This window comes from Nocardia sp. NPDC057227 (assembly GCF_042669725.1).
Lineage (GTDB): Bacteria > Actinomycetota > Actinomycetes > Mycobacteriales > Mycobacteriaceae > Nocardia > Nocardia asteroides_A.
Genome location: NZ_JBHUXA010000009.1, coordinates 56,608 through 112,063, shown reverse-complemented (window position 1 = coordinate 112,063; position 55,456 = coordinate 56,608). Strand labels below are relative to the sequence as shown.

At 72.3% G+C, this 55,456-nt stretch carries 55 protein-coding genes and 1 tRNA gene (2 of these 56 running past the window's edge); 11 read left to right on the top strand and 45 right to left on the bottom strand.

Annotated features, from left to right (window positions below):
* The 3 genes from ACFUJ1_RS15200 to ACFUJ1_RS15190 form a co-directional block, all read right to left on the bottom strand.
* Window positions 1-195, bottom strand: the start of a protein-coding gene (locus tag ACFUJ1_RS15200) for an amino acid ABC transporter permease (RefSeq protein ID WP_378645883.1). 732 nt of this gene lie to the left of the window's left edge; 195 of the gene's 927 nt are visible here — the first part of the coding sequence; the start codon lies at window positions 193-195; its stop codon lies off the left edge, out of view.
* Window position 196: 1 nt separating this feature from the next.
* A complete protein-coding gene (locus tag ACFUJ1_RS15195) occupies window positions 197-1,066 on the bottom strand; it encodes an ABC transporter substrate-binding protein (protein ID WP_378646101.1) in 870 nt (289 codons plus the stop codon).
* A gap of 173 nt (window positions 1,067-1,239) precedes the next feature.
* Window positions 1,240-2,322 carry an isocitrate/isopropylmalate dehydrogenase family protein gene (locus ACFUJ1_RS15190; protein WP_378645882.1) on the bottom strand — a complete coding sequence of 361 codons (1,083 nt, stop codon included), beginning with the start codon at window positions 2,320-2,322 and terminating at the stop codon, window positions 1,240-1,242.
* 63 nt (window positions 2,323-2,385) lie between these two features.
* Here ACFUJ1_RS15190 and ACFUJ1_RS15185 point away from each other — a divergent pair, with 63 nt between their 5' ends.
* Both ACFUJ1_RS15185 and trxA read left to right on the top strand, forming a co-directional pair.
* The gene (locus ACFUJ1_RS15185; protein WP_378645881.1) at window positions 2,386-2,904 is read left to right on the top strand and encodes a 2'-5' RNA ligase family protein; all 519 of its coding nucleotides are present in this window, start codon (window positions 2,386-2,388) and stop codon (window positions 2,902-2,904) included.
* Between the two features lie 46 nt (window positions 2,905-2,950).
* Window positions 2,951-3,319 carry a thioredoxin gene (trxA, locus tag ACFUJ1_RS15180; RefSeq protein WP_233016870.1) on the top strand — a complete coding sequence of 123 codons (369 nt, stop codon included), beginning with the start codon at window positions 2,951-2,953 and terminating at the stop codon, window positions 3,317-3,319.
* Between the two features lie 66 nt (window positions 3,320-3,385).
* Here trxA and ACFUJ1_RS15175 read toward each other — a convergent pair whose 3' ends face one another.
* Window positions 3,386-3,820, bottom strand: coding sequence for a 2-keto-3-deoxygluconate kinase (locus tag ACFUJ1_RS15175; protein WP_378645880.1), 435 nt, complete (start codon window positions 3,818-3,820; stop codon window positions 3,386-3,388).
* A 572-nt stretch (window positions 3,821-4,392) separates the two neighbouring features.
* On the opposite strand from ACFUJ1_RS15175, the gene ACFUJ1_RS15170 reads away from it, so the two are divergent.
* On the top strand, window positions 4,393-4,899 hold the full coding sequence (locus ACFUJ1_RS15170) for a hypothetical protein (protein WP_378645879.1): 507 nt from the start codon (window positions 4,393-4,395) through the stop codon (window positions 4,897-4,899).
* A 58-nt stretch (window positions 4,900-4,957) separates the two neighbouring features.
* Here the strand turns inward: ACFUJ1_RS15170 and ACFUJ1_RS15165 are convergent, their stop codons facing one another.
* The 9 genes from ACFUJ1_RS15165 to ACFUJ1_RS15125 all read right to left on the bottom strand — a co-directional run bounded on the left by ACFUJ1_RS15165 (window position 4,958) and on the right by ACFUJ1_RS15125 (window position 15,981).
* A complete protein-coding gene (locus ACFUJ1_RS15165; protein WP_378645878.1) occupies window positions 4,958-5,446 on the bottom strand; it encodes a beta-class carbonic anhydrase in 489 nt (162 codons plus the stop codon).
* A gap of 130 nt (window positions 5,447-5,576) precedes the next feature.
* Window positions 5,577-8,312 carry a DNA polymerase I gene (polA, locus tag ACFUJ1_RS15160; RefSeq protein ID WP_378645877.1) on the bottom strand — a complete coding sequence of 912 codons (2,736 nt, stop codon included), beginning with the start codon at window positions 8,310-8,312 and terminating at the stop codon, window positions 5,577-5,579.
* Window positions 8,313-8,361: 49 nt separating this feature from the next.
* Entirely contained in the window at window positions 8,362-9,357 is a 996-nt protein-coding gene (locus ACFUJ1_RS15155; protein WP_378645875.1) for a neutral zinc metallopeptidase, read from the bottom strand.
* Between the two features lie 192 nt (window positions 9,358-9,549).
* Window positions 9,550-10,281, bottom strand: a complete 732-nt coding sequence (locus ACFUJ1_RS15150) for an ABC transporter ATP-binding protein (RefSeq protein WP_378645874.1) — start codon at window positions 10,279-10,281, stop codon at window positions 9,550-9,552.
* On the bottom strand, window positions 10,281-11,249 hold the full coding sequence (locus ACFUJ1_RS15145) for an ABC transporter ATP-binding protein (protein ID WP_378645872.1): 969 nt from the start codon (window positions 11,247-11,249) through the stop codon (window positions 10,281-10,283). Before ACFUJ1_RS15145 ends, ACFUJ1_RS15150 begins: the two co-directional genes overlap by 1 nt.
* Window positions 11,246-12,622, bottom strand: coding sequence for a branched-chain amino acid ABC transporter permease (locus ACFUJ1_RS15140; RefSeq protein WP_378646099.1), 1,377 nt, complete (start codon window positions 12,620-12,622; stop codon window positions 11,246-11,248). The genes ACFUJ1_RS15145 and ACFUJ1_RS15140 overlap by 4 nt, the downstream gene beginning before the upstream one ends.
* Before the next feature lie 92 nt (window positions 12,623-12,714).
* Window positions 12,715-13,752 (bottom strand): branched-chain amino acid ABC transporter permease, encoded by a 1,038-nt coding sequence (locus ACFUJ1_RS15135; RefSeq protein WP_378645870.1) that lies wholly within the window; start codon window positions 13,750-13,752, stop codon window positions 12,715-12,717.
* A 103-nt stretch (window positions 13,753-13,855) separates the two neighbouring features.
* Window positions 13,856-15,058, bottom strand: coding sequence for a branched-chain amino acid ABC transporter substrate-binding protein (locus ACFUJ1_RS15130; protein WP_378646097.1), 1,203 nt, complete (start codon window positions 15,056-15,058; stop codon window positions 13,856-13,858).
* A 305-nt stretch (window positions 15,059-15,363) separates the two neighbouring features.
* Window positions 15,364-15,981, bottom strand: a complete 618-nt coding sequence (locus ACFUJ1_RS15125) for an ANTAR domain-containing response regulator (protein ID WP_378645868.1) — start codon at window positions 15,979-15,981, stop codon at window positions 15,364-15,366.
* Window positions 15,982-16,125: 144 nt separating this feature from the next.
* On the opposite strand from ACFUJ1_RS15125, the gene ACFUJ1_RS15120 reads away from it, so the two are divergent.
* Window positions 16,126-16,212 (top strand) — tRNA-Leu (locus ACFUJ1_RS15120).
* Between the two features lie 81 nt (window positions 16,213-16,293).
* Here the strand turns inward: ACFUJ1_RS15120 and ACFUJ1_RS15115 are convergent.
* Together ACFUJ1_RS15115 and ACFUJ1_RS15110 are read right to left on the bottom strand one after the other, a co-directional pair.
* Complete coding sequence (locus ACFUJ1_RS15115) at window positions 16,294-17,895, bottom strand: acyl-CoA dehydrogenase family protein (protein WP_378645866.1); 1,602 nt, start codon at window positions 17,893-17,895, stop codon at window positions 16,294-16,296.
* Window positions 17,896-18,640: 745 nt separating this feature from the next.
* The gene (locus ACFUJ1_RS15110) at window positions 18,641-19,915 is read right to left on the bottom strand and encodes a cytochrome P450 (RefSeq protein WP_378645865.1); all 1,275 of its coding nucleotides are present in this window, start codon (window positions 19,913-19,915) and stop codon (window positions 18,641-18,643) included.
* 481 nt (window positions 19,916-20,396) lie between these two features.
* Here ACFUJ1_RS15110 and ACFUJ1_RS15105 point away from each other — a divergent pair, with 481 nt between their 5' ends.
* Both ACFUJ1_RS15105 and ACFUJ1_RS15100 read left to right on the top strand, forming a co-directional pair.
* Entirely contained in the window at window positions 20,397-21,014 is a 618-nt protein-coding gene (locus ACFUJ1_RS15105) for a low molecular weight phosphatase family protein (protein ID WP_378645863.1), read from the top strand.
* Between the two features lie 173 nt (window positions 21,015-21,187).
* Window positions 21,188-21,601, top strand: a complete 414-nt coding sequence (locus ACFUJ1_RS15100) for a hypothetical protein (protein ID WP_378645862.1) — start codon at window positions 21,188-21,190, stop codon at window positions 21,599-21,601.
* Between the two features lie 19 nt (window positions 21,602-21,620).
* Here the strand turns inward: ACFUJ1_RS15100 and ACFUJ1_RS15095 are convergent, their stop codons facing one another.
* The 11 genes from ACFUJ1_RS15095 to ACFUJ1_RS15045 all read right to left on the bottom strand — a co-directional run bounded on the left by ACFUJ1_RS15095 (window position 21,621) and on the right by ACFUJ1_RS15045 (window position 32,941).
* A complete protein-coding gene (locus tag ACFUJ1_RS15095; protein WP_378645860.1) occupies window positions 21,621-22,520 on the bottom strand; it encodes an acyl-CoA thioesterase in 900 nt (299 codons plus the stop codon).
* A gap of 52 nt (window positions 22,521-22,572) precedes the next feature.
* Window positions 22,573-23,991, bottom strand: coding sequence for a pyruvate kinase (pyk, locus tag ACFUJ1_RS15090; RefSeq protein ID WP_378645859.1), 1,419 nt, complete (start codon window positions 23,989-23,991; stop codon window positions 22,573-22,575).
* 70 nt (window positions 23,992-24,061) lie between these two features.
* Window positions 24,062-24,730, bottom strand: coding sequence for an amino acid ABC transporter permease (locus tag ACFUJ1_RS15085; RefSeq protein WP_378616126.1), 669 nt, complete (start codon window positions 24,728-24,730; stop codon window positions 24,062-24,064).
* A gap of 6 nt (window positions 24,731-24,736) precedes the next feature.
* Window positions 24,737-25,504, bottom strand: coding sequence for an amino acid ABC transporter substrate-binding protein (locus tag ACFUJ1_RS15080; protein WP_378645857.1), 768 nt, complete (start codon window positions 25,502-25,504; stop codon window positions 24,737-24,739).
* A 102-nt stretch (window positions 25,505-25,606) separates the two neighbouring features.
* On the bottom strand, window positions 25,607-26,134 hold the full coding sequence (locus tag ACFUJ1_RS15075; RefSeq protein ID WP_378645856.1) for a TM2 domain-containing protein: 528 nt from the start codon (window positions 26,132-26,134) through the stop codon (window positions 25,607-25,609).
* Window positions 26,135-26,207: 73 nt separating this feature from the next.
* Window positions 26,208-27,500: a prolipoprotein diacylglyceryl transferase gene (gene lgt, locus ACFUJ1_RS15070; protein WP_378646095.1), complete on the bottom strand. Its 1,293-nt coding sequence runs from the start codon at window positions 27,498-27,500 to the stop codon at window positions 26,208-26,210.
* A gap of 91 nt (window positions 27,501-27,591) precedes the next feature.
* Entirely contained in the window at window positions 27,592-28,419 is an 828-nt protein-coding gene (trpA, locus tag ACFUJ1_RS15065) for a tryptophan synthase subunit alpha (RefSeq protein ID WP_378646093.1), read from the bottom strand.
* Window positions 28,383-29,636: a tryptophan synthase subunit beta gene (trpB, locus tag ACFUJ1_RS15060; RefSeq protein ID WP_378645854.1), complete on the bottom strand. Its 1,254-nt coding sequence runs from the start codon at window positions 29,634-29,636 to the stop codon at window positions 28,383-28,385. Before trpB ends, trpA begins: the two co-directional genes overlap by 37 nt.
* Window positions 29,633-30,451, bottom strand: coding sequence for an indole-3-glycerol phosphate synthase TrpC (trpC, locus tag ACFUJ1_RS15055; protein ID WP_378645853.1), 819 nt, complete (start codon window positions 30,449-30,451; stop codon window positions 29,633-29,635). Before trpC ends, trpB begins: the two co-directional genes overlap by 4 nt.
* 205 nt (window positions 30,452-30,656) lie before the next feature.
* The gene (locus tag ACFUJ1_RS15050) at window positions 30,657-31,388 is read right to left on the bottom strand and encodes a TIGR02234 family membrane protein (RefSeq protein ID WP_378645851.1); all 732 of its coding nucleotides are present in this window, start codon (window positions 31,386-31,388) and stop codon (window positions 30,657-30,659) included.
* Window positions 31,385-32,941, bottom strand: coding sequence for an anthranilate synthase component I (locus ACFUJ1_RS15045; protein ID WP_378645850.1), 1,557 nt, complete (start codon window positions 32,939-32,941; stop codon window positions 31,385-31,387). The genes ACFUJ1_RS15050 and ACFUJ1_RS15045 overlap by 4 nt, the downstream gene beginning before the upstream one ends.
* A gap of 89 nt (window positions 32,942-33,030) precedes the next feature.
* Here ACFUJ1_RS15045 and ACFUJ1_RS15040 point away from each other — a divergent pair, with 89 nt between their 5' ends.
* From ACFUJ1_RS15040 to ACFUJ1_RS15030, 3 genes are all read left to right on the top strand, one after another.
* On the top strand, window positions 33,031-33,492 hold the full coding sequence (locus tag ACFUJ1_RS15040) for a peroxiredoxin (RefSeq protein WP_378645848.1): 462 nt from the start codon (window positions 33,031-33,033) through the stop codon (window positions 33,490-33,492).
* Window positions 33,493-33,558: 66 nt separating this feature from the next.
* Window positions 33,559-34,131 carry a permease gene (locus ACFUJ1_RS15035; RefSeq protein WP_378645847.1) on the top strand — a complete coding sequence of 191 codons (573 nt, stop codon included), beginning with the start codon at window positions 33,559-33,561 and terminating at the stop codon, window positions 34,129-34,131.
* A 204-nt stretch (window positions 34,132-34,335) separates the two neighbouring features.
* Window positions 34,336-34,761, top strand: coding sequence for a MarR family winged helix-turn-helix transcriptional regulator (locus ACFUJ1_RS15030; RefSeq protein ID WP_378646091.1), 426 nt, complete (start codon window positions 34,336-34,338; stop codon window positions 34,759-34,761).
* 1 nt (window position 34,762) lies between these two features.
* Here the strand turns inward: ACFUJ1_RS15030 and hisI are convergent, their stop codons facing one another.
* The 12 genes from hisI to ACFUJ1_RS14970 form a co-directional block, all read right to left on the bottom strand.
* Window positions 34,763-35,107 (bottom strand): phosphoribosyl-AMP cyclohydrolase, encoded by a 345-nt coding sequence (gene hisI, locus ACFUJ1_RS15025; protein ID WP_378645845.1) that lies wholly within the window; start codon window positions 35,105-35,107, stop codon window positions 34,763-34,765.
* Entirely contained in the window at window positions 35,104-36,054 is a 951-nt protein-coding gene (locus ACFUJ1_RS15020; protein WP_378645844.1) for a TIGR03564 family F420-dependent LLM class oxidoreductase, read from the bottom strand. The genes hisI and ACFUJ1_RS15020 overlap by 4 nt, the downstream gene beginning before the upstream one ends.
* Before the next feature lie 64 nt (window positions 36,055-36,118).
* The gene (hisF, locus tag ACFUJ1_RS15015) at window positions 36,119-36,892 is read right to left on the bottom strand and encodes an imidazole glycerol phosphate synthase subunit HisF (protein WP_378645842.1); all 774 of its coding nucleotides are present in this window, start codon (window positions 36,890-36,892) and stop codon (window positions 36,119-36,121) included.
* Window positions 36,893-36,905: 13 nt separating this feature from the next.
* Entirely contained in the window at window positions 36,906-37,733 is an 828-nt protein-coding gene (locus ACFUJ1_RS15010) for an inositol monophosphatase family protein (protein WP_378645841.1), read from the bottom strand.
* A 116-nt stretch (window positions 37,734-37,849) separates the two neighbouring features.
* Entirely contained in the window at window positions 37,850-38,581 is a 732-nt protein-coding gene (priA, locus tag ACFUJ1_RS15005; protein WP_378645839.1) for a bifunctional 1-(5-phosphoribosyl)-5-((5-phosphoribosylamino)methylideneamino)imidazole-4-carboxamide isomerase/phosphoribosylanthranilate isomerase PriA, read from the bottom strand.
* A gap of 58 nt (window positions 38,582-38,639) precedes the next feature.
* The gene (gene hisH / locus ACFUJ1_RS15000) at window positions 38,640-39,269 is read right to left on the bottom strand and encodes an imidazole glycerol phosphate synthase subunit HisH (RefSeq protein ID WP_378645838.1); all 630 of its coding nucleotides are present in this window, start codon (window positions 39,267-39,269) and stop codon (window positions 38,640-38,642) included.
* Window positions 39,266-39,880, bottom strand: coding sequence for an imidazoleglycerol-phosphate dehydratase HisB (gene hisB, locus ACFUJ1_RS14995; RefSeq protein ID WP_233016839.1), 615 nt, complete (start codon window positions 39,878-39,880; stop codon window positions 39,266-39,268). The genes hisH and hisB overlap by 4 nt, the downstream gene beginning before the upstream one ends.
* Window positions 39,881-39,896: 16 nt before the next feature.
* The gene (locus ACFUJ1_RS14990; RefSeq protein WP_378645836.1) at window positions 39,897-41,060 is read right to left on the bottom strand and encodes a histidinol-phosphate transaminase; all 1,164 of its coding nucleotides are present in this window, start codon (window positions 41,058-41,060) and stop codon (window positions 39,897-39,899) included.
* Complete coding sequence (hisD, locus tag ACFUJ1_RS14985; RefSeq protein ID WP_378645834.1) at window positions 41,057-42,394, bottom strand: histidinol dehydrogenase; 1,338 nt, start codon at window positions 42,392-42,394, stop codon at window positions 41,057-41,059. The genes ACFUJ1_RS14990 and hisD overlap by 4 nt, the downstream gene beginning before the upstream one ends.
* A 144-nt stretch (window positions 42,395-42,538) precedes the next feature.
* Window positions 42,539-44,113 (bottom strand): protein kinase, encoded by a 1,575-nt coding sequence (locus ACFUJ1_RS14980; protein ID WP_378645833.1) that lies wholly within the window; start codon window positions 44,111-44,113, stop codon window positions 42,539-42,541.
* A gap of 167 nt (window positions 44,114-44,280) precedes the next feature.
* Complete coding sequence (locus ACFUJ1_RS14975) at window positions 44,281-46,032, bottom strand: penicillin-binding transpeptidase domain-containing protein (RefSeq protein ID WP_378645831.1); 1,752 nt, start codon at window positions 46,030-46,032, stop codon at window positions 44,281-44,283.
* A 48-nt stretch (window positions 46,033-46,080) separates the two neighbouring features.
* Entirely contained in the window at window positions 46,081-46,923 is an 843-nt protein-coding gene (locus ACFUJ1_RS14970; protein WP_378645830.1) for an arylamine N-acetyltransferase, read from the bottom strand.
* A 196-nt stretch (window positions 46,924-47,119) separates the two neighbouring features.
* Between ACFUJ1_RS14970 and ACFUJ1_RS14965 the strand changes: the two genes are divergently transcribed.
* On the top strand, window positions 47,120-48,298 hold the full coding sequence (locus tag ACFUJ1_RS14965; protein WP_378645828.1) for a winged helix DNA-binding domain-containing protein: 1,179 nt from the start codon (window positions 47,120-47,122) through the stop codon (window positions 48,296-48,298).
* On the opposite strand, the gene nadC is transcribed toward ACFUJ1_RS14965, so the two are convergent.
* The 3 genes from nadC to nadA all read right to left on the bottom strand — a co-directional run bounded on the left by nadC (window position 48,295) and on the right by nadA (window position 51,993).
* Complete coding sequence (gene nadC, locus ACFUJ1_RS14960; RefSeq protein WP_378645827.1) at window positions 48,295-49,155, bottom strand: carboxylating nicotinate-nucleotide diphosphorylase; 861 nt, start codon at window positions 49,153-49,155, stop codon at window positions 48,295-48,297. The two genes, ACFUJ1_RS14965 and nadC, sit on opposite strands and share 4 nt — an antisense overlap.
* Before the next feature lie 76 nt (window positions 49,156-49,231).
* Window positions 49,232-50,977 carry an L-aspartate oxidase gene (locus ACFUJ1_RS14955; RefSeq protein ID WP_378645825.1) on the bottom strand — a complete coding sequence of 582 codons (1,746 nt, stop codon included), beginning with the start codon at window positions 50,975-50,977 and terminating at the stop codon, window positions 49,232-49,234.
* A complete protein-coding gene (gene nadA, locus ACFUJ1_RS14950) occupies window positions 50,974-51,993 on the bottom strand; it encodes a quinolinate synthase NadA (RefSeq protein ID WP_378646089.1) in 1,020 nt (339 codons plus the stop codon). The genes ACFUJ1_RS14955 and nadA overlap by 4 nt, the downstream gene beginning before the upstream one ends.
* Before the next feature lie 82 nt (window positions 51,994-52,075).
* Here nadA and ACFUJ1_RS14945 point away from each other — a divergent pair, with 82 nt between their 5' ends.
* The gene (locus ACFUJ1_RS14945; protein WP_378645824.1) at window positions 52,076-52,771 is read left to right on the top strand and encodes an NUDIX domain-containing protein; all 696 of its coding nucleotides are present in this window, start codon (window positions 52,076-52,078) and stop codon (window positions 52,769-52,771) included.
* On the opposite strand, the gene ACFUJ1_RS14940 is transcribed toward ACFUJ1_RS14945, so the two are convergent.
* From ACFUJ1_RS14940 to bioB, 4 genes are all read right to left on the bottom strand, one after another.
* Window positions 52,755-53,492, bottom strand: a complete 738-nt coding sequence (locus ACFUJ1_RS14940) for a hypothetical protein (protein ID WP_378645822.1) — start codon at window positions 53,490-53,492, stop codon at window positions 52,755-52,757. The two genes, ACFUJ1_RS14945 and ACFUJ1_RS14940, sit on opposite strands and share 17 nt — an antisense overlap.
* Before the next feature lie 250 nt (window positions 53,493-53,742).
* The gene (locus ACFUJ1_RS14935) at window positions 53,743-54,399 is read right to left on the bottom strand and encodes a DUF2567 domain-containing protein (RefSeq protein WP_378645821.1); all 657 of its coding nucleotides are present in this window, start codon (window positions 54,397-54,399) and stop codon (window positions 53,743-53,745) included.
* 11 nt (window positions 54,400-54,410) lie between these two features.
* Entirely contained in the window at window positions 54,411-54,620 is a 210-nt protein-coding gene (locus ACFUJ1_RS14930; RefSeq protein WP_378645819.1) for a hypothetical protein, read from the bottom strand.
* Window positions 54,621-54,661: 41 nt separating this feature from the next.
* Window positions 54,662-55,456: the 3' portion of a biotin synthase BioB gene (gene bioB / locus ACFUJ1_RS14925; protein WP_378645818.1), read on the bottom strand. Its footprint extends 219 nt past the window's final position; the window shows 795 of its 1,014 coding nt (coding positions 220-1,014); the start codon falls outside the window, past its right edge — the gene reads right to left on this strand; the stop codon is at window positions 54,662-54,664.

The window sequence follows — 55,456 nt, the reverse complement described above, 5'->3', positions numbered from 1 at the left end:
GACGATGCGCTCGTCGCGCAGGTAGGCCCAGTAGGTGTCCCACCGGTAGGCCTCGTTGGTGGCGGCGCCGTAGAGGAAGAGCCCGACCAGCGCCAGGATCAGCGCGGCCGCGAGCCAGCGGCCCGGCCTGCGCAGCGGAACCGCCTTGATCGGCTCCGGCTCGGCGCTCGCCGGCTCGGTGGTGTCGACCGTCATCTCAGTTCGTCGCGCCGTTGATCACCGAGGTGGTGATGGCGCCGTCCTGCACACCCCAGTTGTCGGTGATCGTCTTGTACTGCCCGCTGTCGATCAGGTGCTGCACCGCCTTCTGCAGCGCGGCCGCCAGCGGCGAGCCCTTCGGCACGGCCCAGCCGTACGGCGCGGAGTCGAAGACCGACCCGGCGGATTCGATCTTGCCGCCGCCCTGCTTGATCGCGTAGGCGGTCACCGGCGAGTCGGCGGACATGGCGTCGACCTGCCCGAGCACCAGTGCGTTGGTGGCCTGGCTCTGCTCGTCGAAGGCCTGGATGTCGATGGCGGGCTTGCCCGCTGCCACGCAGGCCGCGCTCTTGGCCGGCACCTCGTCGGTGTGCTCGACGGTGGTGGCCTGCACCGCGACCCGCTTGCCGCAGGCGTTCTCCGGGTCGACCGGCTTACCCGCCTGCTGCGCCCACTGGATGCCCGCGTTGAAGTAGGTGGTGAAGTCGACCTGCTCCTCGCGCTCCTTGGAGTCGGTGATCGAGGACATGCCGACGTCGTAGGTGCCCGCCTGGATGGCCGGGATGATCTTCTCGAACGCGGACTCCACGTACTCGGCCTGCACCCCGAGCACGGCCGTCACCGCGTTCATCAGGTCGACGTCGAAGCCGACGATCTTGCCGGAGGCGTCCTTGTACTCGTTCGGCTGGTAGGGGACGTTCACCCCGATCACCAGCTTGCCCGCCTGCTTCTGCTTGTCCGGCAGCTGCGCGGCGATGGCGTCGACCTTGTCGACCTGCACCTTCTCCGCCTCGTTCCCGGAGCCCGCGTCCTCGGTATTGCTGGTACACCCGGTCAGGACCAGCGCGCCCCCGGCGATGACGCACATCACCCGCAGGGCGCCCCTGCCGAGCACCGATCGAACAGCCACAGCAGACCTCCACGCACGTCGGAATCGCACAACCCGGGCGGCACCGCCCGTCCGGCAAATCTAGGCGACCGGCACCGTCCGTGTGGGCACAGTAACCGAACATTAATGCCGGACGGTTCCCGCCGGTGGCATTACGGCGTGCCGAGCGCGCGCTCGACGGCCCCGGTGAATTCGCTGGTGGTAGCGGTGCCGCCGAGGTCGGGGGTGGCCACCCCCGCGGCCAGCACGGCACCGAGCGCGGCCTCCAGCGCACCGGCCGCCGTCAGCACCCGTGGATCGGCGCCGCGCTCACCGAGCCGCCGCAGCAACAGCGCAGCACTGCCCTGCAGCGCAACCGGATTCGCGATGCCGCGGCCCGCGATGTCCGGCGCGGCGCCGTGCACCGCCTGCGCCATGGCCTTGCGCGCCGAGCAGTTCACCGACGGCGCGATGCCGAGCGATCCGCTCAGCTCACCGGCGAGATCGGAGAGGATGTCGCCGAACAGGTTCTCGGTCACCAGCACGTCGTAGTCGGCGGGGGCGCGCACCAGGTGCGCGGCGGCGGCGTCGACGTGCTCGTCGCTCACCGCGACCTCCGGGTACTCCGCGGCGATCTCGTAGCAGACCGACCGGAACAGCCCCATGGTCAGCGGCAGCACATTGGCCTTGTGCACGATGGTGAGGTGCCCGCGCCGCGCCCTCGCCAGCCGGAACGCCTCGTGCGCGATGGCGGTGCTGCCCGCCCTGGTGATCAGCCCGACGGAGAGCGCGACATCCGGGGTCGGGGCGAACTCCCCCGACCCGATCGCCATGTTCCGGTCGGCGTAGAAGCCCTCGGTGTTCTCCCGCACGATCACCAGGTCGATATCGGGCGCCGCCGCGCGCACGCCGGGAAACGCCCTGGCCGGGCGGATATTGGCGAAGAGCCGGAAGTGCCTGCGAATCCGGCCGCTCGGCGGGTCGGCGTGCCCGCCGGGGTAGGAGGCATTGTCGTGCGGGCCGAGGATCCAGGCGTCCAGCCGCTCCAGCTCGCGCAGCGTCCGCTCCGGCACCGCGTCGCCGAACTCGTCCAGCGCGGTGCGCCCGAACGGCAGCGGCACCCACTCCACCGGCGGCGCCCCCGCCGCGGCCAGCGCCGCGTCGACCACCGTCGTGGTGGCCGCGACCACCTCCGGCCCGATCCCGTCGCCGTCGAGTACGCCGAGCCGCAGCCCGCCCTCCGTGCTTCCGCTCACCCGCTCATCGTGGCGCGCGGTTCCGGCACGCGGGTCGGCGGGGTCGGTTACCGTCGGACGATCATGGTGCAGTCCGTCGAACTGCTGCTGGACGCGGCGGCCGAGTCCGCGGTGCGGGCGCAGTGGCGGGCGCTCGCCGCCGCCGGGCTGCCGAGCCAGGCCGCGCACACCGGGGCCTCGAACCGGCCGCACATCACCGCCGCGGTCGCCGCCGAGCTGACCCCCGGGGCCGAGGCCGCGCTGTCCGAGCTGGAGTTCGAGCCGTTCCCGGTCACGCTCGGCAGCCCGATCGTCTTCGGCATCGAACGACTCGTCCTGGTGCGGCTCGTGATCCCGACGCGCGCGCTGCTCGCGCTGCACCGCCGGGTGCACGCCGCGATCGGCGCCGCGCCGGGCGTTCCCGGCACCGCGAAGCCGGATGCCTGGACCCCGCACGTGACGCTGGCCAGGCGGCTGCCGCCGGAGCGGCTCGGCGCGGCGATCGAGCTGATCGCGGCCGACGGTGATTCCCCGGCGACGGTCGCGGGTATTCGCCGATGGGACGGCGATCGGCGCCGCGAGTGGACTGTTCGTGGAACATAGAACGGCAGGCCCGCGTTACAGCAGGCACACGCAACGAGAGGACGACATGGCCACCCAGACGCTGACCCAGCAGAACTTCGACGAGGTTGTGACCGGGAACGACGTGGTACTCGTCGATTTCTGGGCCTCGTGGTGCGGCCCCTGCAAGAGCTTCGCGCCCACCTTCGAGGCGTCCGCGGACAAGCACCCCGACGTGGTGCACGGCAAGGTGGACACCGAGGCCGAGCAGAGCCTCGCCGCCGCCGCCAACATCCGCTCGATCCCGACGATCATGGCCTTCCGCGAGGGCGTGCTGGTCTTCGCACAGCCCGGCGCGCTGCCCCCGGCCGCGCTGGAGGACCTGGTCTCCCAGGTGAAGGCGCTGGACATGGACGACGTGCGCAAGCAGCTCGCGGAGCAGCAGCCCGCCGAGTAGCGCGCACCGACGACGAGGGCCGCTCACGATCCGTGAGCGGCCCTCGGTTCGTCCGGGAGGTGCCGGTCAGGCACCGAGCCCGTTCACGCCCGCGATCATGGCGCGGACGGTGGATTCCAGGCCGTCGTCGGCGAGCGCGGCGCCCCAGCCCCTGCGGCCGTTCAGCTCGCAGCGGACGAAGGTCGCGGTCCCGGCGGCGGTCGTGCGCTGATGGAACTGCAGCAGCTCGACCGGGTACCCCTCGCTGTAGAGCGCCGAGGTCAGCGCCGCCACCGGGCTGCCGGTGGCGACCACGCTGCGCAGCCGGTCGGCGAATTCGATGGTCGCGGTGAAGCAGGCGCTGCGGCTGTCCGCGGGCGACCAGTCGCCGAGCCGGATCGGGCCCTGCTCAGCGCAGTAGCGGGCTTGGAAGTCGGAGTCGGTGAGACCGGCGCACTCGGCCCGCAGGGCAGCGGGGGCGGCGGTCCGGAACGTATCGATGTCGAGAGTCAACATGGTCATGGCAGATTCGGTCTTCCCGGAGAGTGTGTCCGAATGAAACAGGGGTGACCAGCAGTAACGTTCGAGGAAGCCCGCAGCGAGGGGGCTGGTCCGGATCAGACCTCGCTACGGCGAGCTACTACGAGAAGTCGCCGCGCCACCATCGCGGTGAGCGGAATGCGCGCGGCGCGATCGCGGTCTGCGATATCGAGCGCTGCGGCGCGGTGGCGGGCGGGGTACGGCACGGCTTTCACAATAGGGATGTCGTCCGGGGATGGCAACCGCGTTAACACCCGGTTTCACCGATACCGGCAAGTAGTGTTCGCGCAGCTCACGACGGGTGCTGTGGGCCGGGTCACGGGCACGGCGCGGCAGTGCGCGGCGCGCATGAGGACCGCACGGTCCGATCCAGCGGCCCGGAGTTCGCAACTCATGCGCCATCCGGGCGAACGTCGCCCCGGTCACAGTGCGGAACCGCCGGCTCACACCGCGCGTCCAACCCAGTGTCGGACGGCGTAGCCGGCGTCGTGCCGAAAGAAGAAGTCCGCGAATCGCTTTCGCGGGCAAGGCCGCGGGGGAAGAGAAGAGCGAGCATGATCCAGCCGACCGACGACACAGTGCGCGCCGAACACCATCTGACGGAGCTCCTCGGGCCGGGGCTGACGTTCCGCTCGGTGCCCTTCGAGCGCGGCTGGGTCTGCACGCCGCTGCCCGAGGAGGCGGCGCCGGTGCGCTTCGTGGTCGACTCGGCCAGCGGGGAGGTCTACGAGTACACCGCGCTCGGCGAGTACGAGGTGGCCGCCGATTACAGCGCGGCGGGCGAGGGCGGCCGGGAGCCGCGCGGGGTCCGCATCCACCCGGTGCGCTGGCGGGTCGAGTACGAGCTGGGCAACGGTGACGACCGCTCCGCCCGCTACCTGGTCGCGGCGCGCTGCACCGGCCGCTCCCCCGAGCCGGACGAGGATTTCGAGCTGACCCTGGACCTGGACACCAACCGCTACCGGCCGGCCGGGACGGCGGCCTGGCAGGTCTGGGTCCGGGTGGTGCAGCAGCACCGCGCCGACGGCGCCTGGCCCGCGCGGGGCGCGCTGGAGTTCTGACGCGGAGCGGCCCGCGCGAGCCGGGGGCTCGCGCGGGCCGGTTGCCGCGGGCGACGGGTCAGACGACCTCGTTCAGCTTGCCGGTGGCGACGTCGAAGACGAAGCCGCGGATGGCCTCCTTGTGCGGGATGTACGGGCTGGCCTCGATCCGCGCGATGGACTGCCGCACGTCGGTGTCCAGATCGCCGAAGGCCTCCGCGGACCACTCCGGCTTGATCCCGACCTCGTCCTGGATCGACTTCTTGAAGTCGTCGTCGGTGAAGGTCAGCATTCCACAGTCGGTGTGGTGGATGAGGATGATCTCGCGGGTGCCGAGCAGCCGCTGGCTGATCGCCAGCGACCGGATCTCGTCCGCGGTGACGACGCCGCCCGCATTGCGGATGACGTGCGCCTCACCCTCGTTCAGGCCGAGCACGCCGTAGACGTTGATCCTGGCGTCCATGCAGGCCAGCACGGCCACGCCCTTGGCGGGGGGCAGCGGCAGCGGACCGGTGAAGGTCGCGGCGTAGGCGGCGTTGTTCTCGAGCAGCTGATCGGTGACGGTCATGCGGAAGTATCCTTCGCACTCGTATGCGGGAACGCTCATATGACACGCCTACCGTAGAGCTACCCCCCAGCGAAGACCCCCGTACGACTCACCCTGATCGCAACACTTGGTTCGCAGGCGGCGAAGGGGGTCAGTGCGCGGCGGCGTTCCAGCTGCGCCCGGTGCCCACCGAGACGTCCAGCGGCACCGACATCTCGAGCACCGCCGACATCTCCTCGCGGGCCAGCCGCTCCAGCTCGGCCCGCTCGCCGTCGGCGACCTCGAAGACCAGCTCGTCGTGGATCTGCAGCAGCATCCGGGAGCGCAGCCCGGCGGCCGCGACGGCATTGTGCACGTTGATCATGGCGACCTTGATGATGTCGGCGGCGGTGCCCTGGATCGGCGCGTTCAGCGCCATCCGCTCGGCGGCCTCGCGGCGCTGCCGGTTGCTGGTGTCCAGATCGGGCAGGTAGCGGCGGCGGCCGAAGAGCGTCTGCGTGTAGCCGACCTTGCGGGCCTGCTCCACCACCTCGTACAGGTAGTCCCTGATCCGGCCGAAGCGGGCGAAGTAGGTCTCCATCTGCTCCTTCGCCTCGGCGGTGCTGATCTTGAGCTGCGCGGAGAGGCCGAAGGCGCTGAGCCCGTAGGCCAGGCCGTAGGACATGGCCTTGATCCGCCGCCGCATCTCCGGGTGCACCTCGGAGATCGGGATGTCGAAGGCCTTCGACGCCACGAAGGTGTGCAGGTCCTCGCCGGAGTTGAAGGCCTCGATCAGCCCCTCGTCGCCGGAGAGGTGCGCCATGATCCGCATCTCGATCTGGCTGTAGTCGGCGGTCATGAGTTCGGCGTAGCCGGCGCCGACCACGAAGGTGTCGCGGATCTGCCTGCCGGTGTCGGTGCGGATCGGGATGTTCTGCAGATTCGGCTCGGTCGACGACAGCCGGCCGGTGGCGGCGATGGTCTGGTTGAAGGTGGTGTGGATGCGGCCGTCGTCGGCGACCGCCTTGAGCAGCCCGTCCACCGTCACCTTGAGCCGGGTGGCGTCGCGGTGCGCGAGCAGGTGCTCCAGGAAGGGGTGCTCGGTCTTCTCGAAGAGCGATTCCAGCGCGTCCGCGTCGGTGGTGTAGCCGGTCTTGGTGCGCTTGGTCTTCGGCATGTCCAGCTCGTCGAAGAGCACCACCTGCAGCTGCTTGGGCGAGCCCAGGTTGATCTGCTTGCCGATCACGCCGTAGGCCGCCTCGGCGGCGTCGTTCACCTTGTCCGCGAAGGTGCGCTGCAGCGTGCCGAGCTGGTCGGTGTCGACCGCGATGCCGGACTCCTCCAGGCCGGCGAGCACGCCGAGCAGCGGCAGCTCCATCTCGGTGAGCAGCGGCACCGACTCGATCTTCGCCAGCTCCTCGTCGAGCGCGTCGGCCAGGTCGGCGACGGCGCGGGCGCGCAGCATCTCGGCGGTGGCCAGCTCGACGTCGGCGGCGTCCTCCTCGTCGAGGAGCGAGAGCTGCGGGGTCTCGTCCACCTCGGCACGCAGCTCGCGGCGCAGGTAGCGAAGCGAGAGATCGTCCAGGTTGAAGCTGCGCTGGCCCGGGCGCACCAGGTAGGCGGCGAGCGCGGTGTCGGTGGCGAGGCCGCCGAGGCTCCAGCCGCGGCCGCGCAGCGCGTGCATGGCGGCCTTCGCCTCGTGCAGCGCCTTCGGCACCGCCGGGTCGGCCAGCCAGGCGCCGAGCGCGGCCTCGTCCTCCGGGGTGAGCACCGTCGTGTCGATGTAGCCGCCCTCGCCGTCCGCCGCGGCGATGGCGAGCGCGCGCACGTCACCGGCGGCCGGGCTGCCGCTGCCGACCACCGAGAGGCCGTGCCGCGCACCGGCTTTCGCGTGCGTGGTGAGCCACTCGCCGACCGCGCCGACCTCCAGCGCGCCGCCGCTGATCTCGAAGCCGGACTCCGCCTCCGGCTCCGGCGGGGCCAGCGTCTCGAAGATCCGGTCGCGCAGCACCCGGAACTCCAGGTCGTCGAAGAGCTGGTGGATCTTGTTCCGATCCCACGGCGCCTTGGCCAGCTGCTCCGGGGTGTACGGCAGCGGGACGTCCTTCACCATCTCGGTGAGTTGCCGGTTCAGCACCACGCTGCTCAGGTTGGCGCGCAGTGCCTCGCCGACCTTGCCCTTGACCTCGTCCACCCGGTCGACCAGCGCGGCCAGGTCGCCGTACTCGCGGATCCACTTGGCCGCGGTCTTCTCACCGACGCCGGGGATGCCGGGCAGGTTGTCGCTCGGGTCGCCGCGCAGCGCCGCGTAGTCCGGGTACTGGGCGGGGGTGAGGCCGTACTTGGCCTGCACCTCCTCGGGGGTGAAGCGGGTCAGGTCGGAGACGCCCTTGCGCGGGTACAGCACGGTGACGTCGTCGTTCACCAGCTGGATGGCGTCGCGGTCGCCGGTGACGACCAGGATCCGGAAGCCGTCGCGCAGCGCCTGGGTGGTGATGGTGGCGATCACGTCGTCGGCCTCGTAGCCCTCGATCGCCATCACCGGGATGCCGAGCGCGGCGAGCACGTCCTTGGTCAGCTCGACCTGGCCGCGGAACTCGTCCGGGGTGGCGCTGCGATTCGCCTTGTACGCCGGGTACGCCTCGGTGCGGAAGGTCGCGCGGGAGACGTCGAAGGCGGCGGCCACGTGCGTCGGCTTCTCGTCCCTGAGCAGGTTGATCAGCATGGCGGTGAAGCCGTAGACGGCGTTCGTGGTCTGCCCGGTGACGGTCTTGAAGTTCTCCGCGGGCAGTGCGAAGAAGGCGCGGTAGGCGATCGAGTGCCCGTCCAGCAGCAGCAACGTCGGCCGGTCACCACCCGCGGTCGGGGCGGCGGCGGAGGTGGCTGGCTGCGTGGTCGGTGAAGTCACACCGTGAGTCTAGGGACCGCCTCCGACATCCGGGACGGGACCGCGCGGCTCAGCCGACGTGCGACGCGGCCGCGTACCAGCTGTTGCACTCCCAGGTGTCGCCGGTGTCCGAACCCCAGCGCCACCAGCCCCACACCGACTCCTGGCTGCCGAGCAGCCGCGGCTCACCGGGCCGGTCGCCGCTCGCCCGGACGGCGCTCGCGGCCTCCTCCCAGGTGCGCCGGTCGATGTCGCCGCGGCCGTGGTTGGTGCCGAGGAACATGCCGGAGAAGCACCACGCCTGCAGGTCGAGCCTGCGGCTCTGCTCCTGGCCGCGCTCGGAGCTCCAGCCCGCGGCGGTGCGCGCGTCGGTGTAGGCGCGCAGCACGCCGATGAGCTGCTGCACGTGGTGGCCGTACTCGTGCCCGAGCGCGGCCAGCTGGGTGCCGCGCCGGGACCCGGCGCCGAGCGGCTGGAGGGCAGCGGCGGGGACGACGATGCTCTCCTCGGCCGGACAGTAGAACGGCCGGTCCGCCGGGCCGGGCAGCCGGTCCGGGCACGCGCTCCTCGCCCCGGCGGCGGGCAGCTCCAGCCGCGGCGGGCGGAAGGGAAGCCCGGCATTGCGCAGCGTCACCGACCAGCTGTCGTCCAGGCAGTCCAGCGTCGCGCGCAGGAACGCCTCGGCGCCGCGCGGCTCGTCGTGCCAGGGCGGCAGCTCGCAGCTGATCCTGGCCAGCCCGGCGTGCCTGGCCAGCAGCGGGTGGTCGGCGAGCGCGAAGACCGGGCGCGGGTCGGGGGCACCGGGCCCCGCGCGCAGCGGCACCCCGGCCAGCGGCAGCTCGGCCACCGGCGGCGCGTCGTCACCGGCCGGGCGGCCCGCCTCGTCGAGCAGCCCCGCGAAGCCGGGGCCTGCCGGGACACCGCGCGCCGCGCGCAGCTCGGTCGGCGGCTCGACGGTCCGGTGCGCGGGCCGGGAGACCCCGGCGGCCAGCACCAGCCCGATCACCGCCGCACCCGCCGCGAGGGCGATCAACCGGCGCGGCCGGCTCCACCACGGCCCGCTCATCGTTCCCCCTCGCTCCGCGGTGGCACCGGCGCCGTTGCCCGCACCACCGGCTCCATGGAAGCGGAGCGCCGTGCGCACCGCAAGCGCCTCCGGAGCGGCCACCGCGGCCCCGCGCACCGCGCGCCGCCGCCCGGCGCGGCGGAAACCCCTGCTAAGCAGGCACTTCCACCGCGCGGCTGCGGCGGACCCGGCTCAGCCGACGCCGAGGTACGCCGATTTCACGGCGGGATCGGTGAGCAGCTCGCGGCCGCCACCGGTCTTGGTCACCGCACCGGTCTCCAGGATGTAGGCGCGGGTGCTGCGCGCGAGCGCCTGCTGCGCGTTCTGCTCGACCAGCAGCACCGTCGTCCCCTCGGCGTTGATCTGCCCGATGATCCGGAAGATCTGCTGGATCACCATGGGCGCCAGCCCCATCGACGGCTCGTCCAGCAGCAGCAGCCGCGGCCGCGCCATCAGCGAGCGGCCGATGGCGAGCATCTGCTGCTCGCCGCCGGAGAGCGTGCCGCCGACCTGCTTGCGCCGCTCGGCCAGCCGCGGGAAGAGCTCGAAGACCCAGTCCAGGGTCTTCGCGTACTCGGCCTTCTCCTTGAAGGGCCGGGCGTAGCAGCCCATCTCGAGGTTCTCGACCACCGTCATGCCGGGGAAGACGCCGCGGCCCTCCGGCGCCTGGATGAGCCCGCGGCCAACCCGCTCGTGCGCCTTGACGTGCGTGATGTCCTCGCCGGCGAAGACCACCCGGCCGCCGGTGAGCGGCAGCAGCCCGGAGAGCGCGCGCATGGTGGTGGTCTTGCCCGCGCCGTTGGCGCCGAGCAGTGTCACCAGCTCACCCTGCCTGACCTGCAGCGAGACCCCGTGCAGCGCCTGGATCCTGCCGTAGTTCACCACCATGTCGGTGACTTCGAGCAGCACGTCCGTTTCAGCCATCACTGCCCCTGTTCTTCGTCGTCGGGCACGCCGAGGTAGGCGGCGATCACGTCCGGGTTCTCCCGGATCTCGGCGGGCAGCCCGTCGGCGATCTTGCGGCCGAACTCCAGCACCACGATCCGGTCGGTCACGCCCATGACCAGCCGCATGTCGTGCTCGATGAGCAGCACGGTGAAGCCGTCGTCGCGGATCTTGCGGATCAGCTCCATGAGCGCCGACTTCTCGCTCGGGTTGAACCCGGCGGCCGGCTCGTCCAGGCAGAGCAGCTTCGGCTCGGTGGCGAGCGCGCGGGCGATCTCCAGCCTGCGCTGGTCGCCGTAGGAGAGGTTGCGCGCCTTCTCCACCGCCCGCGGCGCGATGCCGACGAACTCCAGCAGCGCCATGCCGCGCTCGATGGCGTCGCGCTCCTCGCGGCGGTGCCGCGGGGTGCGGAAGATCGCGCCGGGCACCGAGGTCTTGTGCCTGGCGTCGGTGCCGACCACCACGTTCTCCAGCGCGGTCATCTCGCCGAAGAGCCGGATGTTCTGGAAGGTGCGCGCGATGCCGAGCCGGGTGATGGCGTTGCGCTTGGTCTTGGTGAGCGGCTTGCCGTCGAAGTACACCGTGCCCGAGGTCGGCCGGTACACCCCGCTGATGGCGTTGAAGCAGGTGGTCTTGCCCGCGCCGTTCGGCCCGATCAACCCGAGGATCTCGCCGCGGCGGATCTCGAAGTCGACGCTGTCCAGCGCGGTCAGCCCGCCGAACTTCACGGTCAGCCCGTCGGTGCGCAGCAGCGCCGCCCCGACCGGGGTGTCGATCGTCCGGCTCGGCGCCACCACCTCGGCGACCGCGTCGGGGTCGGCGAGCACCGGAAGCACCGCCGTCACCTCGACGTCGCCCGCGTACTCCACCGGCTCCGGCGGCTTGCGGTAGCCCGCGGACATGTCCTCGTTGTCGAACAGCGCGTCACCCGCACCGGGCCCGGTCATGCCCGTTCTCCGTTCGGTCCGGCGGCCGGTCTGCGGACCGCCTGGTAGATCTGGCGGCCGTAGGTGAGCAGCTTCTGCCGCGCCGGGAAGAGCCCCTGCGGCCGGAAGATCATCAGCACCACCAGCGTGATGCCGAAGAAGAGGTACTTGAAGTCGCCCAGCGACTGCGCGCCCTGCTGCTGGAGCACCAGCGTATTGCCGAGCACGGCGAACAGCCCGATCAGCACCGCGATCGAGCCGAAGACGTAGCCGTACCGCACCCCCGTCGACTCCTGGTGCCGCGCCCACTTCCGCCACCCGACGACGGCCGCGATCAGCACGACGATCGTGAGCGCGAGCAGCGCGTAGCCGGTGGCGCTCTGCTCCACCAGCTGCACCGACATCAGCCGGTTCGGCAGCCAGACGATGATGAAGGCGCCGACGATCACGCCGAGCTTGTTGCCCTGCCCGCCGATCACCACCGCGCAGAGGAAGAGCATCGAGTTGATGATGTTGAAGCCGGTCGGGTTGATGAACTGCACCTGGCCCGCGTAGAGCGCGCCGGAGAGCCCGCCGATGGCGGCGCCGATCATGAAGGCCCAGAGCTTGAACTTGAAGGCGGGCACCCCCATGACCTCGGCGGCGTCCTCGTCCTCGCGGATCGCCACCCAGGCGCGGCCGACCCGGCTGCGCTCCAGGTTGCCGACGATCAGCAGCACGATGATCACCAGGACCATGCCGATCCAGAACCACCAGACCCCGGAGTTCGCCTTGTCCAGCAGGTTCGACGAGTTCGGGTCGCCGACATTGCCCGAGGAGAAGTAGCCGTTCGGCTGCTCCGCCGACTCGCCGACCCGCGGGTAGGCGATCCCGGAGAGGCCGAGGCTGCCGTTGGTGACGTCGCCGAGGTTGTCGGCGAGCAGCCGGACGATCTCGCCGAAGCCGAGCGTCACGATGGCCAGGTAGTCGCCGCGCAGCCGGAGCGTGGGCGAGCCGAGGATCAGCCCGGACATCGCGGTCACCGCGACCGCGATCGGCACGCAGGCCAGCCAGGCCCAGTCCTCGTTCAGCCAGCCGCCATCGGTCTGGTTCCACGGGCTGTTCGGGCTGGTCAGCAGCCCGACGGTGTAGGCGCCGACGGCGTAGAAGCCGACGTAGCCGAGGTCGAGCAGCCCGGCCTGGCCGACTACGACGTTGAGCCCGATGGCGATCAGCGCGTACATGGCGAACTGCGCCATGACCCCGCCGAAGCTGGTGCCCGGCGTGTTCAGGAAGGGCGGCGGGAAGAGCGGGAGCAGCGCGAGCACGATCAGCGCGGGCACGCCGACGGCCCACTGGGCGGGCCGGGAGAGCCCCGCCCACCAGGAGCGCAGTGCGTCGCCGACGCCGTGCATCTGGCGCGCGGGCGGTGTGGGCGCGGGCGAGCGGTCCTTCGGCGGCGCGGCCTGCTGGATCGGCAGGCGCTGCGTCGCCGGATCGTGGTCGGTCATACCCGTGCCTTCCCGAGACTCTCACCGAGGATGCCGGTCGGCCGGAACATCAGCACCAGCACCAGCACCACGAAGGCGACCACGTCGCGCCACTCGGTGCCGAAGAGGATCTGGCCGTAGTTCTCCGCGAGGCCGAGCAGCAACCCGCCGAGCAGCGCGCCGCGCAGGTTGCCGATGCCGCCGAGCACCGCGGCGCTGAACGCCTTGATGCCGAGCACGAAACCGCCGGAGTAGATGATGCCGTTCGGGATCTTGAGCGCGTAGAGCAGCGCGGCGGCGCCGGCGAGGAGGCCGCCGATCAGGAAGGTCAGCATGATGACGCGCTCCCGGGAGACGCCCATCAGGGTCGCGGTGTCCGGGTCCTGCGCGACCGCGCGGATGCCGCGGCCGAACTTGGTCCGGTTGATCACGATCTCGGTCGCGATCGCCAGGATCACGGCGGCGGCGATGATCACCAGCGTCACGTTGGTGACGTCGGCGCCGCCGAAGCTGAACTGCACCTTCGGCTCGACCAGCATGATCGGCTGCTGGGCATTGGTGCCGCCCAGCCCCGGCCAGATCTCCGGGAGCACGAAGTGCACGAACTCCTGCAGCACGAAGGACATGCCGATCGCGGTGATCAGGAAGATCAGCGGTTTGGCGCCGCGCCTGCGCAGCGGCCGGTAGGCCACCCGCTCCAGCCCCACCGCGGCGGCGCCGGAGACCGCCATGCCGAAGAGCATCGCCAGCCCCAGGTAGGTGACGGTGAGCAGGATGCCCTGCGAGTAGACGTCACCGCTCGGCCCGAAGCCGAGCAGCATGAGCCCGATGTACTGCCCGAACAGCCCGAGCATGAAGACCTCGGAGTGCGCGAAGTTGATCAGCCGCAGCACGCCGTAGACCAGCGTGTAGCCGACGGCTACCAGCGCGTAGATCGCGCCGTAGGACAGCCCGTCGACGGTCAGCCGCCAGAACTGGTCGATCACGCCCTCGTAGTTGAAGTCGATCGACCCGTCGGCGAGGGAGGCCGCGCCGAGCAGAGTTGATGTCGTCATTCGTAGTTCGCCCTCATCTTCACCCGCACGGATTCGGCCCCGGACGAAACGGCACGTACGCCCCCCGGCAGGGTTCGCACGTGCCGTTTCGCCGGTCGTCCGGCTACTTGACCTCGTAGATCCAGATCAGCGCGTTGGACAGTTCACCGTTCGGATTCCACTTGTACTGGCGGGCCAGGCCGGCGCCGTCGTACGTCTTCACGTAGTCGAGCAGGGCGGGCCTGGTGACCGCGCCGCCGTCGATGCCCTTGGCCAGGATCGTGGTCAGGTCGTAGGCCTCGACCGAGTACACGCCGGGCGCCTGGCCGTTCAGCGCCTCGTACTCCTTGGCGAAGGTCTCCGGCGCCGGGCCGCACGGGCAGGAGAGCACCGCACCCTTGGCCGAGCTGCCCGCCTGCGCGACGAACTGCGGGTCGTTGGTGCCGTCCGCGGAGACGAAGACCGCGTCCACGCCGCCCGACTTCAGCTGCTGGGCCAGCGGGGCGCCCTCGGAGTAGTAGCCCGAGTAGAAGATGGCGTCCGGCTTCGCGGCCGAGATCTGGGTGACGGTGGCCGAGAAGTCCTTGTCGCCCTTCTTGATGCTGGCGGCGCAGGCCGGGTCGGCCGCGGCGCCGAGGCCGGCGGTGATGCTCTTGGCCAGGCCGGTGCCGTAGTCGGTGTTGTCCTGCACGACGCAGACCTTCTTGTACCCGGCGGTGTTCACCAGGTAGTTCGCCACCGAGGGGCCCTGCACGTCGTCGTTGGCCAGACCGCGGAAGAAGGTCTGCCAGCCGTTCGCGGTGAGCGTGGCATTGGTCGCCGACGAGGTGACCGAGACCAGCCCGGCGTCGCTGAGGATCTGGCCGGTCGCCTTGGTCTCGCCGGAGAAGGCCGGGCCGACCAGGCCGATCACCGACGGATCGTTGACGACCTGCGGGATCACCTGGGACGCCTTCTGCGGGTCGCCCTCGGTGTCGAACTGCTTGAGCGCGATCTGGCAGCCCGGATTGGCCTTGTTGTGCTTGTCCAGCGCGAGCTTCACGCCGTTGACGATGTTGATGCCGAGCGCCGCGTCCGGGCCGGTGAGCGCGCCCGCCATGGCGATCGAGGTGCCCGCCGGGCAGGTGGCGCCGCCGGCACCCGCCGGATCGGCCGCCGTGGCCGCGTCCGCCTTCGGGACCTCCTTGCCCTGTGCGTCGACCTGCAGCACGGGCTGGATCGACAACCCGCCCGCACCCGCGGTACCGGACGAATCCGAACCGTCGCTCGTCGACTTGTCGCCACATCCGGTCAGCACCAGCGCGGCGACGGCACCGAGTGCCAGCACGCCGCGCGTGGAGCGCCTTCGCCATGTCGAACTCAGCACGCGTCTCACCTCTACGTTCCTGTGTTCCCCCGGTCGGACCGGGGAGGCCGACCGCGCCAGCCCGGTCAGAAACATAGCGTCGGTACGATGGATCCGCATCACAATCGCTCCATGAAGACGACTTCGTGTCGAATTGTTCTCGCAGTTCACGTTTCCGGCAGGTAAAATTTCCGGCCGCGACGGCGGCATTTGTCCGCCACGATTCCGCGGACGCGTCGCTCAGCCCCCTGACACGCGTTCCGCCGGTATCGAAAATGCCGCGCAGATCACTGCGGCGCGAGATTCTCCAACACGACCTCCGCGACCGCCTTCATGGTGGTGCGCCGATCCATCGCGGTGCGCTGGATCCACTTGAACGCCTGCGGCTCGGAGAGCCCCTGGGTCTGCATCAGCACGCCCTTGGCGCGCTCGACGAGTTTGCGGGTCTCCAGCCGCTCGGAGAGGTTCGCCACCTCGCTCTCCAGCGCGGTGATCTCGTGGAAGCGGCTCGCCGCCAGCTCGATGGCCGGAACCAGGTCGGACTTCGTGAACGGCTTCACCAGGTAGGCCATCGCCCCCGCGTCGCGCGCCCGCTCCACCAGGTCGCGCTGGCTGAATGCGGTCAGGATCACCACCGGCGCAACGCGTTTCGACGCGATCTCGGCGGCGGCGTCGATCCCGTCCCGGCGCGGCATCTTGACGTCCATGATCACCAGATCGGGTTTCTGCTCCACCGCGAGGTCGACCGCCTGCTGCCCGTCACCGGCCTCGCCGACCACCTCGTAGCCCTCTTCGGTGAGCATCTCGACCAGGTCCATCCTGATGAGCGTCTCGTCCTCGGCGACGACGACACGCTTCGCACCGGTGTCCCGCGACGGGCCGGCGCCCCCTGCTGTACTGCTCATTGGTAGACCCCTCTGGTTCCGCATGCGAGTGCTGTAGAGAGTACCGTTCAGCTCGCCGGACAACCCATATACCCTGCGCGAACCCCGCCGCGCCCCGCCGTTTCGCGGCCGGGGGCGCCCAGCGGCTATAGTCGCTTCCGGTGCGCCGGGTTGGCGGAACTGGCAGACGCGACGGTCTCAAAAACCGTTGCCCGAAAGGGCGTGTGGGTTCGAGTCCCACACTCGGCACCAACGGGGCCCGGAATTTCGAATTCGGCCGTGCGGGAATGAATAGGCGGGGCCGCCGGGAATGGAACGGCCCCGCACGCTCCGCTACGCGGCGGGCGCCTCGCCGACCTCACCGAACGAGGTGTCACTCCACCCGATCCGGTCCTGCCATGCCTTGCGGTAGTCCGGCGCGAACACCGGGCCGTCCAGCCCGACGATCAGGAACGCGCCGACCAATTCCTCGAGGTGCCCGGCCAGCACGGCGTGGTGCCCAGCGAGTTCGGCATCGATCCGCACCGCCAGCTCGGGCGGCAGCTGCTGGTTGGCGGCATACCAGAAGGCGTCGGCCTTGACGGTCTCCAGGGCGTAGATCGCCGCCGCCGACTCGAGCAGCGCCTTCGCGACCGGGTCGGCAGTGCCATCGGCGGCGGCGAGCAGCGCGGTGGTCGCCTGCACGGCGCCGGTCGCCTCGGCGAGTTCGATCGCGATCGAGTCGATGGCGTCGGCAGCCGTACCCGGCGCGCCGCGGCGCAGCAGCTCGACCCGGTCCGCGGTCATCTCCTGCCGCCTGGTCAGCAGCGGGTGGTACCAGGGCAGCTCGGCGGGGAGCTCGGGCAGCCGCAGCGCGGTCAGCGCCCTCCCCGCCTTCCCCGCGGTCACGAGCATGATCTGGTTCTCACCCTCGGCGGTGTAGATCGCCTGGGTGTTGCCGATCCAGTCCGCCACGTGGTTGACGCGCAGCGCCCCCTGGGCGGCCATCCGCTGCCGCACCATGGTCAGCGTCTGCTGGGCGGTGAACGACAGCAGCGGCTTGGCCAGCATCGACCACAGCCGCTGGTCGGCCTCGTCGGCGTCGGCGGTCGCGCGCAGGTCGCGCAGCCGCCTGCCGAGCACGCTGGTGGCGTAGACGGCGGCGAGGTGCGAGATCAGCTCGCTGCGCACCGGGTGGCGGTCGGCCATCGGCGTGCTGTGCGCGGGCCTGCGCTGCTGGACGTAGTTGACCAGGCCGGTGAGCGCGGCGCGGGCGCTCGCGATGGAGGCGTTGGCGAGGTCGAGCCTGCCGTTGCCCAGTGCGGAGACCGCGGCGTGGAATCGCTTGTGCACCGGCAGATCGCAGTCGAATCCGGTGTCGGTCATCCGCCCCCAGTCCCCGCTCAGCAGAGCGTCGGCCGGCAGCCACACCCGCCGGAAGCGGAAGACGGCGTGGTCCATGGGCGCGCTGTCCTTGTCCGGCAGCGTCTCGACATCGACGCCGTCGATGAGCCCCTCGTCGGTCCGCAGCCGCACCAGGAAGGGAAGCACCCCCTCGTCGCGGCCGTCGACCAGCAGCCGCGCGGTCACGACCACCGTCTTCGGCACGCCCGGGTCGGCGATATTCGGCATGAACTTTGCGAACTCGAAAGACGGTGTGGTGAGCCAGAACCCGTTCCGCGCGCGATCGTAGTCGGCGATCGTCCCTTGATTGGCGCCATTGGTGCCGCCGAACTCCGTCAATGCCAGCACGCCGAGCGAGTCGCCGTTGTCCAATTCGGCCAGGCATTCCCGCTGGTAGTCGGAGCCGTTGCCCAGCGCGAGAATTCCCCCCACCGCCAGGTCGAGATCCCCGGTCAGCACGAGCAGGAGCCGCGGCGCGGCGATCTGCGCCCAATCGCAGAGCGCGCCGCGCAGCTGCGCGTCGAGCGCGAGATCACTTGCCGTGCAGCCCAACCCGGAGAATGCCGCGCGAAGCAGATCGGGCGCCGCTGCCGCCTGCTCGGAATAGGTACGCCCCGATCGCGGAACATCCCCGAGTCCTAGTACGATATCGCGCACACGGATATGGAGCGCAGCGTGATCGCCGAAAATTGCCGATCGCAGCGCGTGGCCGATCGAATCGGGCTCGGGAACGTCGGAGGGAGAATACTGGTCCGATAGGTCGACTGACATGTGCACACCCCTGATGCCATCGGGCCCGCGCGTCACCGCGGCCGCATCCGCGGATGCGGGCCCCTGTTGCGAAACCTTGTGTCTGCTGTCACTGTGGTGCCGATCGATGTCGGCGCAGCAGTAGCCGTTCCGAAGCGCGTCTGTGCCACTTCGGAATCGGAATCGGGAGAGACGGGTTCCGGCACCCGCCGGCAACGGGCTCGGGTGAGCCGATCAGCACCGTCGGCGAACCGCGTTCATCGCAGCCGTCGAAGCCACACTCTGTGCTCTGCTGTGCGCGGAATAGCGCTCTCCGGGAAAGACTCGTCGCGCTGTGCCCGGGATCCCCCTTCCCCACCCCCAATGCTTTTCCCCTGCCGCCGTTCAGGCGGCCGAGGCCCCGGAATGCATTCTATGGCACGAAGTGCCCACTCGCACCGCGATGCTGTCGCGCCGCAGGTGGCGGCGCTGAAAGCGCCGCTCCGTCGGCCGTTTTCCCGGCGGTGTGCGCCCGGCCGGCGGTAGCCGGGCGCACCCGCCGACGGGCCTACCGGCCGAAGTCCAGCGGCAGTGGCTGGGTCGGCGGAAAGTCCACCGGCAGAGTCTCCAGTGCGCGGTGGAACGGTCCGGGCCGCCACACCAGCCGCGATTCGTGCACCGCGAGGGCGATCTCCGGCAGCACATCGAGCAGCTGGTCGATCGCCTCGTGCGCGATCAGGAGCGCGTTCGTCTGGGCCCTGGCGGGGCACTCGTGCACGCCGCCACCGTAGGCCAGGTCGATCTCGTGGTAGCCGCGGTCGTCGCCCTGCAGGTTCTCCGGGTCGTTGTTGCACGCGGTCATGCCGATGATCACCGGTTCGTTCGCGCGCAGCCAGTACCCGCCGACCAGGATCGGCTGCGCCGGGTAGCTCAGGCAGTAGTGCGCGATCGGCGGGTTCTCCCTGAGGGTGAGCCGGATCGCGGCCGGGGTCAGCGGCGCCGCGCCGTAGGCCGCCTCCGTCCACCGCGGGTCGGTGAGCATCAGCAGCAGGGTGTTGACGATGAGGTTCGTCAGCGGCTCGATCGAGGCGGAGAAGAAGGTGACGAGCTGGTGGCACATCTCCTCGTCGTCGAGATTCACCGGGTGCTGGAGCAGGCGGGTGGTCACGTCGTCGCCGGGTTCGGCCCGCTTGAGCGCGACGAGCGCGAGCAGCGAGGCGTTGAGCGCCGCGTTCACCTCGCCACGGTCCTCGACGGAGTCGAAGAGCTTCGCGCTCGCGTCCGCGATCCGCCCGCTGATCTCCGGCGGGCAGCCGAGCATCTGGTTCACCACCGTGAATACGAGCGGGAGCACGTACTGGCTGATCAGGTCGGCGCTGCCGGCCGCGCAGAACTGGTTGATCATCGCGCCCGCGGTCTGCGCCACGGTGTCCCGGAGGCCGGCGAGGTCGACCCCGGCCAGCGCGTCCACCGTCGCCGCCCGGTACCTGGTGTGGTCGGCGCCGGTCGAGAACAGCGCGTTCGGGCGGTACTCGATCATCGGCAGGATCGACAGCCCCGGGTCGACGCCCTGCTGCCAGATCCGCGGGTCCGCCGGGAAGTGGTGCGGGTCGTTCAGGATCCGCCGCGCGGTGGCCCACCCGATCACCAGGGTCGCGCGGACTCCGGGCGCGAGTTCGACCGGCGCCATCGACCCGTAGGTCCGGCGCATCTCCGCGTAGGCCCGCTCGGGGTCGGCGGCGAAGGCCGCGTCATAGATCGGCACCGCAGGCAGCGACGCGATGTCGATGCCGGATTCGGTCACCGCGGTCTCGGGCGCGACCGTCTGTTGCTGGGACTGCACGTGTTCTCCTCATGGATGATGACCGGCGCGGGGCACGCCTGCCGCGCCGCAGGCGAGCCGCCTGCGGGAATCCCCGCGCTCCGGGTCGACTGCGTCTCATCGAGCCGGGAGCGACCGAGCTCCGCCGGGTCGCCGCGCGGACGGCGGTGCCATCGGCCCGCCCGACCGATTCGGCCCTGACACGTGCTTCTGCGCTCCTGTGCTCTGAACCCCGACATCACGCGGGCTGCCAAATTCGCTAGAGCATAACGGTTCTCCCGATACTCCGGGCAGGATGATACCCACCGATCGCGCTCTCCACAGCCCGTGCCGTCGAGCGCGCTTCACGCCCGGCGCCGCGGGCCCCCTGGCACGAACCCCGGGAGGTGTTCCCCGGGGGGCGTGTACGGTATCCGACCTGCGGATGAACACTTGCCGGGCGGGGTGTGATTTCCCGCTGCGCGGGGTCGTGACAGCGCTGTGACCTGCATACCGTTGTCGTATGCACGTCCTGTTCGTCTGCAATGCCAACGTCTGCCGTTCGGCGATCGCCGAGCGGCTCACGCGCGCCCTCGCGGTCGACTACGAATTGCCCCGGCTCACCGCGGAGAGCGCGGGGACCAGGGCGCTGGTCGGGTTTCCGGTGGAACCGCTGGCAGCGCAGACGATCTCCGGGCTCGGGGGTGATCCGGATGGGTTCCGGGCACGCAGGTTGACGCCGGAGATGGTGGATCGGGCGGATCTGATCCTGGCGATGACCGATCAGCTCCGGGATCAGGCGGGCGGGATGGGGTTCGGGGCGCAGGCGCGGAGCTTCACACTGCTGGAGGCGCGGCGGATCGCGAAGCTGACGGGGGCGCGGACGATCGGCGAATTGCATGCCGCGCGTAATGATCTGGCGTACGTGCACCGGGAGAACATCGCCGACCCGGTCGGGCTGTCGGCGCAGTCCTACTGCGAGGTGGGCGATCGGATCGCGGAGGCGGTGGTGCCGCTGCTGCTCGCGCTCGCGCCGTACGAGCAGGCGCGGCCGGTGGAGGAGGTCCAGCTGGGGCTGGTGATCCGCCCGCAGCCGCAGGCCCCGCTCTCGGCGTTCCTCGCCGCCAACCGCACCCGGTGACCGGCCGGCCGCGGCGACGGTGGCCGCCGCGCCCGCACCCGGCGGCACCGCGCACGCGCCGCGACGACCGCCGCTCCGGCGTGGTGCCGGTTCCACCCGAAGCCGCCGGCGCTACACTCCCCGCGGACGAGCCCTGCGCCGATTCCGGCGCGACCCGAGGACAGGAATCAGGCATGCCGAAGCGGATTTCGGATGTTTCGCTCCACGTCTACCTCACCCCCGAGACCCTCGACCACGTGGTGCGCGCGGTGCGCGACGAGGTCGACGCGCACCTGGCGGACCGGGAGGTCTTCGCCTGGCGCTTCACGCTGCCGGTCGACACCGACGACCCCCGCCACGCGGCCCTGGAAACCCGGTGGCGGACCGACAATCCGGACCGGGACCCGGGGGCGCGCGGCTGCTACGAGATCGCGCTGAGCCTCGTCGGCGCCCCGGCCGAGCTGACCGACGGCGATATCGCCGAGCTGGAGCACAAGCTGCTGCTCGCGCTCTACGCGACCCCTGGCGACGAGCCGGAGATCCCGTTCACGCTCTCCGCCTCACAGCGCACCGACCTCGACCTCGACACCGACCGCGAGCGGATCTAGGCCGCCGCGACAGCGGCAGCTAACTCTTCGGCCGACGCGGCGGGAAGTGCCGGATCACGCCCTCCTGCACGGTGGTCGCGAGCAGTTCGCCGGTGCGCGCGTAGAACCGCCCGGTGGCGAGCCCGCGCGACCCCGCCGCCACCGGTGACTCGGTGGCGTACAGCGTCCACTCGTCGAAGCGGAACGGCCGATGGAACCAGATCGAGTGGTTCACCGTCGCCGCGACGATCCGGTCCAGCCCCCAGGAGAGGCCGTGCGTGGTGATGATCGAATCCAGCACGGTGGTGTCCGAGGAGTAGCCGAGCGTCGCATTGTGCAGCAGCGGATCGTCCGGCAGCGTGCCGTCGGCCTTCATCCAGACCCGGTTGTGGTTGAGCTTCTCCCCGGTGCCCTTGAGGATCCAGGACGGGTCGTTGGTGTAGCGGAGGTCGATCGGCCGCGGGGCGTTCACGAACATCTCCAGCTTGTCCTCGAACCCGGCGAAGCTCTGCTCGATGCGCGGCAGGCTCTCCGGATCGGGCACGTCGGGGCGCTCGTGCGCGTGCTCCAGCCCGCGCCCCCACTCCTGGAACGCCGCGAGCATGACGAACAGCTCCTGGCCGTCCTGGCTCGCGGTGACCGTGCGGTTGGCGAAGGCGCGCCCGTCCCGATGCCGCTCGACGTGGTACTCGATCGGCTTCTTGACGTCGCCGCCGCGCACGAAGTGCGCGTTCACCGCGTGCACCGGGCGATCACCGACGGTGCGGCCCGCGGCGATGATGGCCTGCGAGACCAGCTGGCCGCCGAAGGTCCGGCTCCAGACCTTCGCCGGGTGCTGCCCGACGAAGACATCCCCCCCGACCTCCTCGAGGTCGAGGAGGCCGAGCAGCACGTCGAGATCGGTCCCGGCCCCGACAGCGCCGGGAACCGCCGGGGTCACGGCTGCGCACCGCCCGTCGCCGGGACGGACATGGCAGCGGATAGGTCACTCACTAATGGTCCTCCTCACCGATCCGGTGTACGTGGATCAGGTTAGTGGAACCGACGGTTCCGGGCGGGGACCCGGCCACGATGACCACCAGGTCACCCCGCTGGTAGCGGCCCAGGGTGAGCAGCGCGGTGTCCACCTGCTTGATCATGGCGTCGGTGCTGTGCACCGTCGGGACCAGGAACGTTTCCGTTCCCCAGGTGAGCGAGAGCTGGCTGCGCACCTCCGGGAGCGGGGTGAAGGCAAGCAGCGGCAGCGGGGTGTGCAGCCGCGCGAGACGGCGCACGGTGTCACCCGACTGGGTGAAGGCGACCAGCGCCTTGGCGTTCAGCCGCTCGCCGATGTCGCGCGCGGCGTAGGAGATGACGCCGCGCTTGGTACGCGGCACGTGGGTCAGCGGCGGCACCGTCGTCGACTCGGACTCCACCGCGTGCACGATCCGCGCCATGGTGCGCACGGTCTCGATCGGGTAGGCGCCGACCGAGGTCTCGCCGGAGAGCATGACCGCGTCCGCGCCGTCCAGCACCGCGTTGGCGACGTCCGAGGCCTCGGCCCTGGTCGGGCGGGAGTTCTCGATCATGGACTCCAGCATCTGGGTCGCCACGATCACCGGCTTGGCGTTCTCCCGCGCCATCTGGATGGCCCGCTTCTGCACCAGCGGCACCTGCTCCAGCGGCAGCTCGACGCCGAGGTCGCCGCGGGCGACCATGACGGCGTCGAAGGCGAGCACGACGGCCTCCAGGTTGTCGATGGCCTCCGGCTTCTCCAGCTTGCCGATCACCGGCACCCGGCGCCCGACCCGGTCCATGATGTCGTGCACCAGCTCGACGTCGGACGGCGAGCGCACGAAGGAGAGCGCGATGAAGTCGACGCCCAGCTCGAGGGCGAACTCGAGGTCGTCGATGTCCTTCTGGGAGAGCGCGGGCACCGAGACGTTCATGCCGGGCAGGGAAAGGCCCTTGTTGTTGGAGACCGGGCCGCCCTCGGTGACCCGGCAGACCACGTCGTTGCCATCGACCCCGGTGACGGTGAGCCCGACCTTGCCGTCGTCGACCAGCAGCCGGTCGCCCGCCTTGGCGTCCGAAGCGAGTTCCTTGTACGTGGTGGAGACCCGGTCGTGCGTGCCGTCGACCTCGTCGACGGTGATCCGCACCTCTTCCCCGGTGGCCCAGGTGGTGCGGCCCTCGGTGAATCGCCCGAGCCGGATCTTGGGCCCCTGTAGGTCGGCGAGGATGCCGACGGCGCGACCGGCGTGGTCGGAGGCCAGCCGCACCTTCTTGTAGTTCTCGGCGTGGTCCGCGTGCTCACCGTGGCTGAAGTTCAGCCGGGCAACGTCCATGCCGCTCTCGACGAGTTCGCGAATACGGTCCTCGGAGGCAGTGGCCGGTCCGAGAGTGCACACAATCTTCGTCCGTCGCATCACGGCGTCGAGACTAGTCCTGCCCGGGCCCTTCGCTCTCCTCGGCGCGGATGAAGCTCTCGTGAACTGGTGCTCACCGCGCGACGTGCCGGGAGAGCCGCGTCTCCAGCCGGGTCTGGCCGAAGCCGAGCACCAGGCAGATGACCCAGTAGTACACCGCGGCCACGCCGTACAGCGCGAAGAAGTCGAAGGTCGGCGCGGCCGCCAGCTGGGCGGTCCTGAGCAGCTCGGTGACCAGGATCGTCGAGGCCAGCGAGGTGTCCTTGACCAGCGAGATCAGCGTGTTGCTGAGCGGGGGGACGGCGATCCGGGCGGCCTGCGGCAGGATCACCAGCCGCAGGATCTGCGGGTAGCGCAGCCCCACCGCCCAGGAGGCCTCCCACTGCCCGTGCGCCACCGAGAGGATCGCCGCCCGCACCACCTCGGCCGCGTAGCCGCCGACATTGAGGCTGAAGGCGATCACCGCGGCCGGGAACGGGTCGATGACGATGCCGAACTGCGGCAGCGCGTAGAAGACGATGAAGAGCTGCACCAGTAGCGGCGTGCCGCGGATGATCGAGATGTAGACCCGGGCGGGCACCGAGAGCACCCACAGCGGCGACAACCTGGCCAGCGCGAGCAGCAGCGCGAGTACCAGCCCGATGACGAAGCTGACGGCGGTGAGCGGGAGCGTCATGGTCACCGTGGCGCGCAGCATCGGCGCCAGGTTGTGCAGGATCAGCTCCCTGGTGGCGGGATCCATCCGGGGTCAGTTGCCCGCGGGGGCGCTGACGTCGGTGCCGAAGTACTTCTCCGAGATCCGCTTCAGGGTGCCGTCGGCGCGCAGCTCGTCCAGGGCGCGGTTCAGGTCGGCGAGCAGCGCGTCGTCCTTCCGGGTGGCGAAAGCCTGCTCGGTCGTCGAGCCGGTCTCGGCCGCCACCTTGACGCCGCTGTCGCCGGTGCGGGTGGTGTATTCGGCGACCGCGAGGTTGTCGTTGACGGTGGCGTCCACCCGGCCGTTCTTGAGTAGCTGCACGGCCTGCACGAAGCCCTCGACGGCCTCCACCTTCGCGCCCGCGCCGGTGGCGACCTCGTTCCAGTTGCTGGTGACCGACTGGGCGCTGGTCTTGCCGCGCAGGTCGGCGAGCGAGGTGATCGAGTTGTCGTCGGAGCGGGTCACGACGACGCCCTCGGAGACGGTGTACGGGGTGGAGATGCCGTACTTCCCGCTGCGCTCCGGGGTCACCGTCACCTGGTTGGCGACCACGTCGAAGCGGCGCGACTCCAGCCCGGCGAAGATGGCGTCCCACGGGGTCTGCACGAACTCGACCCGCTTGCCGAGCTTCTCGCCGACGGCCCGCGCGATCTCGACGTCGTAGCCGGTGAGCGCGCCGTCGGTGCCCTGGAAGCTGAAGGGCGCGTAGGTGCCCTCGGTGCCGACGCGGAGCACGTCGGGGTCGCTCGAGCTGCTACACGCCGTCAGGCCGGTGGCGGCGAGGACGGCGAGCAGAACGGCGGCGAACAGCCTGCGGCGCACGGCTGACCCCTTTCGACGGAGGGGCTCAGCCTATCGCCCCCCGGCCGGAAACGGACCGAGACGCCACCGCGGGCAGCGGTGGCGTCTCGGGGAGGTGCGGAGTCAGTCCCGCAGCGGGCGGCCCTGGACGTCGGGCACCTTGCCCATCAGGATCATGATTCCGTCGATCAGCGGCCAGATCGCACCGATGCCGCAGGTCACGATGCTGACAACGAGCTGGAGCACGCCGATCGTGGTGTAGCCGAGGTAGAACCGGCCGACCCCGAGGGAGCCGACGAAGATCTGCAGCAGGCCGGCGACCAGCTTCTGCTTGTCCGAGAACGGGGCGCCGTAGATGTCGCGGCCGTACGGGGCCTCGGGGTCGTTCGGGTTGTAGCCCTGCGGTTGCGGGACCGGGTAGGCGCCCTGGTTCGCGTACGGGTCGCCGGGCTGGCCGTACTGCGGCTGCCCGTACTGCTGCGGCGGCTGGCCGTACTGCTGCTGGGGCTGGCCGTACTGCTGCTGCTGGCCGTAGGGGTCGGACTGGGCGTACGGCTGCTGCGGCTGCTCGCCGGACTTGTTCAGGTCCGGGCCGGTGCCGGGCGGCCCGTACTGGGGGCCACCCGGATTGTTCTGATAGGGGTCGGTCACACGTCCTCCTCCGTCGTGCGGGCGCCTTGCTCAGGCCCCGTGTGCTGATCCGAGCGGCGACGAGCCGCGACGGTCACGAGTCATTCTGGCGTGAACCACTCGGTTTCGTCGCGGTGGACCCCGCTTCGCTCTCGGTTCCGTTATCGCCGGCACCCGCGTCGGCGTTGCCGGAATCCTCGGACGTTTTCGCCAGATCCGGATCGGGAGTGGTCTCGGTGGCCTTCGCCCCGGGCGAAGTCCTGGTCTCCGGCGTCTCCGCGGCGGGCGGTTCGGGCTTCTCCCCCGCCGGAGTCTTCGTGGCCTTCGCGGCGATGGCCTCGCTCTTCGCGCTGCCCTCGGCATCGGCCGCGTCCTTCGCCTCCCCGGACTCCGGCTCGCCCTCGACATCCGAATCCGCCGATGCGTCGACCCCGTCCGGGTCGCCGGGAACAGCCTCCGCCGCGCCGTAGGTGCGCAACGCACCGATCTGCCACGGCCACGGCCGCCCGGTGGCGGGCTGCAACTGCTCCGCGCTCTCCCGCCCCCTGGTGGCGAAGACGAAGTACGCGATGGCGAACAGGAAGACCACCGCCGCGGTGAACGAGTTGATCCGGATCCCGGCGATGTGCGTCGCCTCGTCGTCCCGCATGAGCTCGACGAAGAAGCGGCCGAAGCTGTACCCGGCGACGTAGAGCGCGAAGAGCCGCCCGTGCCCGATCCGGTAGCGCCGGTCCACCCAGACCAGGGCGAGCACGATGAGCACGTTCCAGAGCAGTTCGTAGAGGAAGGTCGGGTGCACGACCTTGTCCACCACACCGGTGGAGACCCCGCCCATCATGTCCAGCCTGCCGTCGTCACCGACCCGGCGGTAGATCTCCAGCCCCCACGGCACCTCGGTCTCCCGGCCGTACAGCTCCTGGTTGAACCAGTTGCCGAGCCTGCCGATGGCCTGCGCGAGCAGGATGCCGGGGGCGACGGCGTCGCCGAGGGCGGGCAGCGGGATCTTGTAGATCCGGCAGCCGATCCAGGCGCCGACGGCGCCGAGCGCGACCGCACCCCAGATCCCGAGCCCGCCCTGGTAGATCTTGAGCGCGTCGACCGCGTTCCCGTCCGGCCCGAAGTACTTCTGCCAGTCGGTGGCGACGTGGTAGAGCCTGCCGCCGACCAGCCCGAACGGCACCGCGAACATGGCGACGTCGAGCACAGCCCCCGGCTGCCCGCCGCGCTCCCGCCAGCGCCGCTCGCCCCACCAGATGGCGACGATGATGCCCGCGATGATGCAGAGGGCGTAGGCGCGCAACGGGAACGGCCCCAGCTGCCAGACACCCTGCGCGGGACTCGGAATGTAGGCCAGCACGTCGGCGGCGCCGGAAAGACTGTCTGCCAGGACTCGTGAGGTCACGGACGCCACCGTATCCGAGCCGCTCGGCCCCCCGCCCGGGCAGGGGTGGAGGGGGTGGGGGTACGGATTTCCTCCTTCAGGAGGTGACCGTCGCGGAACGCACGCCCTCGGCGAGCTCGGCGGTCAGCGCCCGCACCGCGTCCAGACTTTCACCGGCGGCGGTGACCAGCGCCGACCCGACGATGACCCCGTCGGCGTACGCGGCGATCTCCGCCGCCTGCGCCCCGGAGCGCACCCCGAGCCCGACCCCGATCGGAATGTCGCTGTGCGCCCGGATCCGCGCGCACAGCTCCGGCGCCGCCGAGGAGACGGCATCCCGAGCACCGGTCACGCCCATGGTCGACGCGGCATAGACGAACCCGCTGCTCGCCTCCAGCGTCATGACCAGCCGCTCCTCGGTGGAGGACGGCGCGACCAGGAAGATCCGATCCAGCCCGTGCGCGTCGGCGGCGGCGATCCACTCCCCCGCCTCGTCCGGGATGAGGTTCGGCGTGATGATCCCGGATCCGCCCGCCGCGGCGAGATCCCGCGAGAAGGCGTCGATCCCGTAGCGCAGCACCGGATTCCAGTAGCTCATGACCACGGCCTGCCCCCCGGCCCCGGTGATCGCCTCGACCACCCGGAATACGTCGCGCACCCGGACCCCGTTGCGCAGCGCCTGCTCGGCGGCGACCTGGATGGTCGGCCCGTCCATCACCGGATCGGAGTACGCGACCCCGACCTCGACGATGTCGCACCCGGCCTCGACCAGCGCCCGGCAGGCCGCGATCGACCCGTCCAGGTCCGGATACCCGGCGGGCAGGTAGCCGATCAGCGCGGCCCTTCCCTCGCCGCGGGCGGCCGCGAACGTGGCCGCGAGACGCGAAGTCACGCTTCCTGCCCCTCGTCGAAGAGCCCGAACCAGCGGGCGGCGGTGTCCATGTCCTTGTCCCCGCGACCGGAGAGGTTCACCAGGATGATCGCGCCCGGCCCCAGCTCCCTGCCGAGCCGCAGCGCACCGGCGACGGCGTGCGCCGACTCGATCGCCGGGATGATCCCCTCGGTGCGGCTGAGCAGCAGCAGGGCGTCCATCGCCTCGGCGTCGGTGACCGGCTGGTACTCGGCGCGGCCGATGTCCTTGAGGTAGGCGTGCTCGGGGCCGACGCCGGGGTAGTCGAGTCCGGCGGAGATCGAGTGCGACTCGATGGTCTGGCCGTCCTCGTCCTGCAGCAGGTACGAGTAGGCGCCCTGGAAGGCGCCGGGGGTGCCGCCGGTGAAGGTGGCCGCGTGCCGCCCGGTCTCGACGCCGTCGCCCGCGGCTTCGTAGCCGACCAGCCGGACCCCGGCGTCGTCGAGGAACGGGTGGAAGATGCCGATGGCGTTGGAGCCGCCGCCGACACAGGCCGCCACCGCGTCCGGGAGCCGGCCGGTGAGCGCCTGCACCTGCTCGCGCGCCTCCAGCCCGACGATCCGCTGGAAATCGCGGACCAGCAGCGGGAACGGGTGCGGGCCCGCGGCGGTGCCGAAGCAGTAGTAGGTGTCGTCGGCGTGCGAGACCCAGTCGCGCAGCGCCTCGTTGATGGCGTCCTTGAGCGTGCGGGAGCCGGTCTCCACCGAGACCACGCCCGCGCCGAGCAGCCGCATCCTGGCGACGTTCAGCGCCTGCCGCGCGGTGTCGACCGCGCCCATGTAGATCACGCACTCCAGGCCGAGCAGCGCGCAGGCGGTGGCGGTGGCGACGCCGTGCTGGCCGGCGCCGGTCTCGGCGATCACCCGCTTCTTGCCCATGCGCTGGGCGAGCAGCGCCTGCCCGAGCACGTTGTTGATCTTGTGCGAACCGGTGTGGTTCAGGTCCTCGCGCTTGAGCAGGATGCGGGCGCCGCCCGCGTGCTCGGCGAGCCGGGTGCACTCGAAGACCGGCGACGGGCGCCCGGTGTAATCGCGCTGCAGCCGGTCCAGCTCGTCCAGGAAGGTGCGGTCGGCGCGGCACTTCTCGTACTCGGCGGTGACCTCCTCGATCACCGCCATCAGCGCCTCGGGCACGTGCCTGCCGCCGTAGACGCCGAAGTGGCCGCCCGCGTCCGGCTCGTGCGCGCTGTGTTCGGCGACGCCGGCGCTGGCCTGGGGCAGACCGGCCGTCACCGGCCCCGCCTGGCCGGCTTCGGGCAGGACGGGTGGGTGCCTGCGGTGACCAGCTTCAGCACGGCGGCCCGCGGGTCGCCGCTGGTCACCAGCCCCTCGCCGACCAGGACGGCGTCCGCGCCCGCACCCGCGTAGGCGAGCAGGTCGGCGGTGCCGCGGACGCCGGACTCGGCGATCCGGATGACCTCGGTCGGCAGCCCCGGCGCGATCCGGGAGAAGACGTCGCGGTCCACCTCGAGCGTCTTGAGGTTGCGGGCGTTCACGCCGATCACCGAGGCGCCCGCCTCCAGCGCGCGGTCCGCCTCCTCCTCGGTGTGCACCTCGACCAGCGCGGTCATGCCGAGCGATTCGGTGCGGTCGATGAGCGAGGAGAGCACGTCCTGCTGCAGCGCGGCCACGATCAGCAGGATCACGTCGGCGCCGTGCGCCCGCGCCTCGTGGATCTGGTACGGGCCGACGACGAAATCCTTGCGCAGCACCGGGATGGAGACGGCGGCGCGGACGGCGTCCAGGTCGTCCAGCGAGCCGTGGAAGCGGCGCTCCTCGGTGAGCACGCTGATCACCCGCGCGCCGCCGTCCTCGTAGGCCTTGGCGAGCGCGGCGGGGTCGGTGATCGTCGCCAGCGAGCCCTTGGACGGGCTGGCGCGCTTGACTTCCGCGACGACTCCGATACCGTCCTCGAGCAGTGCTGCCCTGGCGTCAAGGGCGGGGCGGGCGGCGGCTCCCGCCGCCTTGATCGCGGCGAAATCCGTGACCGCTTCGCGGGCGGCCACGTCCGCACGGACCCCGTCGAGAATCGAGTCGAGTACCGTCATCTGGCTCGAATCCTTTCTGGGGAGACGGACTTGCTGCCTGAAAATCCCTCCAGGCGCTGTCTCACCGATGCCGACCAAGAATAAATGCCCGGGAACCGGGAGTCCGAGCCGGGTCGGGGGTTGCCTCCCCGGGCACCGCTCCCACCGGGCCGGACCTGCGCACCCGCGGTGCGCGCGGAGCCGGGTCGCCGGGCAGCGCGGCGCGTCACTCCGCGCCCGCGCTGCGAGGCCGGTCACCCGGGTCGCCCGGCGTTCCCGGGTCGGCGGTGGGGTCGGCGCCCGCGTCGATGGCGTCCCAGAGGACGCGCTCGCTGAGGTCGGCGTCCTCGCCCGATCGGGCCTTGTCCAGTTCCGCCCCGGCCGCGGCGCGGCGGACGGCGGGGGCGTCGTAGCGCCCGGAGAGCTCGGCGGACTCGCGCGGCATGCGGGCGAGCAGCACGCCCGCGGTGAAGGCGGCGAGCGCGGCGGCCACGGCGATCAGCGCCGGGAAGACGGCGGTCTGCGCGCCGGTGACGACGGCCCGCCCGGGCAGCCCGGCCAGGGTGGCCCCGCGCTGCCCCGGGTCGCCGGAGCCGGTGAGCAGCGCGAACGGCGGCACCGCGGTGACCGCGGCGACCAGGGTGACCAGCACCCCGAGGAACCGCCGCAGCCACCCGCGGGTCGCGAAGACCGCCGCGATGGCGGCGAGCAGCACCAGCGCCAGCGGGGTGAGCGCGCCGAACCAGGTGCCGCCGTTCAGCTCGTCGGTGCGCGGCTCGGTGAGCCCGTCCGACGAGGTCACGGTCACCCACGTCATCCGCGAGGTTACCCACATGAGCCCCGCCGCGATGGCGAGCAGCACCACAGGCCCCACCGGATAGCGCCGCCCGCTCGCCTTCGGCGCGTCGGGCTCCCCGCCGACAGCGCCTGCCGCGCGGCCCGGCTCTGCCGTGCTCACAGCGCACCGTCGCTGACCAGGGTCTCGGCCCCGAAGGGCCGCACCGTCCGCGCGGCGGCGACCGCGCGCAACACCGCCATCGCCTTGTTCCGCGCCTCGTCGTCCTCGTACTCCGGCACCGAGTCGGCGACCACCCCGGCCCCCGCCTGCACGTAGGCGATCCCGTCCTTGACCAGCGCGGTCCGGATGGCGATGGCGGTGTCGGCGTCCCCGGCGAAGTCCAGGTAGCCGACGACGCCGCCGTAGATCCCGCGCCGGGTCGGCTCCAGCTCCTCGATGAGCTGCATGGCCCGCACCTTGGGCGCCCCGGAGAGCGTGCCCGCCGGGAAGCAGGCGCGCACCGCGTCCAGCGCGACCTTCCCCTCCGCGAGCTGCCCGGAGACCGTGGAGACCAGGTGCATGACGTGGCTGTACCGCTCGATGTGCCGATACTCGGTGACCCGCACCGTCCCCGGCCTGCAGACCCGCCCCAGATCGTTGCGGCCCAGGTCGACGAGCATGAGGTGCTCGGCGTTCTCCTTTTCGTCCGCCAGCAGCCCCTTCTCCAGCAGCAGGTCGTCCTCCTCGGTGGCCCCGCGCCACCTGGTGCCCGCGATCGGGTGCGTCGTCGCGACCCCGTCCACCACGGTGACCAGCGATTCCGGGCTGGAGCCGACGATGGAGAAGGCGGTGCCGCCCGCGCTGTCCGGGATCTGCAGCAGGTACATGTACGGGCTCGGGTTGGCCGCGCGCAGCATCCGGTAGAGGTCGATCGGCTCGCCGTCGAAGTCCATCTCGAAGCGCTGCGAGATCACCACCTGGAAGGCCTCGCCCGCCTCGATCTCACCGATCAGCCTGCGCACGTCGGCGCCGAACTCGTCGCTGCTCCGCGCCCGGCGGTAGTCCGGCTCGGGCTGGTCGAAGACCGAGACCGTGGAGGCGGCGGGGGCGGCGAGCGCGGCGGTCATCCGGTCCAGCCTGGCGACGGCGTCGTCGTAGGCCTCGTCCACCCGGTCGGCGGTGCCGTTCCAGTTCACCGCGTTGGCGATCAGCGTGATGGCGCCCTCGTGGTGGTCGAAGGCGGCCAGGTCGGTGGCGAGCATCAGCACCATCTCGGGCAGCTGCAGGTCGTCGGCGGCGAGCGTCGGCAGCCGCTCCATCCGGCGCACCGCGTCGTAGCCGAGGTAGCCGACCATGCCGCCGGTGAGCGGGGGCAGCCCGGGGATCCGCTCGGTGCGCAGCAGTTCGAGGGTGTCGTGCAGCGCGGTCAGCGGGTCGCCGCCGACCGGGGCATCGGCGGGCGTTGCGCCGAGCCAGGCGGCCTCGCCGTCGGCGACGGTGAGCGCGGACGGGCTGCCCGCGCCGATGAACGACCAGCGCGACCAGGAGCGCCCGTTCTCCGCCGACTCGAAGAGGAAGGTGCCCGGCCTGCTCGCGGCGAGCTTGCGGTAGGCCGAGAGCGGGGTCTCGGAATCCGCGAGCACCTTCCTGGTCACCGGGACCACGCGGTGCTCCGCGGCCAGCTCGTGGAAGCGTTCGCGGGACGTGGTGGCTGGGGTCGACGCGGCGTGCATCGGGCCATCATCCCAGGTGGCCGCGAGCGAATATCGGGCCCCCGCGCGGCCGGGCCCGACCGGCCGCACGGCAGGTAGGGTCGGGGTTCATGCAGACAGGCCAGCTCGCTCCGCAGTTCGAGCTCCCCGATCAGTCCGGTACACCCCGTTCGCTCGACGCGCTGCTCGCCGACGGACCGCTGGTGTTGTTCTTCTACCCCGCCGCCAACACCCCGGTGTGCACCGCGGAGGCGTGCCACTTCCGCGACCTGGTCGGCGAGTTCGCCGCGCTCGGCGCGAGCTGCGCCGGGATCAGTACCGACTCGGTGGCGACGCAGTCCGGCTTCGCGGGCAAGCAGAGCCTCGGCTACCCGCTGCTCTCCGACGCCGACGGTGTGGTGGCGAAGGAGTTCGGCGTCAAGCGCGGGCTGCTCGGGAAGCTGGCCCCGGTGAAGCGGCAGACCTTCGTGATCGACACCGACCGCACCGTGCTCACCGTGATCGCCAGCGAGCTGCGCGCGAACGTGCACGCCGACGACGCGCTGCAGTTCCTGCGCGACCGCGCGAAGTAGGTAACGGGCCGACCCGCCGGGTGCGACGCGGCCCACCCGGCGGTTGCACCGGCCTACCCTGGATCCATGACAGCGAGCGAGGTCCCGGTCGATCGGCGCAAGCCCGCCGCGGTGGTCTGGCGCAACCGCGCGATCGCGGCGGTGGCGCTGCTCGCGGTGCTGGTCGTCGCCTACCTGATCCTGGCCGCGTTCCTGCCGCGCTGGTGGGCCCAGCGCCTGGCCTCCGCGGTGGACGGCAGCTTTGCCAAGGGCATCGGCTGGGGCCTGCTCTACGGCGGCGTCGGCACCGCGCTCACGCTCTTCCTGCTGCTCGCCGCCGGGCTCGGCTGGCGGCGCAGGGGCGGGCGCTTCCTGGCGGGCGCGGCCGCGCTGCTCGCGCTGCTTGCCGCGATCCCGAACCTGCTCACGCTCACCGTCGTGCTCGGCACCAGCGATGCCGCGCACGCGGGCGAGCGCATCCTCGACGTCGACGCCCCCGCCTTCCGCGGCGCCGCCCTGACCGGCGCGATCCTCGCCGCGGTGCTCTTCGCCGCCGCCGCCGCGCTGCTGGCCCGGCGCGGCATCCGCCGCCGCAGGGGCGCCGGACGGGTGGTCGAACCGGCCGCGGGAAAGCCGGCGACCGATTCCGGCGGTTTGTGAGTGTTTTCACGGAACCGAGCATCTTCATGACGCTTGAGCATCACCGTGGCAAACTCGCTCACGCGAGTGACTGTGAATACACGTTGCAGTGAATTCCGCGCCGAATCAGCCCGGCTGAATTTTCGCCACGCGTCACTTGGCTCCGAAAGTAGGCAGACAGTGACGAAATGGCTCGACCCGGTCGAAGAGCGTGCCTGGCGCGCGATGGTCACCGTGACCACCCGGCTGCCCGGTGCGCTCGACACCCGGTTGCAGCGCGAATTCGGGATCACGCATTTCGAGTACTGGGTGCTGACCCTGCTCTCCGAGGAGGCCGGGCACCGGCTGCAGATGAGCGAGCTGGCGCACAAGGCAAATGCGTCGTTATCCCGGCTCTCGCACGTGATCTCGAAACTGGAGCGGCTCGGCTGGGTGCAGCGCTCCGCGACCTCGGGGAAGCGCGGCGTGCAGGCCGTCCTGACCGATGCCGGGTATGTCAAGGTGGTCGAGGTGGCGCCGGGCTACCTGGAGGCGGTGCGCAGGCTGGTCTTCGACGCGCTGGACTCGGAGACCACCCGCGAGCTCGCCCGGGTGGTCGACACGCTCTCCCGGCACCTCACCGACGTGCTCGACCCGGAGAACCAGGACTGAGTCAGCGCTCGGCGAGCAGCCGGTCGCCGTCGAAGCAGGTGTGCGTGCCGGTGTGGCAGGCGGCGCCCTCCTGGTCGACTACGAGCAGCACGGTGTCGCCGTCGCAGTCCAGCCGGACCTCGTGCACGTACTGGGTGTGCCCCGAGGTCTCGCCCTTCACCCAGTACGACTGCCTGGAGCGCGAGTAGTAGGTGGCCTTGCGCGTCGCCAGGGTGCGGGCCAGCGCCTCGTCGTCCATCCAGGCGACCATGAGCACCGCCCCGGTGGCCTTCTCCTGGGCCACCGCGGACACCAGCCCCGCCTCGTTGCGCTTGAGGCGGGCGGCGATCGTCGGGTCCAGGCTCATGCTGTCTTTATACGGGACCGGTTCAGCTCACCGAGCAGCCGCCAGGTGCGGCGCCGGTCGGCCGGGGTGGTGAGGTCGGTCTGGGTGAAGATCACGTCGGTGGCGCCCGCGTCGAAGTACTCCGCGATCCGGGCGGCCACCGTCTCCTCGTCGCCGAACACCACCAGCTCGGCGGCGGTCCGCGCGCCGGAGAGCTCGACGGTGCGCCGGTAGGACGGGATGGTGTCGTAGAAGGCGGTCTGCGCGGCCGCCGCCGCCCGCGCCCCCTCGAGGTCGGCGGTGACCACCCCAGGCACCGCGATCGCGACCCGCGGCCGCGGCCTGCCCGCCCGCTCGGCGGCGGCGTGCAGCGGCGCGATCACGTGCTCGGCCAGCGCGGCGGGCCCGATCAGGAAGGGCAGCGTGCCGTCGGCCAGTTCGCCGGTGACCCGCAGCGCCTGCGGGCCCATCGCGGCCACCAGGATCGCGGTGTCGGTGCGCGCGCCGGCCACCGCGCCCGGCATCGGGGTGACGGCGGTGATGGTCTCGCCGTGCAGCTCGGCGACCCCGGTGCCGATCACCGAGCGCAGCGCGGTGACGAACTCGCGCAGCCGGGTGATCGGGCGCTCGTCCGGAGCGCCGTAGGCCGGGCTCGAGATGGCGGCCGCGCCGAGCCCGATGCCGAGCGTGAAGCGGCCGCGCGCCGCGGCCTGCGCGGTCTGCGCCTGGCTCGCGACCAGCAGCGGGTGCCTGCCGATGATCGGCACCACCGAGGTGCCGACCTCGAGGCCGGGCACCTCGCGGCCCACGATCCCGGCGACCGCGATCGCGTCGTGGCTGAAGGTCTGGCCGAGCCAGAGCGAGGCGAGCCCGACGGCCGCCGCCTCCCGGCCCAGCGAGACGGCGGCGTCGACGGCATTGGCTGAGGCGCCGAGCACGACGGGGGACAGTGCGATTCCGATACTCACATCACGCTGCAACGGCGTTCCGCCGCAACCGAATTCCCCGGCTTCGGCCGGGGATGATTCTTATTCAGCGCACCACGATGTTCTGGTCCCGCAGCGAATCCTTGACGTTCCCGATGGTCAGCTCGCCGAAGTGGAACACGCTGGCCGCGAGCACCGCGTCCGCCCCTGCCCGCACCGCGGGGGCGAAGTGCCCGACCGCGCCCGCGCCGCCGCTGGCGATCACCGGCACCGCCACCGCGGCCCGCACCGCGCGGATCATCAGCAGGTCGAACCCGGCCTTGGTGCCGTCCGCGTCCATGGAGTTGAGCAGGATCTCGCCGACGCCGAGCTCGGCGCCGCGCTCGGCCCACTCGACCGCGTCGATCCCGGTGCCGCGCTTGCCGCCGTGCGTGGTGACCTCCCAGCCGGACGGGGTGTCCGGCTGGCCGTCCGGGACCGTGCGGGCATCCACCGAGAGCACGATGCACTGCGAGCCGAAGCGCTCGGACATCTCGCGCAGCACCTCCGGGCGCGCGATGGCGGCGGTGTTCACCGAGACCTTGTCCGCGCCCGCGCGCAGCAGCCGGTCCACGTCCTCGACGGTGCGCACGCCGCCGCCGACGGTGAGCGGGATGAAGATCTGCTCGGCGGTCCTGGTGACCACGTCGATCATGGTGCCGCGGTCACCGGTGGAGGCGGTGACGTCGAGGAAGGTGAGCTCGTCGGCGCCCTGCGCGTCGTAGGCCGCGGCCAGCGCGACCGGGTCGCCCGCGTCCCGCAGGTTCTGGAAGTTCACGCCCTTGACCACCCGGCCCGCGTCCACGTCAAGGCACGGGATCACCCGTACGGCCAGCGTCATGTCGGCACCCTTCTCACACGTCCTCGGCGACCGTGCAGATCATCGCGAGCAGCTCGGCGTGCACGCCGGGCGCGGCGGCGAGCACCGAGCCGGAGGTGATGGTCCACGGCTCGCCCGCGATGTCGGTGACCACCCCGCCCGCGGCCCTGACCAGCGCGACGCCCGCCGCGTTGTCCCACGGGTGGTGGCCGAAGACGATCGCGCCGCCGAGGACGCCGTGCGCGGTGAAGGCCAGGTCGATCCCGGTGGAGCCGTGCATCCGGACCCGGGAGGAGAGCCTGCTCAGCGGGCCGAGCAGGTCGAAGCGGAACTGCCCGGGGATGCGGCCGCGGGAGTCCACGTTGAACGCGCCGAAGCCGATCATGGATTCGCCGAGCGCGGCCTGCGCCAGCGGGGGCAGCGGGACGCCGTCGACCAGCAGCGGGCCGCCCGCCGCGGCGGCGTAGCGGCGGTTCAGCAGCGGCAGCCAGGTGAGCCCGAGCACCGGTTCGCCGTCCCGGACCAGGGCGAGCAGCATGCCGGAGAGCGGGTGCCCGGCGGAGTAGTTGAAGGTGCCGTCGATCGGGTCGAGCACCCAGGCGGCGCCGGAGGTGAGCTGCGGCCCGCCGTACTCCTCGCCGTGCACCTCGATGCCGGTGCGCTCGCGCAGCGCGGCGCTCACCGTGCGCTCGAGCTCCAGGTCGAGTTCGGTGGCGAAGTCGTTGCGGCCCTTGGTGACCGCGCTCGGCGCGCCGATCCCCTCGACGAACCGGGGCGCCACCTCGTCCAGGATGGTGGCGGCAGTGTCGAGCAGCGTGCCGAGATCGGCGTCTGCCACGGTGGCCTGGTCGCGCGGGCTCATCGACGGGGGTCCGCACTCGCGCGCGGGGCCGCGAGTTCGCGCGGGTCGGCGAGTTCGCGCGGAGGTGCCGAGCGGAGCGCCGGGCGCGCCGCGGCCTTCGAGGTCGAGACCACTGCTCAGCGCACCGCCGCCAGCGCCTCGGGCAGCGTGAACCGGCCCGCGTACAACGCCTTGCCGACGATCGCGCCCTCGACCCCGTCGCCGACCAGCTCGGCGATGGCGACCAGGTCGTCCAGGGTGGAGACGCCGCCGGAGGCGATCACCGGGGCGTCGGTCGCGCCGGCGACATCGCGGAGCAGGTCCAGGTTGGGGCCGGTCAGGGTGCCGTCCTTGGTGACGTCGGTGACGACGTAGCGGGTGCAGCCGTCGCGCTCCAGCCGCTCCAGCACCTCCCAGAGGTCGCCGCCGTCGCTCACCCAGCCGCGGCCGCGCAGCCGGTGCTCGCCGTCCACGATCCGCACGTCGAGTCCGACCGCGACCCGATCCCCGTACTCGGCGATGGCCTTGGCGCACCACACCGGATCCTCCAGCGCGGCGGTGCCCAGGTTCACCCGCGCGCAGCCGGTGGCGAGCGCCGCGCGCAGCGAATCGTCGTCCCGGATGCCACCGGAGAGCTCCACCTTGACGTCCAGCTCACCGACCACCCCGGCCAGCAGCTCCCGATTCGACCCGCGCCCGAACGCGGCGTCCAGGTCGACCAGGTGCACCCACTCGGCCCCGGCCTCCTGCCATGCCAGCGCCGCCTCCCTCGGGGAGCCGTAGCTGGTTTCGCTACCGGCCTCTCCCTGCACGAGGCGCACGGCCTCACCATTGGCGACATCGACCGCGGGCAGTAGTACGAGACTCACTCGAGGCAGCTTAGTCGGGCGTGCGGAGCGGCCCGGCCTGGGGGTTTGGCCATGGGATTCAGAGGGCGCGGATCCAGTTGCGGAGCAGGGCGGCGCCGGCGTCGCCGGACTTCTCCGGGTGGAACTGGGTGGCGGAGAGCGGGCCGTTCTCGACGGCGGCGAGGAAGCGGCCGCCGTGGTCGGCCCAGGTGAGCCTGGGCGCGGCGAGGTGATCGGCGGGGGGAAGGTCCCAGGTGCGGGCGGCGTAGGAGTGCACGAAGTAGAAGCGGGTCTCGGGGTCGAGGCCGTCGAAGAGGACGCTGCCCGAGGGGGCGTCGACGGTGTTCCAGCCCATGTGCGGGAGGACGGGGGCCGCCAGCCGGTCGACGGTGCCCGGCCACTCGCCGCAGCCGTTGGCCTCGACACCGAACTCCACGCCGCGGTCGAAGAGGATCTGCATGCCGACGCAGATGCCGAGCACCGGGCGGCCGCCGGCCAGCCGCTGCCCGATCAGCCGCTCGCCGCGCACCGCGCGCAGCCCGGCCATGCAGGCGGCGAAGGCGCCGACGCCGGGAACCACGAGCCCGTCGGCGGCGAGCACCGTGTCCGGGTCGGCGGTGACGGTCACCTCGGCGCCCGCGCGGACCAGGGCCCGCTCGGCGGAGTGCAGGTTGCCGGAGCCGTAGTCCAGCAGCGCGACGGATGTCACAGCACGCCCTTGGTGGAGGGGACCCCGGTGATCCGCGGGTCCGGCTCGACGGCGGCGCGCAGCGCGCGGGCCACCGCCTTGAACTCCGCCTCGGTGACGTGGTGCTGGTCACGGCCGTAGAGCACCCGGACGTGCAGCGCGATCCGCGCGTGCGAGGCCAGCGATTCGAAGACGTGCCGGTTGAGCACGGTCGAGTACGGCGCGCCGGGCCCGGAACCGGGGATCACCGCGTGCAGCAGGTGCTCGGGCTCGCCGGTGTGCACGCAGTAGGCGCGGCCGGAGACGTCGACCGCGGCGTGCGCGAGCGTCTCGTCCATGGGGATCCAGGCGTCGCCGAAGCGGCGGATCCCGGCCTTGTCGCCGAGCGCCTGCCCGAGCGCCTGGCCGAGCACGATGGCGGTGTCCTCGACGGTGTGGTGCGCCTCGATGTCGATGTCGCCCTGTGCCCGCACGGTCAGGTCGAAGCCCGCGTGCGCGCCGAGCGCGGTCAGCATGTGGTCGTAGAACGGCACGCCGGTGCTGATCTCGGTGCGGCCGGTGCCGTCGAGGTCGAGCTCGACCAGGATGTTCGATTCCCTGGTGACGCGCTCCACCCGCGCGGTTCTGCTCATCGGGCTCCCTCCGGTGTCATCGCGGCGCGAGGTCGCCGGTGAGTCCGGCGCTCGCTCGCAGGAATTCGTCGTTCTCGGCGGCGAGGCCGATGGTGGCGCGCAGGTGGCCGGGGATGCCGACGTCCCGGATCAGCACGCCGCGGTCCAGGTACCGCCGCCAGGTGGCCGGTGCGTCGGTGAACCGGCCGAAGAGCAGGAAGTTGGCGTCGCTCGGCACCACGTCGAAGCCGAGCGCGGCGAGTTCGGCCGCCACCCGGTCGCGCTGCGCGGCGAGCTCGGCGACGCTGCCGAGGGTTTCTCCGGCGTGCCGCAGCGCCGCGCGGGCGGCGGCCTGGGTGACCACCGACAGGTGGTACGGCAGCCGGACCAGCAGCAGCGCGTCGACGACGGCGGGCGCGGCGACCAGGTAGCCGAGCCTGCCGCCCGCGAAGGCGAAGGCCTTGCTCATGGTGCGGCTGACCACGAGCCTGGCCGGGTACCGGTCGATCAGCCCGATGGCGCTGGGCTGCGCGGAGAACTCGGCGTACGCCTCGTCCACGACCACGATGCCGGGCGCGGCGTCCAGGATGCGTTCCAGGTCGGGGGCCGGGATGCTGTGCCCGGTGGGGTTGTTCGGGCTGGTCACGAAGACGACGTCGGGGCGGCGCTCGGCGATGGCGGCGAGCGCGTGGTCGACATCGAGCGAGAAGTCGCCCGCCCGCTTCGCCTCGATCCACTCGGTGTCGATGCCCTCGGAGATGATCGGGTGCATCGAGTACGAGGGCACGAAGCCGAGCGCGGTGCGGCCGGGGCCGCCGAACGCCTGGAGCAGCTGCTGCAGGATCTCGTTGGAGCCGTTGGCGGCCCACACATTGGCGGTGTCGACCGCGATGCCGGTCTGCTTCGTCAGGTACGCGGCGAGGTCGGTGCGCAGCGCGACCGCGTCCCGGTCCGGGTAGCGGTGCAGCTCGGCGGCGGCGGCGCGGACCGCCTCGGCCACGTCGTCGACCAGCGCGCGGGTCGGCGGGTGCGGGTTCTCGTTGGTGTTGAGCTGCACCGGCACGCTGAGCTGCGGGGCGCCGTAGGGCTGCTTGCCGCGCAGGTTCTCGCGCAGCGGCAGGTCGTCCAGCCCGATGCCCGAGCCGGGGACCGCGGTGGCGGCGCCCGCGCGCAGGCGCTGGTCGTCCGGGGTGCGAGTCACGACAGCGCCTCGAAGCGGGCCCGCACGGCCTGGCCGTGCGCGGGCAGGTGCTCGGCGTCGGCCAGCGCGACGACGTGCCCGGCGACGTCCTTCAGCGCGGCCTCGGTGTACTCGACCACGTGGATGCCGCGCAGGAAGGTCTGCACGCTGAGCCCGGAGGAGTGCCGCGCGCAGCCCGCGGTGGGCAGCACGTGGTTCGAGCCCGCGCAGTAGTCGCCCAGGCTGACCGGGGCGTACGCGCCGACGAAGATCGCGCCCGCGCTGCGCACCCGCGCGGCGACGGCGGCGGCGTCGGCGGTCTGGATCTCCAGGTGCTCGGCGGCGTAGGCGTTCACCACGCGCAGCCCCTGGGCGATGTCGTCGACCAGCACGGTGCCGGACTGGGTGCCGGTGAGCGCGGTGCGCACCCGCTCGGCGTGCTCGACCACCGGCAGCTGCGCGGTGAGCGCGGCGTCCACCGCGTCGGCCAGCGCCGGGCTGTCGGTGACCAGGACGCTGGCGGCGAGCACGTCGTGCTCGGCCTGGCTGATCAGGTCGGCGGCCACGTGCACCGGGTCGGCGGTGGCGTCGGCGAGGATGGCGATCTCGGTGGGGCCCGCCTCGGCGTCGATCCCGACCAGCCCGCGGCAGAGCCGCTTGGCGGCGGTGACGTAGATGTTGCCCGGCCCGGTGATCAGGTCGACCGGGGCCAGCGGCTGCCCGTCGGTGTCGGTGCCGCCGTAGGCGAGCAGCGCGACGGCCTGCGCGCCGCCGACCGCCCACACCTCGTCGACGCCGAGCAGCGCGGCCGCGGCCAGCACCGTCGGGTGCGGCGAGCCGCCGAACTGTTTCTGCGGCGGCGAGGCCACCACCAGCGATTCCACCCCGGCGGCCTGCGCGGGCACCACGTTCATCACCACGCTGGACGGGTAGACGGCGTTGCCGCCCGGCACGTACAGCCCGACCCGCTCGACCGGAACCCAGCGCTCGGTGACGATCCCGCCCGGCACCACCTCGGTGACCGTGTCGGTGCGCCGCTGATCCGCGTGCACCTTCCGCGTCCGCTCGATCGCGACCTCGAGCGCGGCCCGGACCGACGGGTCGAGCCCCGCGAGCGCCTCGGCGAGCGCCTGCGCGGGCACCCGGACCGCGGCGGGGGCGACCCCGTCGAACCGCTCGCCGTACTCCAGCGCGGCGGCGGCGCCGCGATCCCGCACCGCCTCCACCACCGGCCGCACCTGCGGCAGCACCGAGTCCACGTCGACTCCCCCGCGCGGCAGCGCGGAGCGCAGCTCGGCCACGGCGGGAGTGCGACCGCGCAGATCCACGCGGGCGAGCTCGATGGGTGTGGTCATCTCGGGGTGCGGTCCTGTCTCGAGGGGGCGGATCGGCAGCGTGCGTCCGGCTACCAGCCTATCCGTCCCGCGCACGCGCTTTTTCCCTGGCCGCCGGAGGCAGCCGCGCCGAGTGGCCGCCGTCACCCGGCGGCGCGCGCGGACCTAGCGGGTGTCGCTGTCGATCAGCAGCTTGCCGCTGCCGGAGCCGATCACCCGCAGCGTGACCGCCTCGGTCTGCCCGCTGATGGTGAGGCTGGCGACGCGCATGTCGATGGAGCCGTCGTCGTTGTTGGACCGGGACGGGGCGTCGATATTGGAGAAGGTGTCGATGGTGCGGGCGCGCCAGTACTGCCTGAACTCCGACTCGGAGCCGTAGACCTTCTGCGCGGCCGGGGTGAGCAGCGACCAGTTGCTCGCGGGGCTGCTGTAGAAGTCGACCACCAGCTGGGCGGCCGAGCCGAGGTCGACGGTGGCGGCGCTCGGCGTCTGGCCGATGGCGGCCAGCGCGGCCGAGCTGGTGGCCGGGCCCGCGGTGGCGCTGATCGACGGGGTGCTCGCCTGCACCTGGTTCCCGGACGAGTCGTCGCCGCCCATGGTGGTGAAGAGGACCGCGGCGACGGCGGCGATCGCGCCGAGCCCGGCGCCGATCAGCACGGCGGTGCGCTTGCCCGAGCCGGAGCCCGCATCCGGCGCGGGCTGCGGGTGCGCGGCCGTGCGCGGATGGGACGCCGTCTTCGGATGCCCGGGGCCGCGCGGCCCGGCGCCGTTGCGCTGGCCGCCGGGGCCGCCCTGGCCGCCGTTGCGCGGCGAGGTCGGGCGCGAATGCCGTTGCGGCGGCGGGGTCGCGGTGCGCACCCCGGCGCCGCCGCGCGGCTGCTCACGGCCGCCGTACGCCTCGGAGGCGGGCACGAACCCGGCGGGCACCGGCTCGGCACCGGCCTCGGCGAGCGCGGCCAGCCGGGCGCGGGAGGTGCGCATGGTCGGCCGCCGCTCCGGGTCCGGATCGAGCAGCTGGAGCAGGAAATCGGTGGCGGGCCCGGCATTCCGCGGCTCGCTGACCTGGCCGTTGGCCGCCGCGTAGAGCACGGCGAGCGGATTGGCGCTCGCACCGTAGGGCGGCTCGCCCTCCAGCGCGTGGAAAAGCGTTGCGCCGAGCGCGAAGACGTCGGCGGATGGCGTGGGGTCGGCGCCGCGGGCCACCTCGGGGGCGAGGTAGGCGGCGGTGCCGCAGATCAGCCCGGTCTCGGTGAGCGTGACGTCACCGGTGGCCCTGGAGATGCCGAAGTCGGTGATCTTCACCGTGCCGTGGTCGTCGAGCAGGATGTTGCCCGGCTTGACGTCGCGGTGCACGATGCCCGCCTGGTGCGCCGCGATCAGCGCGGCGGCGACCTGCTCGCCGATCCTGGCCACCTGGGTCAGCGGCAGCGTGCCCTGGGCGGAGATGACCGCGGCCAGGCTGCGCGACTTCAGGTACTCCATGACGAGGCACGGGTCACCGTTGTGCTCGGTGATGTCGAACACCACGATGGCGTTCGGGTGCTGGAAGCGGGCGGCGTTGCGCGCCTCACGGAATGCGCGCTGGCGGACCACTTCCCGGTCGGCCTGCGGAAGGCTCGGCTTGATGTGGATCTGCTTGACCGCGACCGAGCGCTGCAACCGCTCGTCGAGGGCACGCCAGACCACGCCCGTGCCGCCGCTACCAATCCGCTCGACCAGGCGGTAGTGTTCCGCGATCAACTGACCGGTATCGATGGCTTCTACTCCGAACCTTCTCGAAATCGTGACCGCGCGCGGCTCGACATCCGCGCGTTCGACGCCAAGTGTAGCGGGCATGTGATCCCGAGTAGGCGTCAGCGGTGGTTTATCTCGCGCCGGTCACGATACCGCGTTCTCATACGTTTTCGCTATCGCACTGCCCGGAGCATGCGTCCGGCCGCCGCCACCGCGGGCTCCGAACTGCCCGCGTCCGCGACGAACACGGCGAACGCCAGATCCCCTTCGATGCCGACGAACCAGCCGTGCGCCGCGGAGTTGTCGCCGTACTCGGCGGTACCGGTCTTGCCGAGTAGGCCGGGAATGTCACGCAGCGCGGTCGCGGTGCCCGCGGTGACGGTCTCCCGCATCATCGATCGCACGTCGTCGGCGATGCCCGCGGGCAGCGCGGGCGGGGTGCGGTCGGGGGTGCCGGGGCGGCCCCGCACGAGCGCGGGGGCCGGCACCGAGCCCTGCGCGAGCGCGGCGGCGACCAGCGCCATGCCGAAGGGCGATGCGGTGACCTGCCCCTGCCCGATCGACGCCTCCACCCGCTGCGCCGGGGTCTCGGCGGCGGGCACCGAGCCGGTGACGGTGGTCAGCCCCGGGGTGACGTAGTCGATGCCGAGCCCGAGCTGGGCGGCGGCGTCGGCGAGCGCGGTGGCGGGCAGCCCGACGGCGAGCGCGGCCATGGTGGTGTTGCAGGAGCGGGCGAAGGCGGTGTGCAGCGGCACCCGGCCCAGGTCGAAGTTGTCGTCGTTGGGGATCCGCCTGCCCTCGATGTCCGCGCTGCCCGGGCAGGGCAGCACGGTGTCGGGGGTGGCGGCGCCGGCCTGCAGCGCGGCCGAGGCGGTCACCGTCTTGAAGGTGGAGCCGGGCGGGTAGAGGCCGGTGAGTGCGAGCGCGCCCTGCGCGTCGGCCGCCGCGTTCTGCGCCACCGCGACGACGGCGCCGGTGGATGGCCGCAGCGCGACGATCGCCGCCGGGGTGCGGATCGGGGCGAGCGCGGCCTCCGCCGCCAGGTGCAGCGCCGGTTCCAGGGTGCTCGCGAGCGCGGCGGCGGCGCGCGGTTCGCGGCCTGCGACCCGGCGCGGGCCCTGCGCGGTCTCCGCCTGGATCCACCAGCCCGCGGCGTCGTCGGCCTCCTGCTGCCAGAGTTCGGCGAGCCCGTTCAGGGGTGGCCCGGACAGTGCCCGGTCCACGGTGAGCAACCGGGTCTGCGGGGCGAGGGTGACGCCGCGCAGCGCGCTCAGCCGGTCCTGGATCGGCGCGATGTCGGCGGCGCGCAGCGACACCGCGGTGACGGCTCGGCCCTGCGCCGCGGCCAGCTCGGTGTCCAGGGTCTGCGCGGTGATGCCGGGGGCGGCCGGGCCGAGCAGCGCGGCGATGCCCGGGGTGTCGGCGTCGGGGGCCAGGTTCACCAGGGTGACGATCTGCTCGGTCATGAGCTCGCCGCCCGCGGCGTCCAGTACCGGGGCCGGGTCGCCGTAGGCCGTCGAGTACTCCAGCGGGCCGGTGTCGAGGCCGGGGGCGACGGTCGCCGGGCTCCACTTCACCCGCCAGCCGTCGTCGGAGTCGGTGGCGAGCCCGGAGGTGGTGTACTGCCACAGGTTCCGGCCGCCGGGGCCGAGTTTCCAGGTGACGTCGAGGGTGAAGTCGCTGCCCTCCGCGGAGCGCACGGTGACCTCGTTCTCGGTGCCGAGTGCCCGGTACAGCCCCTCGAGCACCGGGATCGCGGCGTTCTGGTCGGTGGTCAGCCGGGCTGCGGCGGCGACGTCGTCGCGCTGCAGCGCGTCGGCGAACTCACCGGCCACGGTGTCCGGCTGGGCCGGCCCGGAGCAGCCGGCCAGCCCGAGACCGAGCACGGCGAGCACGACCAGCGGTCGGCGGAGAGGAGAGCGCACGCGGGGAGAGTAACGCCGGATGGCCCCGGTATGCGGGACGAAGCCCGCTCAGTCCCGGACAGTCGCGACGAGCCGCGCCGAATCGGCGGCGTTCAGCTCGATCTCGAAGACCTCGGCCAGCACCTTCGGTAGCTCGTCCGGCTCGAGTTCGCGGGATTCCGCCCGACCGTCCGGGTATTCAGCGGTCCACGTTCTCTTGTCCAGGATGTTGTGTACATCGGGGTGGAAGCGCTGGGCGAAGATGCGGCGGGTGAAGGGCGAGCGCGGCGAGGTCGCGACGAAGTGGTTCGCCACCTCGTAGTCGATCGGGTACTGCGGCGCCTCGGTGAAGGTGTAGCGGTCGACCCAGCCGTCCCTGGCGAACTGGTGCAGCACCCAGAGCCCGGGCAGCCGCTCCAGGCGGAAGCGCCAGTCACCGAGCGCGAATTCGCCGCGCTCGGTCAGCGGGTAGGCGGCGAGCGGGCCCGCGCCGAAGCCGACGTCGGCGATCAGCGGGTGCTCCGACTCCGGCACCCGGACGGCGAGCAGGGCGTGCGTTGCCGGTCTGGTCGGCACCTCAACCCGGCCCGCCGCGCCCATGGTGACCCGGCCGCTGAGCGCGGTGAAGTCGAAACCGAAGCGCTCCAGTACCGCGGCGAACAGCACGGCGTTCTCGTAGCACCAGCCGCCACGCGGGCTCGCGATCAGCTTGCGCTGCAGCGATTCCAGGTCGAGCGGGACCGGGCGGCCGAGCAGGGTCTCCAGGTTCTCGAACGGGATGGCGGTGGTGTGCGCGCGGATCAGGGCGTGCAGGGCGGCCTCCGTCGGCGCGCGTTCGCCGTCGTAGCCGATGCGGGTGAGGTAGGCGTCCAGGTCGAGCTCTTCGCCCCGCCACGTTGTCTGCGCCGTCATCGGGCCTCCTCGGGAGCGGCGCGCCGACGCCGGTGGGGCGTCGCCACGGGTGCGGCGCGCGGATGCGCGCCTCGTCCGCGACAACCGTGGAAGCCGAGCGGGTGTTCCCGCCGCGGCCCGCGGGCCGCGCTCGGCCGGCCGGTCTACCGCGTGCGGGGGCGGCCCCCGTGTCACCCCTCCCCACTACGCTGCGCGCATGCACGCGATGGATACGGCTCAGCGGCGGGCGCGGCTCGCCGTGCGGCACCGGCTCGCGCACGAGGCCCGCACCGCGGACGTGGTGCAGGTGGTGCGCTCGATGGTGGCGCTGCACGCCACCGACCCGGCGACCGTCTTCCTCTCCACCGCCGCGCGCGGCCCCGAGCTCACCCCGGGGCACCTCGAGGCGGCGCTGTACGACCGGCGCGAGCTGGTGCGGCTGCTCGGCATGCGGCGCACCATGTTCGTCGTCCCGACCGAGCTGGTCCCGGTGCTGCAGGCGGCCTGCGCCGACGCGCTCGCCGTCACCCAGCACCGCAACTACACGCGCCTCCTGAGCAAGGCCGGGGTCGGCGACGGCGATACCGCGACGTGGCTCGACGAGGTCGCCGAGGAGACCCACAGCGCCCTGCTCGAGGCCGGTTCGGCGACCGGCGCGCAGCTCGGCAAGCGGGTGCCGCGGCTGGCGACCAAGGTCGACCCGACCCCGGAGAAGGCGTACTCCAAGCCGGGCCCGATCACCACCTGGGTGCTGGTACTGCTCGGCGCGCAGGGCCGGATCGTGCGCGGCCGCCCCGGCGGCACCTGGGCGGGCAGCCAGTACCGCTGGGAACCCATCGAATCCTGGCTTCCGGCAGGCGTTCCCGCGATCCCCCTGGTGGAGGCGCGCGCGACCCTGCTCCAAGCGTGGCTGCGCGCCTTCGGCCCCGCCCCCTTCTCCGACCTGGTGTGGTGGACCGGCTGGTCCCAGCGCGACGTCACCGCGGCGCTGACCGAGGTGGCGACTGTCGAGGTCGACCTGGACGGCGTGCCGGGGCTGCTCCTCGCCGACGACCTCGAGCCGGTCGCGGAGCCGGAGCCGTGGGCGGCCCTGCTCCCGCACCTCGACCCGACCCCGATGGGCTGGAAATCGCGCGACTGGTACCTGGGCCCGCACGGCCCCGCGCTCTTCGACCGCTTCGGCAATATCGGCCCCACCGTCTGGTGGAACGGCCGGATCGTCGGCGGCTGGGCCCAGCGCCGGGACGGCGAGCTCGCCTGGCGGCTGCTGGAGGAGGTCGGCGCCGAGGCCGAGGCGGCGATCACCGCCGAGGCGGAGCGCATGCGCGCCTTCTACGGCGGGGTGCGGGCGATCCCGCGGTTCCGCACCCCGCTGGAGAAGGAGCTGTCGAGCTAGACGTCGAGCCCCAGGTCGAGCACGGTCACCGAGTGGGTGAGCGCGCCGACGGCGAGGTAGTCGACGCCGGTGCGGGCGTAGTCGGCGGCGACGTCGAGGGTGAGGCCGCCGGAGGACTCCAGCTCGGTGCCGGGGGCGACGGCATTGCGGCGCTGCACCGCGGCCTGGGTCTGCCAGAGCGGAAAGTTGTCCAGCAGGACCAGCTCGGGGTTCTCGGCGAGCACCGCGTCCAGCTGCTCCAGGCTGTCCACCTCGACCTCGCAGGGCAGGCCGGGGGCGGCGGCGCGGACCGCGCGCAGCGCGGCGACGACCGAGCCCGCGGCGGCGACGTGGTTGTCCTTGATCAGCGCGGCGTCGCCGAGCCCCATCCGGTGGTTCACGCCGCCGCCGACCCGCACCGCGTACTTCTGCAGCGCGCGCAGCCCGGGCAGGGTCTTGCGGCTGTCCCTGATCGCGCAGCCGGTGCCGTCGACGGCGTCCACCCAGGCGGCGGTGGCGGTGGCGATGCCGGAGAGGTGGCAGAGCAGGTTGAGCAGGGTGCGCTCGGCGGTGAGCAGGGCGCGGGTGGGGGCGACGAGCTCCAGCGCGGCGTCGCCGGGGGCGACGCGGGCGCCGTCGGCGAGCCGCGCGGTCACCTCGTAGCCGCCCGCGCCGAGCACCTCGTCCAGGACCAGGAGGCCGACGTCGAGCCCGGCCACGGTGCCCGGCTGCCGGGAGACCACGCGGGCCTTGACGGTGGCGTCGGCGGGGACGGTGGCGGTGGTGGTGACGTCGGGGCCGTAGCGCAGGTCCTCGTACAGGGCGGTGCGGACGAGGGTGACCAGCTCGTCGCGGTCGAGGGTTGGGGCGAGGGTCATCGGTCTTCCTCGGGGTCGGGGTGGGTGGCGTGGAGGTGGGCTCGGTCGAGGCGGCATCCGGGGGCGGCCGCGATGATCAGGATGCGGTCGGGACGGCCGGGTCGGCGGCGCCCGCCGGGACCGGCGTGCCGTCCGGGCCGAGCACGAAGCGGGTGCTGTGCGCCTGCGCCGCGACGGCACCCGGGTGGTCGGAGCGGGTGTGGCAGCCGCGGCTCTCGGTGCGCAGCGCGGCGGCAGCGAGCAGCGCCCGTGCGGTGAGCGTGAGCGCGGCGTCCTCGACGGCCGTGATCCGCCTGGCCGCGACGGCGGGGCCCTGCTGCGCGACGGTGCCGCCGGGCGCGGTGCCGAGACCGGCGGCGGCGTCCGCGGGACCGCTCCCCCGGTGCCCGGGTCGATCGGATACGGCGAATCGGCCGGTGCCGGGGCTTTCCGGCGCACGCCGGTCGGGAGACACCGGACGCCTCAGCTCGGCCAGCCGCCGCTGCGCCCGGTCCAGACCGTCCGCGTCGCGGACGACCGACGCGTGCGCGGTGGCGAGCCGCTGCACCGCGGCCCGCGGCGCGACCTCGGCCGCCACCTGCCTGACCTCGGTCACCTCACCTGCGGCACCGCGCCGCTCGACCGCCGCCGCACCGGCCCGCTCGCCGACGACCAGCCCCTCGAGCAGGCTGTTCGAGGCCAGCCGGTTGGCGCCGTGCAGCCCGGTGCGCGCCACCTCGCCCGCCGCGTACAGCCCGGGCACCCCGGTCCGGCCCTCGGTGTCGGTGACGACCCCGCCGCACTGGTAGTGCGCGGCGGGCGCGACCGGGATCGGGTCGGTGCGCGGGTCGATCCCGGCGGCCAGGCAGGAGTCGGTGATGGTCGGGAACCGCGCGGCGAACCCGGCGATGCCGGTGGCGTCGAGCAGGACGTGGTCGGCACCGGTCTCGCGCATCCGCGCGGCGATGGCCAGCGAGACCACGTCGCGCGGCGCCAGATCCCCGCGCGGGTGCACCCCCGCGGTCACCGAGCGCCCCGCGAGGTCGACGAGCACGCCGCCCTCGCCCCGGACCGCCTCGCTGATCAGCGGCCTGCGCCCGAGCCCGCCGGGGGTGTAGAGCACGGTCGGGTGGAACTGCACGAACTCCAGGTCGGCAACGGCCGCCCCGGCCCGCAGCGCCAGCGCGACCCCGTCGGCGGTGGCGCCGTCCGGGTTGGTGCTCAGCGCGTACAGCTGTCCGAGCCCGCCGGTGGCGAGCAGCACCGCGGGCGCGTGCACGACGCCGGTGCCGCGCTCGGAGATCACCAGCACGCCGCGCACCCCGTCGGCGCCGAGCAGGACTTCACCCGCCGCCGCGCCGAAGAGCACCGGCAGCCCGGCGGCGCTCAGCGCCCGCTGCACCTCGGCGCCGGTGGCGTCGCCGCCGGCGTGGATGATCCGGCGGATGCTGTGCCCGCCCTCCCTGGTCCGCGCCACCCGGCCGTCCCGGCCCAGGTCGAAGACGGCGCCGAGATCGGTGAGCGCCGCGACGGCGGCCTGCCCACCGGCCACGATCGAGCGCACCGCGGCGGCGTCGCAGAGCCCGGCGCCCGCCGCGACGGTGTCCCGCACGTGCGAGTCGACCGAGTCGCCCTCCGGCGCGACGACCGCGATGCCGCCCTGCGCGTACTGGGTGGCGGTGTCGGCGGGGCCGCCCTTGCTCAGCGTCAGCACCCGCAGCCCGCGCAGCGAGGCGGTGCGGGCCGCGGTGAGCCCGGCGACGCCGCCGCCGATCACCACCAGATCGGCGGCGGCCTCCCAGTCGACGGCGACCGGAACCGTGCGCGGGACGAACCCGGTCACTCCCCGCCGCCGGGGTTGCCGATCGCGATCATGCGCTGCACGGAGCCGCGGCCGAGCGCGGCCACCTCGGCGTCGACGTGCACCTCGTCGGCGCCCTCGACCAGGCAGCGCAGCAGCGCGGCCGGGGTGATCATCTTCATGTAGCGGCAGGAGGCGCGGTCGTTCACGGCCTGGAAATCGATGCCGGGCGCGGCCTTGCGCAGCTGGTGCAGCATGCCGATCTCGGTCGCGACCAGCACCTGCGACGACTTCGCCGCCTTCGCCTGCTCGATCATCCCGCCGGTGGAGAGGATGTGCACCCGGTCGGCCGGGAACGATCCCTCGCCCGCGAGGTACAGCGCCGACGTCGCGCAGCCGCACTCCGGGTGCACGAACAGCTCGGCGTCCGGGTGCGTGCGCGCCTGCTCGGCGAGCTCGTCGCCGTTGATGCCGGCGTGCACGTGGCACTCGCCGGCCCAGATGTGCATGTTCGCCCGGCCGGTGACCCGCTTGACGTGCGCGCCGAGGAACTGGTCGGGCAGGAAGAGCACCTCGCGCTCCGGGTCGATGGAGGCGACCACGTCGACCGCGTTGGACGAGGTGCAGCAGATATCGGTGAGCGCCTTCACCTCGGCGGTGGTGTTCACGTAGGAGACGACAACGGCGTCCGGGAACTCGGCGCGCCACGCGCGCAGCTCGTCGCCCTTGATCGAGTCGGCCAGCGAACAGCCCGCGCGCTGGTCCGGGATCAGCACGGTCTTCTCCGGGCTGAGGATCTTGGCGGTCTCGGCCATGAAGTGCACGCCGCAGAAGATGATGGTCTCCTCCGGCACCTCGGCCGCCAGCCGGGAGAGCGCGAGCGAATCGCCGACGTGATCGGCGATGTCCTGGATCTCCGGCAGCTGGTAGTTGTGCGCCAGGATGGTGGCGTTGCGCGCCTTCGCCAGCCGCCGCACCTCGGCGGCCCACTCCGGCCCCGCCTGCACGCCCTCGTACCCCTCGGGCCCGTCCACGACCTGTTCCATCAGTGCTGGCATCGCCATGACGGCTCCTTCCTCGTGCGCCGGCCCTCGTCGCCGGATTCGCACCGAACCAGGTTTTCGACTTACAATCGAAAACGTGACCCATAGTAGCACCATCCACGAATCGCTCACCGCGGTGTTCCAGGTTCGCGACGTTTCCGCAGGTCGACGCCGCGAGCTGGCCGTCCTGCTCTGGGAGCGCGCGCTCGACCCGCAGCAGGGCACCTGGTCGCTGCCCGGCGGAAAACTGCGTGCCGACGAGGATCTGGACGCCTCGGCCGCCAGGCAGCTGGCCGAGAAGGTGGACGTGCGCGAGCTCAGCCACCTGGAGCAGCTCTCGGTCTTCAGCGCGCCGGACCGGGTGCCGGGCCCGCGCCGGATCGCCTCGGCCTACCTCGGCCTCGTCCCGATGACCGCCGACCCGCGGCTCCCGGACGACACCGCCTGGCACCCGCTCTCCGCACTCCCGGCGACCTCGTTCGACCACGGCACGGTGCTGGAGCACGCGCGGAACCGGCTGGCCGCCAAACTCTCCTACACCAATATCGCCTTCGGCCTCGCCCCCGAGCGCTTCGCCATGTCCACCCTGCGCGAGATCTACTGCGCCGCACTCGGCTACGACGTGGACACCACGAACCTGCAGCGGGTGCTGAGCCGCCGCACGGTGATCACGCCGACCGGCGCCACCGCCGCACCCGGCCGCAGCGGCGGGCGCCCGGCGGCGCTCTACCGCTTCACCGACTCCGAGCTGCGGGTCACCGACGAGTTCGCGGCGCTCAGGCCACGGAGCTGACCGGCCGGAGCTGCGCGCCCGCGCCCTGGTCGAAGAGCCAGCGCTCGACCGTGTCGGCCGCGACCTGGTGGCCGAGTTCGGCGCTCAGCGTGGCGGTCCAGGCGTCGAGCAGGCCGGTGTAGCGGCCGTAGGTGCGGGCGGGCCAGGCGCCGCCGGTCTTCAGCGAGCGCCAGCCGGCGCGATGCAGGCTGCGGGCCACCCGGCTGTCCAGGATCCGGCTGCGGTGCACCGGGTTCCCTGCGCCCGCGAAGTAGAGGAACTTGGTGAAGAAGGAGGGGCCGAGAGTCGGGACCAGGCTGCGGTCGCCGGGGTAGAGCAGGGCGTAGGCGTGCTCGGGGGAATCCGCGGCGGCCTGCGCGGCGGCGGTGAGCGCGGCGGCGTAGCGCTCCGGGTCGGCGGCGGCCGCGCGCATCCGCTTGTGCACCAGCCTGCGCCGGGAGCCGGTGCCCCAGGCCATGGAGAGCCACAGCAGCGGCCAGACGCCCTGGTCGGCGGCGGCGAAGACGTGCGAGCGGGTCACGTCGACCTGGCCGGTGTCGGTGCCGTCCACCCACAGGCAGCCGCCGGGTGCGCCGAGCTTCACCAGGGAGGTGTTCCACCAGTCCAGGTCCACCCGCACCCGCTGGCCCGCGACCACCCGCGCGCGGTCGGCGTAGTCGCCCGCCAGCGCGCGGCGTAGCTCGTCGGGCACCGGCAAGAGGTCGAGCTCGGTCTCCGTCATCTCCCCAGGATCGAGCAGGCGCAGCGGGTTTCGCACCGGACATCCGGGCGGACACGCGGATGTCCTGGCCGCGAATCGGGCGGAAACGGCGAATGACGTGCGCACGAACGGATTCTCCGACGCCGCGTCGCAGTGTCGCGTTTCCCGCTCCGCCGGGCCGTGCCGGCCGATCAGCGCGCACCGGGCCCATTCCGATCGGTCAGCGCTCCGCCAGGCCTGCTCAGCGCTCCGCCGGGCCTGTTCCGATCGGTCAGCGCTCCGACGAACCTTGGCGGGACCAGCCGGAATCAGGCAGCTCCGGGCTTGCCGGGCACGGCTCCGAGCCGAGCGGGTATGCCGGGTACGCCTCGGCGGCCGGATGGTCCGGGTCGGCCTCCACCGCACCCACCGGCTTGCTCTCCCCGAACGGCCCGGTGAACCCGGTGCCGAGATCCTCGGCGGTGCTCAGCGCGGCGAGGAAGAGGACGACAAGCCCGGCCAGCAGCGGCTGGATCAGCAGCGCCTGCCACGCCTCCACCTCGGCGGGCAGCGTGACGATCTGCCCGACGATGGGATCGTCCGGGCGCGGATTGCGCACCTCGGCCACCAGCTCGCCGATATCGGCCATGGCGTAGGCACCCGCGGCCGAGCCGAGCAGCAGGGCGAGCAGCACCAGCGGCCCGCGCACCGAGCGCGCCCGCCAGGCCGCGGCGGCCGAGACCAGCCCGAGCCCGGCGCCGAGGCAGACGAAGATCGCCAGCGCGTCGAAGCGGTGCAGGCTCTCGCCGGTGAGCGGCGCGCCGCGGCCGTCGGTGACCACGACGAGGCGCTCGGCGGGGGCGAGGAAGCCCCAGGCGACGCCGAGCAGCGCACCGGCCACCAGCACCCCGACCCCGATCGCGAGCGCACCCCGCAGCTCGCGGCGCATCCGGCCGGCCACTAGCGGCGTTCCAGCGCGGCGGAATCCAGCATCCCGTGCCGGGAGCAGCGCGCCCACCAGCCGTCCGGGCTCACCTGCACCACCATCCGGCGGCCGCACCGCTCGCAGTACCGCGGCGGCTCCAGCCCGAGCGCGGCCGCCGCAGGCGACGCATCCTCGGCGCCGGGCACGATCGGTGCGCCGGTGAACGGGTTGTAGCGCTCCTCCATGGCCATGACAGTACCCAGTGGTCTTTCGCTCACCGCACCGGTCAGAGCGTTTCGTTCAGTGCCTTGATCGGCATCTTCAGCTCGCCGAGCAGATCCAGATCGCGCTCGGCCGGGCGGCCGAGGGTGGTCAGGTAGTTGCCGACGATCACCGCGTTGATGCCGCCGAGGATGCCCTGCTTCGCCCCGAGGTCGCCGAGCGTGATCTCCCGGCCGCCTGCGAAGCGCAGCATGGTGCGCGGCAGCGCCAGCCGGAAGGCGGCAACCGCGCGCAGCGCGTCGGCCGCGGGCAGCACCTCGAGGTCGCCGAAGGGGGTGCCCGGACGCGGGTTGAGGAAGTTCAGCGGCACCTCGTCGGGGTCGAGCGCGGCCAGGTCGGCGGCGAATTCGGCGCGCTGCGCCAGGGTCTCGCCCATGCCGAGGATGCCGCCGCAGCACACCTCCATGCCCGCCGCGCGCACCATGCGCAGGGTATCGAAGCGCTCCTCCCAGCTGTGCGTGGTGACGACGTTCGGGAAGTGCGAGCGCGCGGTCTCCAGGTTGTGGTTGTAGCGGTGCACGCCCATCGCGGCGAGCTGGTCCACCTGCTCCTGGGTGAGCATGCCGAGCGAGCAGGCCACCTGGATGTCGACCTCGTTGCGGATCGCCTCCACACCGGCCGCCACCTGCGCCATCAGCCGCGCGTCCGGGCCGCGCACCGCCGCCACGATGCAGAACTCGGTGGCACCGGTCTTCGCGGTCTGCCTGGCCGCCTCGACCAGGCTCGGGATGTCCAGCCAGGCCGCGCGCACCGGTGACTGGAAGAGCCCGGACTGCGAGCAGAAGTGGCAGTCCTCCGG

Bases quoted from the DNA above. Each gene is read 5' to 3' on its own strand.
- ACFUJ1_RS15195 (WP_378646101.1), bottom strand. From the start codon at position 1,066: ATGTGCGTCATCGCCGGGGGCGCGCTGGTCCTGACCGGGTGTACCAGC.
- ACFUJ1_RS15185 (WP_378645881.1), top strand. From the start codon at position 2,386: ATGGTGCAGTCCGTCGAACTGCTGCTGGACGCGGCGGCCGAGTCCGCG.
- trxA (WP_233016870.1), top strand. From the start codon at position 2,951: ATGGCCACCCAGACGCTGACCCAGCAGAACTTCGACGAGGTTGTGACC.
- ACFUJ1_RS15175 (WP_378645880.1), bottom strand. From the start codon at position 3,820: ATGACCATGTTGACTCTCGACATCGATACGTTCCGGACCGCCGCCCCC.
- ACFUJ1_RS15170 (WP_378645879.1), top strand. From the start codon at position 4,393: ATGATCCAGCCGACCGACGACACAGTGCGCGCCGAACACCATCTGACG.
- ACFUJ1_RS15165 (WP_378645878.1), bottom strand. From the start codon at position 5,446: ATGACCGTCACCGATCAGCTGCTCGAGAACAACGCCGCCTACGCCGCG.
- ACFUJ1_RS15155 (WP_378645875.1), bottom strand. From the start codon at position 9,357: ATGAGCGGGCCGTGGTGGAGCCGGCCGCGCCGGTTGATCGCCCTCGCG.
- ACFUJ1_RS15150 (WP_378645874.1), bottom strand. From the start codon at position 10,281: ATGGCTGAAACGGACGTGCTGCTCGAAGTCACCGACATGGTGGTGAAC.
- ACFUJ1_RS15145 (WP_378645872.1), bottom strand. From the start codon at position 11,249: ATGACCGGGCCCGGTGCGGGTGACGCGCTGTTCGACAACGAGGACATG.
- ACFUJ1_RS15140 (WP_378646099.1), bottom strand. From the start codon at position 12,622: ATGCACGGCGTCGGCGACGCACTGCGCTCCTGGTGGGCGGGGCTCTCC.
- ACFUJ1_RS15135 (WP_378645870.1), bottom strand. From the start codon at position 13,752: ATGACGACATCAACTCTGCTCGGCGCGGCCTCCCTCGCCGACGGGTCG.
- ACFUJ1_RS15125 (WP_378645868.1), bottom strand. From the start codon at position 15,981: ATGAGCAGTACAGCAGGGGGCGCCGGCCCGTCGCGGGACACCGGTGCG.
- ACFUJ1_RS15105 (WP_378645863.1), top strand. From the start codon at position 20,397: ATGCACGTCCTGTTCGTCTGCAATGCCAACGTCTGCCGTTCGGCGATC.
- ACFUJ1_RS15100 (WP_378645862.1), top strand. From the start codon at position 21,188: ATGCCGAAGCGGATTTCGGATGTTTCGCTCCACGTCTACCTCACCCCC.
- ACFUJ1_RS15085 (WP_378616126.1), bottom strand. From the start codon at position 24,730: ATGGATCCCGCCACCAGGGAGCTGATCCTGCACAACCTGGCGCCGATG.
- trpC (WP_378645853.1), bottom strand. From the start codon at position 30,451: ATGACGGTACTCGACTCGATTCTCGACGGGGTCCGTGCGGACGTGGCC.
- ACFUJ1_RS15045 (WP_378645850.1), bottom strand. From the start codon at position 32,941: ATGCACGCCGCGTCGACCCCAGCCACCACGTCCCGCGAACGCTTCCAC.
- ACFUJ1_RS15040 (WP_378645848.1), top strand. From the start codon at position 33,031: ATGCAGACAGGCCAGCTCGCTCCGCAGTTCGAGCTCCCCGATCAGTCC.
- ACFUJ1_RS15035 (WP_378645847.1), top strand. From the start codon at position 33,559: ATGACAGCGAGCGAGGTCCCGGTCGATCGGCGCAAGCCCGCCGCGGTG.
- ACFUJ1_RS15030 (WP_378646091.1), top strand. From the start codon at position 34,336: ATGGTCACCGTGACCACCCGGCTGCCCGGTGCGCTCGACACCCGGTTG.
- hisI (WP_378645845.1), bottom strand. From the start codon at position 35,107: ATGAGCCTGGACCCGACGATCGCCGCCCGCCTCAAGCGCAACGAGGCG.
- hisF (WP_378645842.1), bottom strand. From the start codon at position 36,892: ATGACGCTGGCCGTACGGGTGATCCCGTGCCTTGACGTGGACGCGGGC.
- ACFUJ1_RS15010 (WP_378645841.1), bottom strand. From the start codon at position 37,733: ATGAGCCCGCGCGACCAGGCCACCGTGGCAGACGCCGATCTCGGCACG.
- hisB (WP_233016839.1), bottom strand. From the start codon at position 39,880: ATGAGCAGAACCGCGCGGGTGGAGCGCGTCACCAGGGAATCGAACATC.
- hisD (WP_378645834.1), bottom strand. From the start codon at position 42,394: ATGACCACACCCATCGAGCTCGCCCGCGTGGATCTGCGCGGTCGCACT.
- ACFUJ1_RS14970 (WP_378645830.1), bottom strand. From the start codon at position 46,923: ATGACGGCGCAGACAACGTGGCGGGGCGAAGAGCTCGACCTGGACGCC.
- ACFUJ1_RS14965 (WP_378645828.1), top strand. From the start codon at position 47,120: ATGCACGCGATGGATACGGCTCAGCGGCGGGCGCGGCTCGCCGTGCGG.
- nadC (WP_378645827.1), bottom strand. From the start codon at position 49,155: ATGACCCTCGCCCCAACCCTCGACCGCGACGAGCTGGTCACCCTCGTC.
- nadA (WP_378646089.1), bottom strand. From the start codon at position 51,993: ATGCCAGCACTGATGGAACAGGTCGTGGACGGGCCCGAGGGGTACGAG.
- ACFUJ1_RS14940 (WP_378645822.1), bottom strand. From the start codon at position 53,492: ATGACGGAGACCGAGCTCGACCTCTTGCCGGTGCCCGACGAGCTACGC.
- ACFUJ1_RS14935 (WP_378645821.1), bottom strand. From the start codon at position 54,399: ATGCGCCGCGAGCTGCGGGGTGCGCTCGCGATCGGGGTCGGGGTGCTG.
- ACFUJ1_RS14930 (WP_378645819.1), bottom strand. From the start codon at position 54,620: ATGGAGGAGCGCTACAACCCGTTCACCGGCGCACCGATCGTGCCCGGC.